Below are 57,410 nucleotides of genomic sequence, written 5' to 3'. Positions count from 1 at the left end.
TCCCCCCACAGGGTCTGGAGTGCCTGCGGGTAGGGCCCGGTGTTGGTGAAGACCGCCCAGGTGCCGGCCGGGACGGTGAGCGCGTCCAGGTCGCCGGGGACCGGCGCGTTCGACACCACGGCGTGGTAGTAGTCGAGTTCGCTGCCCTCGGCGCGACCGGGGTCGAGGTCGTCGCAGACCGACACGATCCCCTTCGGCTCCTGGTCGGACAGCTCCTCGATCCGCCGCCGGGTCTGCGGGCCCAGGCCCTTGACGAACGCGGCGATGGCGGGGTTGACCCCGTGGTACACCAGGGGCACCCGGGCCTTCTTGCCCACGACCCGGAACTCGTCCTTCGCCACGATCCGGTACTGCATGGTGCTGTTCCCTTCGACGATGAGGCGGAAGGCCATCCGAGGCTGGGAGCGCAGCGCCGCACCGGTCCGCCGGGCCTCGCCCGGGCCCACGCCGTGCATGCTGCGGAACGCGCGGGCGAACGCCTCGCCCGAGCCGTAGCCGTACCGCACCGCGACGTCCAGCAGCGTCCGTTCGCCGGCCAGTACCTCGGCGCCCGCGACGGTCAGCCGCCGGCGCCGCAGGTACTCCGACAGCGGCATTCCGGCCAGTGCCGAGAACATCCGCCGGAAGTGGTACTCCGACGTCATGGCGATCCGCGCCAGCTCGCCCGCCCCGACCGGCTGGTCGAGGTGGGCCTCGATGTGCTCCATGGCCTCGTTCAGCCGCTCCAGCACCTCGGTCTCCTTCCCTTTCGGTTCCTCACGCTAGGGAAGGTCCACTCTGCCGCACCCGACATGCGGTGCCCGCTCCGGTCGGGTGGTCAGGGGCGCCCCGACGGCGGGACCTCCTCGCCCGGGCGGACCGGGCCCGGCGGCGTGCCGTCGCCGAACGGCCGGCCGCCCAACTCCTCGCGGTGGTGCGGCGTCAGCCAGCCGGAGAGGTCCGGGCCGAGCGGGACGATGCCGGTGGGGTTGATGCCGGTGTGCACCCGGTAGTAGTGCTGCTTGATGTGGTGGAAGTCCACCGTGTCGCCGAACCCGGGCGTCTGGAACAGGTCCTTGGCGTACGCCCACAGCACCGGGTCCTCGGCGAGCTTGAACCGGTTGCACTTGAAGTGGCCGTGGTAGACGGGATCGAAGCGGACGAGCGTGGTGAACAGCCGGATGTCGGCCTCGGTGAGCGTGTCGCCGACCAGGTAGCGCCGGTCCGACAGCCGGTCGGCGAGCCGGTCCAGCCGGTCGAAGAGCGGGCCGAAGGCCGCGTCGTACTCGTCCTGGTCGGGGGCGAAACCGGCCCGGTACACCCCGTTGTTGACGTCGCGGTAGACGTCCGCCATCACCTCGTCGATCTCCGCGCGGCGGGCCTCGGGGTAGAGGTCGGGCGCCCCGGGCCGGTGCAGCGCCGTCCACTCGGTCGCGAAGTCCACGGTGAGCTGCTGGAAGTCGTTGGTGACCAGCTTCCCGCTGGGGACGTCCACGAGGGCCGGGACGCTGACGCCGCCGGGGTAGCCGGTCTCGCGGGCGTCGTACGCCTCGCTGAGGAAGCGGATGCCGAGGACCGGGTCCCGGCCGTCCGGGTCGAGGGTGAACCGCCAGCTGCGGTCGTCCTGGAGGGGGTCGACGAGGGCCAGCGACAGCGCGTCCTCCAGGCCCAGCAGCCGCCGGGAGATCACCGCGCGGCTCGCCCAGGGGCAGGCGCGGCTGGCCACCAGCCGGTAGCGGCCGGCCGCCACCGGCCAGCCGTCGCGGCCGTCGGCGGTGACGCGGTCGGCGAAGTGGCTGCGGGAGCGGGTGAAGGGACGGCGGCCGGACGCGCGGTCGCCGACGCCGTCGGGCGCCGGCGCGGAGTCGGGGGAGGGCTCGGGGGCGGGGCCGGGCATCGCGGGTTCCTTCCGTCGGGGCGGGGGCGGCGTCCCCCGGATCCTTCCCGGGCCGTCGGGAATTCTCCGGTATGTCAGCCGCCCGGCGCACGGCCGGTCCTGACGTAGTGCCCGGAGGATTCGCCGCTGCGGGATTTTCCAACTCGCCGGTGATGGACGGGATTCACCTGTCATCGTCCGGTGATCGGGCGAGTGGGGGAGCGGCCCTCGCCGGCGTTGCGCTGCTGGCGCCGACGATGGCCTCCGGCGACGCTGCCGGCGGTCGAGGGGAATCCGCCGGACGGCTCCGTCGGAATGCCGGTCCTCGCGGCATTCCGGGGGCCCTGCCCGGCGCGGTGCGACCGGCCCCGGTCAGCCCAGCCAGGTCAGGTCGGGCCGCAGTCGGTGCCAGACCGGATGCCGGAGCCGGCCCGCCGACGTCCACCCGCTGAAGGCGATCTCGGCCACCAGCCGCGGCTCCGCCCAGTGCACCCCCGCCAGCTCCACGTCGTTGACGAACGGCGAGTGGTCCAGCGGGATCACGCTCAGATAGCCCGCCAGCTCCCGCCGCTCGTGGTCGGAGAGCCCCGAGCCCACGGCGCCCACGAACCGCAGCCCGTCCGGCTCCTGTACACCCGCCAGCACCGACCCGGGCAGCCCGCCGAGCGCCCCGTGTCCCTCCGTCCAGCCGCCGATGACGACGTCCAGCGTCTCCTGGTACTTGGTCTTCACCCAGTCGGGTGAGCGCAGCCCGGGGAGGTACGGCGAGGACAGCCGTTTGGCCATCACGCCCTCCAGACCACCGCGCAGCGCCGCCTCCCATGCCTGGTGGCCGTGGCCCGCCACGTACCCCGGCACCGACCAGTTGGGTCCGGCCAGCCCCAACCCGGCCAGCACCGCCCGCCGCTCGTGGTACGGCGCGTCCAGCAGCGGCCCGCCCAGATACATCACGTCGAAGAGCACCAGCTGAACGGGGAGTTCCATCGCCAGCCGGGCGGTGCGGCGCGGGTTGAGCACGCCCATCCGCCGCTGCAGCAGCCCGAAGTCGGGCCGGCCGGCGGGGTCCAGCACCACCACCTCGCCGTCCAGCACCGCGGGCCGGCCGCGCAGTTGCCGCCCGAGCGGGCCCAGTTCGGGATAGCTCGTGGTGACGTCGTTGCCGGCCCGGGTGACCAGTCGCACGGTGCCGTCGTCGGAGACGTTGACGATGCAGCGGGCCCCGTCCCACTTGGCCTCGAACGCCCAGGCCGGCTGCTCCGGCTCGGGCGGCAGCGGCCCGAGCACGGCCAGCATCGGCCGGATCACGGGATACGGGGGCGGGGCCGCGCCGCCGCCCCCGGGGGTGGGGGCCATACTCCGATGATCGGCGGAGGCGGTGGTCCCCGCAGGCCGGGCGCGACGGGGCCGCGGCCGCACCGCGACGGGGCCGCCGCCCGATCCGGCCGGCCCCGGTGGGCTCCGCGGTCAGTGCTCCGCCGCCCCCGCCTGCCCCACCGGCTCCGCGGCCCGCGGCGGTCGGGGCCGCGGTCGCGCCGCCCCTTCCGCATCCACCACCGGCAGCGCCCGGTCCAGCCACCACGGCACCCACCAGGCCCGCGGGCCCAGCAGCGCCAGCGCCGCTGGCACCAGCAGCAGCCGCACCACCGTCGCGTCGATCAGCACGCCCACCGCCAGGCCCAGCCCGAGCATCTTCGCCACCGCGTCGTCGCTGAGCAGGAAGGCCGCGAAGACCCCCGCCAGGACCAGCGCGGCGCAGCTGATCAGCCGGGCGGTGCCGGCCAGCGCCTGCGCCACACCCTCCGCCGGGTCGGGGTGCCGCGGCCGGCCCGCGTGGATCCGGGACAGCAGGAAGATCTCGTAGGCCATGCTCAGCCCGAAGGCGAGCGCGCACATCAGCAGTGGCACATGGGCCTCCACCGGTACCCGGCCCGCGACCCCCAGCGCCGGGCCGCCCCACCCCCACTGGAAGACCGCCACCACCGCCCCGTACGACGCCGCGAGCGAGAGCAGGGCGACCGCCGCGGCCTGCACCGCGACCAGCACGCCCCGGAAGACGACCAGGACGGTCAGGAAGGCCAGGCAGACCAGCACCGCGAGGATCAGCGGCAGCCGGGCGGCGATCAGGTCCCGGAAGTCCACCTGGGTCGCGGTGGCACCGGTGACATAGCCGTGGGTGTCGTAACCCCGCAGGGCCCGGGGGAGCACGGAGTCCGCCAGGCGGCGGGTGAGCGCGGCGGTCTCCGCGTCCTGCGGGGAGTGCGCGGGATAGGCGGTGGCGGACAGCACCGCGCCGTCCGGGGACGCCCGGAGCGGGGTGACCGCGGTGGTGCCGGGGATCCGCCCGAGGACCTGCCGGGCCTGGTCCGCCAGCGCCGGGCGGTCGGCCTCCGGTACCGCGCTCCGGTCGACGACCAGTGTCAGCGGCCCGGTCGCACCGGGACCGAACGCCGCGGACACCAGGTCGTGCGCCCGCCGGCCGGTGGCCGACGGCGGGTCCGTGCCGTCGTCGAGGTGCCCCAGCCGCATCGAGAACGCCGGGACGGCGAGCACCGCCAGCACCAGTACCCCGCCCACCAGATGCGGCCACGGATGACGGGTCACCCGCCGGGCGGCGCGCAGCCCGCGGTGCGCCCCGGCGCCGGGTTCCCCGGCCGCGGCGACCGGGCGGCGCACCCGGAACCGGTCGATCCGCCGGCCGAGCAGCCCGAGCAGGGCCGGGACGAGGGTGAGCGCGCCGAGCACCGCGGTGACCACGGTGAGGGCCGCCGCGGCGGCCAGCGCGGCGAGGAAGCCGACGCCGGTGACGGCCAGCCCGGCCAGCGCGACGAGCACGGTCCCGCCGGAGACCAGGACCGCCCGCCCGCTGCCGGCCACCGCCCGACCCGCGGCCACGGCCGGGTCCACGCCGTCCCGCAGCAGCTGCCGGTGACGGGTGATCAGGAACAGCGCGTAGTCGATGCCCAGGCCGAGGCCGATCATGGTGGCCAGGGTGGGGGAGACGGCGGCGAAGGTGAACGCGGCGGCCAGCAGCCCCAGGCAGCCCAGCCCGCAGACCACGCCGATCAGCGCGGTCAGCAGCGGCACCCCGGCGGCCAGCACGCTGCCGAACCCGGCCAGCAGCACCAGCCCCGCCACCGCGAACCCGAGCAGTTCGCTCAGCCGGTCGTCGGTGCCCGGGCGCGCCAGGTCGCCCAGCGCCCCGCCGTACTCCACCTGGACGCCCGCCGCGCGCAGCGGCGCCACGGCCCGGTCCACGCCCGGCAGGACCTCCGGCCGCAGGCTCCCCGGCGGCTCCCGGAACCGCACGGTGAGGTACCCGGTCCGGCCGTCGGCCCGGCGCGGCCCGGTGTGCGGCGCGTCGGACGGCGGCAGCGGGCCCTGCGCGGACGCCACGCCCGGCAGCCCGGCCAGGTCGGTGGTGGCGCGCGCGATCGGGCCGGCGAGGCCGGTCAGCGGCCGGCCGGCGTGCAGCACCACCTGGCCGGCGAATCCGCCGGCGGCAGGCTGGTGCGCGGCGAGGACCGCCCGCCCCCGGGTGGACCGGGCGTCGGGCAGCGAGAAGTCGTCGGCGTGGGCCCCGCCGAACGTCCGCTGGAGTATCTGGACGCCGGCCAGTCCCACCAGCCACAGCACGACGACGGTCACGGCGTGTCGGGCACACCACTCCCCGAGGCGCCCCAGGGCCCCTTCGGGCCGCCGGCGGCCCGGCGCATTCGGCAACGACATGCCTCGCATTCAAGGCGCGTTCCGGCGCGGCGGCATGCGGGGCGGGCAAGACGGGTGGTCCGGCGGCGGGCGTACGGGGGCGGAGGCCGCCGTACCGGGCCGGGAGGAGGGGGGAAGCCCCGGCCGGACGGGGGAACCCGACCGGGGCGGATCGCGGGGCGCGGCCCATGGGGCACGCTGCCAATTGAACGATAAACCATCGAGTGGGGGTTCGGAGCGCAGAGTGACGACCCTCACGCCCGGATCACTCTGTGTCACTGGCCGGCCTCGGGTCGCCGCCCGCCTCCCGCTGTCGTGGACGACGCGCGGCCCACGCGTCCCCTCAGGGGCTGACCGCCAGCACGAGGTACGCCGCCAGCAGCGTCAGGTGGACGCTGCCCTGGAGCACGGTGGCCCGGCCGGGCACCACCGTCAGGGTGCCGACGACGACGGTGAGCGCCAGCAGCACCATGTGGCTGGCCCCCAGGCCCAGGACGAGCGGACCCTTGAGCCAGATCGTGGCCAGTGCGACCGCGGGGATCGTCAGGCCGATGCTGGCCATCGCCGAGCCCAGGCCGAGGTTGATGCTGGTCTGTATCCGGTCCCGGCGGGCCGCGCGGACCGCCGCGATGGTCTCCGGGAGCAGTACCAGCAGCGCGATCACCACGCCGACCACGGACGACGGCAGGCCCGCCGCGGCCACCCCGGACTCGATGGTGGGCGAGACCGCCTTGGCCAGCCCCACCACCGCGACCAGCGCCAGCACCAACAGCCCGAGACTGCCCAGCGCGGCCCTGAGGGTCGGCGGGTCGGCGTGGTCCTCGCTGTCGATCACCTCGCCGGCCGTGGTGAGCGGCAGGAAGTAGTCCCGGTGCCGGATGGTCTGGGTGGTGACGAACAGGCCGTACAGCGCCAGCGCGGCGCTCGCCGCGAAGACCAGCTGTGGACCGGAGAACTGCGGCCCGGGCGTGGTGGTGGTGAAGGACGGCAGCACCAGGCTCAGCCCGGCCAGCGTGGCGACCGAGGCCAGCTCCGCCCCGGTGCCCTCGGCGTTGAAGACCGCCACCCGCCGCTTGAGCGCACCGACCAGCAGGCAGAGCCCGACGATGCCGTTGCAGGTGATCATGACGGCCGCGAAGACCGTGTCCCGGGCCAGCCCGGCGCTCTTCTCCCCGCCGTCGACCATCAACGTGACGATCAGCGCCACCTCGATGATGGTCACCGCGACCGCCAGCACCAGCGACCCGAACGGCTCGCCCACCCGGTGCGCGATCACCTCCGCGTGGTGGACCGCGGCCAGCACCGCCGCGGCCAGGAACAGCGACGCCGTGCCCACCAGCGCGCTGGGCAGCGACCGGCCCCAGATGAGGGCCAGCAGCACCACCGCCGCGACCGGCAGCACACCGGTCCAGTGCACCAAGGGCGTGCGCGGGCGGGGAGTCATGCCCCGAGCTTGGCAGAGAAGTCGGACCCCCGCCCGTCGGTGAAGCGGCCTCAGGCGGTCGCCCGGTGCTGCCCCTTGGTCTCCGCCGGCGTCAGCGCCGCCTTGCTGGCGTCGGCCACCAGCTCCACCACATCGGGCCCGTACGCCTGCGAGTTGACCACCTTCAGCAGCAGCGCGAACTGCCCGTCCGCGCCGTACCGGCGGGCCAGCCGGGACCGGTTGCGGACCAGATGGCGGACCGCGGCCCGGTGGGTGACCGGCCGCTGACCGGCCGCCAGGAACACCGGCCGGCCGCCCTCCCCGGCCGTCAGCCGGGCCAGCAGCACGTACTCCACCGCTCCCGGCTCCAGCCGGTACGTCGTCCCGCCGACGGTGAGGGCGCCCCGGCCGGCGCCCGTCGCGTCACCCGGGTGGACCGCGACGCCCGGCAGCAGGTTCGCCATGTGCGCGGCCAGCCGGCGGTGCGCGGTCGGGTCGCCGACGCAGAACTCGGTGCGCGCCCCGAAGCCCTGGAGCCCGGTGTCGTGCGGGGCGACCTCCGGGTGCGCGCCGCAGTTCTCGATCACCGAGGCCAGTCCCAGCAGCGCCAGCGCGTCGTGCCGCGGGATGCTCCACTGCGCCGAGGCGCTGTCCCGGTGGGTGACCAGGACGCACTCGGAACCGTCGGGCAGCCCGAAGAAGCCCTGTTCGCGGGTGCGCTTGCGGCGGGTGACCGCGGAGAGCCCGGCCCAGCCGACGGCCAGCCCCACGAGGAGGGCCACCGCCGCGGTCAGGAGCAGCAGCAGGGTGTCATCCATGGCGGGCGAGCGTAGCCGCTGTCGGGCTGGTGTTCGGTGGCGGCCCGCCGGACCGTACGGCTTGTCCCGGTCCGTATGGATACGGCGGGACCGCACGGCTCGGCCCGAACCGTCCCGGCCCGCCGACCGCCCCTCCGAACAGCGGTCGGCACTCGAAATACCCCCTGTCGGCGCGCCGTTGGCGCCGGTAGGCTCCGGCCCCTGCCGCCCCCCTTGCACCGCCCTAGGAGGAAGTCCAGGTATGTCGAACGCCCGACGTCTCACCGTCCTGGGAGTCACCGCCGCGCTGGCCGGCTCCCTGATGGCGGTCCCGGCCGCCGCCCGGACCGCGGCACCCCGGCCCGGCCCTGCCGCCCCCGGCAGCACCCCCGCCAAGACCCCGGTCGCCGTCGGCTACGGCGGGGCGGTCGCCAGCGTCGACGCGGACGCCTCCGCCGCCGGCATCGCGGTGCTCCGCAAGGGCGGCAACGCGGTCGACGCGGCGGTCGCCACCGCCGCCGCCCTCGGCGTCACCGAGCCCTACTCGGCCGGCGTCGGAGGCGGCGGCTACTTCGTCTACTACGACGCCAGAACCAAGACCATCCGCACCCTCGACGGCCGGGAGACCGCCCCCCGCACCGCCACCAAGGACCTCTTCCTGGAGAACGGCAAGCCCATACCGTTCGACGACGCGGTCACCAGCGGACTCAGCATCGGCACCCCCGGCACCCCGGCCACCTGGGACAGCGCCCTCAAGAAGTGGGGCAGCCGCTCCCTGGCACAGGTCCTCAAGCCCGCCGAGCAGCTCGCCGCGAAGGGCTTCACCGTCGATCCGACCTTCCGCAAGCAGACCGCCGACAACGAGGCGCGCTTCCGCGACTTCCCGGCCACCGCCGCCCTCTTCCTGCCCGGCGGCAAGCTCCCGGTCGTCGGCTCGACGCTGAAGAACCCCGATCTGGCGCGCACCTACCAGGAGTTGGGCCGCAAGGGCGTCGGCGCCCTCTACCACGGCGCGATCGGCCGGGACGTCGTCCGCACCGTCCAGCGGCCACCGGTCCGCGCGGGGAGCACCCGCAAGATCCGCCCCGGTGCCCTGACCACCGCCGACCTCGCCGCGTACCGGACGCTCGGCCACGCGCCGACCCACACCACCTACCGCGGCCTGGACGTCTACGGCATCGCCCCGTCCTCCTCCGGCGGCACCAGCGTCGCCGAAGCGCTCAACATCCTGGAGAAGAGCGACCTTTCGCACCTGACCGAGAAGCAGTTCCTGCACCGCTACATCGAGGCCAGCCGGATCGCCTTCGCCGACCGCGGCCGCTGGGTCGGCGACCCGGCCTACGAGAACGTCCCGGTCAAGGGCCTGACCTCCAAGCGGTTCGCCGCCTCCCGGGAGTGCCTGATCAACGACGGCAAGGCACTCACCAGCCCGCTCGCACCCGGTGACCCGCGCCACCCGACGCCCTGCGGCACCACCGGCCCGGCCGCCCCGACGACGTACGAGGGGGAGAACACCACCCACCTCACCGTCGCCGACAAGTGGGGCAACATCGTCTCCTACACCCTCACCATCGAGCAGACCGGCGGCAGCGGCATCACCGTCCCCGGCCGCGGCTTCCTGCTCAACAACGAACTCACCGACTTCTCCTTCGCGCCGGCCAACCCGGCCGTCCACGACCCGAACCTGCCCGGCCCGGGCAAGCGGCCCCGCTCGTCCATCTCCCCGACCATCGTGCTGCGCCACGGCACCCCCGTGCTGGCGCTGGGCTCGCCCGGCGGCGCCACCATCATCACCACCGTGCTGCAGACCCTCGTCAACCACCTCGACCGCGGCATGCCGTTGGTGGACGCCATCGCCGCACCGCGCGCCAGCCAGCGCAACGCCGCCGCCACCGAGCTCGAACCGGCCCTGTGGGACAGCCCGCTGCGGGGGCAACTGGAGGCCCTCGGCCACAGTTTCAAGCTGAACCCGGAGATCGGCGCGGCCACCGGCGTGCAGCGGCTGCCGGACGGCCGCTGGCTCGCGGCGGCCGAGAAGGTCCGGCGCGGCGGCGGCTCCGCGATGGTCGTCCACCCCGCGCCGTAACGCCCCAGCGGGGGCCGGTCGGCGCCGCCGGCGACACCCGGACGGGCCGTGTGTGCCGTCCGTGTGTCGTCGCCGTGTCGCGCCGCGCGGCGTCGTTGCCGCCCCCCGCTGAGCCGATTAGCCTCCTGGGACCGCTCGTTCGAACGAACGGTCCCAGGGAGGGCACGCAGCGTGAGTGTCGACGAGAGCCAGGAACGCCGGACCGGACCGTCCCCGGAACGCCCGCACCGCCCGGGGCCCGCCGGCCGCCTGGACGGACAGTGGGAGGGCCTCGCCGAGCAGGCCCAGGCCCTGGCCGACGGGCGGGTCACCGCCACCGACCTGGTGCACCGCTCGCTGGACCGCATCGCGGCCAGCCAGGACACCATCAACGCCTTCCGCCGGGTGCGGGCCGAGGCTGCGCTCGCCGAGGCCGCGGAGGCGGACCGCCGGCTCGCCGCCGGGGAGCGGCTGCCGCTGCTCGGCGTGCCGGTCGCGGTCAAGGACGACACCGACGTGGCGGGCGAACCCACCGCGTTCGGCTGCGCCGGGGTGTTCCCGCCCAAACCGCACGACTCCGAGGTGGTCCGGCGGCTGCGCCTGGCCGGCGCGATCATCGTCGGCAAGACCAACGCCTGCGAACTGGGCCAGTGGCCGTTCACCGAGGGCCCGGCCTTCGGCGACACCCGCAACCCCTGGAGCCTTGCGCACACCCCCGGTGGTTCCTCCGGCGGCTCGGCCGCCGCGGTCGCCGCCGGCCTGGTCCCCGCCGCGCTCGGCACCGACGGCGCCGGATCGGTCCGGATCCCGGCCGCCTGGTCCCACCTCGTCGGCATCAAACCCCAGCGCGGCCGGATCTCGACCTGGCCGGACCCCGAGGCGTTCCAGGGCATCACCGGCATCGGCCCGCTGGCCCGCACCGTCGAGGACGCCGCGCTGCTCCTGGACGTCGCCAGCGGCAACCACGACGGGGACCTGCACCGGCCGCCGGCCATCGCGGCCCGCGAGGCCGCCGGTCGGGACCCCGGGCGGCTGCGCATCGCGCTGTCCTGGAAGGCCGCCGCCACCTTCACCCGCAAGTCGCTGCACCCGGACGTCCGGGCCGCGGTGACCGCGGTGGCCCGCACCCTGGCCGGCCTGGGCCACTTCGTGGAGGAGGCCGAACCGGACTACGGGATGGTCGGGCTGGCCTTCCTGCCGCGCGCCACCGCCGGTGTCGGCGAGTGGGCCGCCCGGGTCCCCGACCCCCGGCTGCTGGACCGCCGCACCCAGGAGGCGGCCCGGCTGGGCCGGCTGCTCGGCGGGCTGCCGCTGCGCCGGGCCCGCGCCGTGGAACGCCGTCAACAGCACCGCATCGGCGCGCTGTTCGGCTCCTACGACGTCCTGCTGACGCCGACCACCGCGACCCCGCCGCCGCGCGTCGGCGCCCTCGCCAGGCTCAGCGGCTGGCAGACCGACAAGGCCATGATCGCGGCCTGCCCGTACGCCTGGCCGTGGAACGTGCTGGGCTGGCCGGGCGTCAGCGTCCCGGCCGGTTTCAGCGCGGACGGGCTGCCGCTGGGCGCCCAACTGCTCGGCCCGGCGCACGGCGAACCGCGGCTGATCTCGCTGGCCGCCCAGCTCCAGGACGCCCTGCGCTGGCACGAGCGGCGGCCCCCGCGGCAGGCCGCCGCATCGGCCGCCGACCTCAGCCCAGGAGACCGATGATCGCCTCCGTGGTGTCGGTCTCGCCCAGCCGCGGGAAGATCCGCTCCACGCTGTTGCGGTGCGCCTCCGCGTCGAGGTCGGTCACCGCGTCGACGGCGACGGTGACGTGGTAGCCGTGCTCGTGTGCGGCGCGGGCGCTGGACTCCACGCCGATGCTGGTGGCGATCCCGGCGAACACGACCTGGGTGACACCGCGCCGGCGCAGCTCCGCGTCCAGCTCGGTGCCGTGGAAGGCACCCCACCGCTGCTTGGTGACGAGGACGTCGTCGGGCTGCCGGTCGAGTTCGGCGACCAGCTCGGCCCAGTCGGCCGGCGGGGTACCGGTGCCGCTGGCCCGGCCGGCCTCGGTGCGGCCCGGCGCGCCGCCGGTGACGTTCACCAGGACCACCGGCAGTCCGTGGGCGCGGAACGCCGCGGCCAGCCGGGCCCCGCGGGCCACCACCTCGGCGGCGGGATGGACGGTCGGCAGTCCGGTGATGCCCTTCTGAAGGTCGATCAGGACCAGCGCGGTGGTCGGGTCCAGGGTGCTGGCAGACATCGTGACTCCTCGTGGCGAAAGGGGAATTGAGGGGGCGTCAGAGCATGAGGGGGCCCAGAGGCCCAGAGGCTCAGGGGTTCGGGTTCGGGGACCGAGGGGATCAGCCGACGGTCCGGCTGCCGGTGGTGCGCAGCGACCGGTCGGCGAGGGTGAGGGCCAGGAGCAGTACGCCGAGGGCCGCGCCGAGCAGCGCGATGGCGTGCAGCCCCGCGTCCGTGGCGCGCTGCCCGTAGAGCAGCCCGATCAGGCTGGCGGCGGTGATCGCGCCGAGGTACTGGGCGGTGCGCTGGAGCCCGGCCGCCGCGCCGACGCCGTCGGCCGGGGCCTGGGCGTAGACGGCGGCCTGGTTGCCGGTGGAGGCCAGCCCCTGCGGGATGCCGAACAGCGCGGCGGCGACCAGCAGCACCGGCAGCGGACTGGTGCCGCGCAGCAGCACGAGGACCGCGCTGCCGGCGATCAGGCAGGCCGCGGCGACCGCCAGCGGGGCGCGGATGCCCTTCGTCCGGGCGCCGGCGAGCGAGCAGATCGCCGCCGCGCCGGACATCGGCAGCAGCACCAGCCCGGCATGGAAGGACGAGAAGCCGTGCGCCTGCTCCAGCCACTGGCTGAAGCCGTAGAGCACGCAGTAGATGAGCAGATAGGCCAGCCCGTGCCGCAGGTAGGTCAGCGCCAGCGCCCGGTTGCGGGCCAGCATCCGCAGGTCGATGAAGGGCTGCGGATGGCGCAGCTGCCACCACACCAGGACGGCGGCCAGCACCGCGGTCGGCGCGAGCAGCGGCCAGCGCGGGGCGTCCAGTCGCAGCAGGAAGAACATCGCGCAGGTCAGCGCGGACGCGAAGAGCGCGATCCCGAACGGGTCGAGGGAGCCGCGGGTCGCGCCGCCGGCCCCGTCGGCGGTGGTCGATTTCCGGCCGTTCCGGTCGGGCGGGAGCCAGACCAGGCCGCTGACCAGCGCCAGCAGCGCGAGCGGGATGTTGACCGCGAACACCGCCCGCCAGCCCGCGGTGGCGGCGAGCAGTCCGCCGAGCGTCGGCCCGACCGCCGCGCTGGCCAGCGCGGCCAGCGAGATCCGGCCGAGCACGGCCCGGGGCGTGGGCCGTCCCACCCGCAGTGACTCGGCGCGCAGCATCGCCATCGCCGCCGGGTAGGCCGCCGCGGTGCCGACGCCGAGGACGACCCGCGAGACGATCAGCAGCGTGAAGGTCGGCGCCAGCGCCCCGAGGAGGCCCGCCGCGCAGACCGCGACGGTGCCGCCGACGAAGACCCGCCGTGGCCCGATCCGATCGGCGACCCGGCCCAGCGACGGCTGACCCACCGCGCTGGCGAGGTACATCGCCGAGACCAGCCACGCGGTGTCGGCGGCGCCGACCCGGAAGTCCTGGCCGATGGCCACCAGCGCGGTGGCGATCATGGTCGAGTTGATCGGGTTGAGGAGCGACCCCAGGAGCAGCGGGGTCATCAGGCGGGCGCCGAAACCCGCCTCGCCGGAGGGGAGTTGGGGCGTCCTTTGGGCCGGTCCGGTGGTGCGGTCCCCGGCCCGGTCCGGCGCGTCGGGGGCGCTCATTCCTCGGTCAGCCGTCGTATCAGCGCGGTCGCCTCCGCCAGCGTCCGCTGCTCCTCGGCGGTCAGCCGCTCGGCGAGGGCCACCGCGAGCCAGTTGTTCTTGGCGGCCCGGACGTCCCGGAGCACCCGGTGGCCCTCGTCGGTGAGCGAGAAGACCACCTGGCGGCCGTCGGTGGGGTGCGGGCTGCGCGCGAGGATCCCGCGCTCCTCCAGCGCGCCGACGGTCATCCGCATCGACTGCGGGCGCACCAGCTCGGCGCGGGCCAGCGCGGCGATCGTGGACGGTCCGTCGGCGTCGATCCGGGCGACCACCGCGCGCTGGGTGGGGGTCAGTTCGCCCTGCGGCGAGGCCGCGCGCAGTCGGCGCATCAGCAGGGACACGGTCGCGCCGAGGTCGGTGGCGAGTCGTTCCTGGTCCTTGTCGGGCATGGTGCGAGCATAGATTCATGACAGGAAGACTTGCAAGTTTATCTGTCATGTTGCGCGCCGTGGTCCCGCCCCGCGGCGCGCGCGGCCGACCGCCCCGACGCCCCCGGCGGTCCCCGCCCGCCGCGCCGCACAGAGAGATGGTCTTGCCACGGTCGGTGACGCCCCTTACGGTCGCCTCCACGCGAGCAGACGCGCGCACCGCAGGCTGACGCATCGACAAAGGAGCAGCTCATGGCCGATGTTGTGCGTGCCGCACTGGTCCAGGCGACCTGGACCGGCGACACCGAATCGATGATCGCGAAGCACGAGGAGCACGCCAGGGCGGCGGCCGCGCAGGGTGCGAAGGTGATCGGCTTCCAGGAGGTCTTCAACGCCCCGTACTTCTGCCAGGTGCAGGAGCCGGAGCACTACCGCTGGGCCGAGCCGGTGCCGGACGGCCCGACCGTGCGCCGTATGCAGGACCTCGCCCGGGAGACCGGCATGGTCGTCGTCGTCCCGGTCTTCGAGGTCGAGCAGTCCGGCTTCTACTACAACACCGCGGCCGTCATCGACGCCGACGGCACCGTCCTCGGCAAGTACCGCAAGCACCACATCCCGCAGGTCAAGGGCTTCTGGGAGAAGTACTACTTCCGCCCGGGGAACGTCGGCTGGCCGGTCTTCGACACCGCCGTCGGCCGGATCGGCGTCTACATCTGCTACGACCGCCACTTCCCCGAGGGCTGGCGGCAACTGGGCCTCAACGGCGCCCAGCTCGTCTACAACCCCTCCGCCACCTCGCGCGGCCTGTCGGGCTACCTGTGGCGGCTGGAGCAGCCCGCGGCGGCCGTCGCCAACGAGTACTTCGTCGCCGCGATCAACCGGGTGGGCGTGGAGGAGTACGGCGACAACGAGTTCTACGGCTCCAGCTACTTCGTCGATCCGCGCGGGCAGTTCGTCGGCGAGCCCGCCAGCGAGACCAAGGAGGAACTGGTCGTCCGCGACCTGGACTTCGGCCTGATCGACCAGGTCCGCCAGCAGTGGGCCTTCTACCGCGACCGCCGCCCCGACGCCTACGACGGGCTGGTGCGGCCGTGACCCACGACACCGGAAGCCTGCACGCCCGGCACCGCGCGGTGATGCCCTCCTGGCTGAGCCTCTACTACGCACAACCCCTGGAGCTCACCCACGGCGAGGGCCGGCACGTCTGGGACGCCGAGGGCAACCGCTACCTCGACTTCTTCGGCGGCATCCTCACCACCATGACCGCGCACGCACTGCCCGAGGTGACCAAGGCGGTCGGCGAACAGGCCGGCCGGATCCTGCACACCTCCACGCTCTACCTCTCCCGGCCCATGGTGGAGCTGGCGGAGCGGATCGCCGCGCTCTCCGGCATCCCCGACGCCCGGGTCTTCTTCACCACCTCCGGCACCGAGGCCAACGACGCCGCCCTGCTGCTGGCCACCACCCATCGCCGCTCCAACCAGGTGCTGGCGATGCGCAACAGCTACCACGGCCGGTCGTTCTCCACCGTCGCCGTCACCGGCAACCAGAGCTGGTCGCCCACCAGCCTCTCGCCCCTGCAGACCCTCTACGTGCACGGCGGGGTGCGCTCCCGCGGCCCGTACGCCGACCTCGGCGACGCGGAGTACGTCGCGGCCTGCGTCGCGGACCTGGAGGACATGCTCCAGCAGACCGCCGGCGGCGTCGCCGCGCTGATCGCCGAACCGGTGCAGGGCGTCGGCGGCTTCACCGCCCCGCCGGACGGGCTGTACGCGGCGTTCCGCGAGGTGCTGGCCCGCGAGGGGATCCTGTGGATCAGCGACGAGGTGCAGACCGGCTGGGGCCGCACCGGTGACCACTTCTGGGGCTGGCAGGCGCACGCCGAGAACGGCCCGCCCGACCTGCTCACCTTCGCCAAGGGCATCGGCAACGGCATGTCCCTGGGCGGGGTGGTGGCCCGCGCCGAGATCATGAACTGCCTGTCCGCCAACTCCATCTCGACCTTCGGCGGCAGCCCGATCACCATGGCCGCGGGCCTGGCCAACCTCAACTACCTCCTGGAACACGACCTCCAGGGCAACGCCCGGCGGGTCGGCGGGCTGCTCATCGAGCGGCTGCGGGCGGTGGCGGCCGGTCTGGACGTGGTGCGGGAGATTCGCGGCCGGGGCCTGATGATCGGGATCGAGCTGGTCCGGCCGGGCACCGACGAGCCCTCGCCGGAGGCCGCCACGCTGGTGCTGGAGGCCGCCCGGGAGCGCGGTCTGCTGGTCGGCAAGGGCGGCCAGGGCGGCGCCTCGCTCCGCATCGCGCCGCCGCTCACGCTCACCGTCGCCGAGGCGGAGCAGGGCGCGGAACTGCTCGCGGACGCCCTGCGCCAGACCCAGCGGCAGCTCGCGGACGCGTCGGAGTCGTAGGAGCCGTCCGCGCGCCGGGCTCCCGTCCGCCGGGGCCGTACCGGACCCCCGTCCGGTACGGCCCCGGCCCCGGCCTTGCGGACCCCGCCCCGAAACCGCCGGCCGATGGCTCAGCCGGCGGGCGCCGCATCGCGGTAACTCCGGCCTATTGCAGGGCTGTTGAGCCAGGCGGTGGCCGCTCCCTGGACGCCGTCGGAGCGGTAGACGCCCCACTTGTCGGTGACCCAGTCGCCGCGCAGGGTCGCCGCGGGGTACTGCTCGGTGCCGCCGGGCAGCTGCTGGGCGGTGCCGTCGTGCCACAGTCGCACCCAGCCGCGGGCCGGGTCCTTCGAGACCTTGATGCCGACGACGAAGTCGTGCCAGGCGTGGAGGGTGAGCGGGGTGTGCCAGAGCCGCGTGGTCCTCATTTCGGGGTCGCAGTACTCCAGGTCGACGGTGCCGTCGCCGCGGGCGCGCAGCGACAGCGGCGGGGTGGCGGCGCCCGAGCCGTAGTCCTTGAGCTGCCACAGGACCACCCAGTCGCCCTTCTTCGTCGGCAGCGGGCCCCACATCGAGCGCCAGCCGATGTAGTAGACGTCGCCCTCCCGGGAGAAGCGCAGCGGGCCGGCGCCGGTGCGGTGGCCGCGGGTCTCCACCCGCACCCGGGTGGGCCCGTCGACCTTCTCGCCGGAGGTGTGCAGTTCGAAGGACTTCCCGTGCCGGCCGGCCGGGTCGTCGACCACCCGCACCGTGCCCGGCTTGGTCTCCGTGCCCTCGAAGTCGCCGGTGCCCCTGGCCGGGTCGGCGCGCCACAGCGTTGCCGCGTGCCGGCCGGCGGCCGGGGGTGCGTCACCGGTGCGGGCCGCGGCCGGGGCCCGGTGGGCGACCGCGGAGCAGGCGCCGGTCAGCGCGAGGCCGACGGCGAGGGCAACACCCTTGCGGAGGTGGGGGGTTAGGGGGCGCTTCATGGTCGGACTCCCGACGTGGGGAAGGGGACGGGAGTGAAAGTTAGGTTTGTTTCCAGATGCCGTCAAGGGGGTGCACGGGCACCCCACGGCCACCGCACCGAGGGCTCCCGGGCGTTGGGGTACGTCCTGGACGTCGGGATACGTCCTAGGCCCGGGCGGCGGCCGCGCGCACCGCGTCGGCCACCTCGGTGAAGAAGCGGGAGTGCGCGCGCCGGCTGACCGGGGCCTCCGGGTTCCACGGCAGCAGTCGGACCCGGGCCTCGATCGCCCGCCAGTTCTCGTCCGTCCGCAGCGCCTCGACCCTGGCGGCGTTGGCCCGTACGTCGATCAGGACGACGTCCGGGGCGAGCGCCGCGGCCTCCGCCCAGCCGACCGTGGACCAGTTCGCCCCGGCGCCGGCCGCCGGCTCGGGCAGCTCCGCGCCGTGCTCGGCCAGCGCCCGCAGGTCCGGCCAGGTGCCCGGACGGGCCAGGTGTACCTTGTCCGGTCCGGCGGGGGAGAGGGCCACCACCCGCGGGCGCACCGGACCGCCGGTCGCCTGCCGCAGTCCGTCCTCCGCCGCGTCCAACTCCCTGGCCAGGGTGAGCGGTTCGCCGTGTCCCAGGGAGCCGGCCAGTGCCGCGAAGCGCTCCCGCACCTCGGCCAGGCTGCGGCCCGGGCCCACCGCTACGGTGGCGACCGGGACCTTCTCCTCCAACTCCTGCGCGGTCTTCGCCTCCAGGCCGTACACCTGCTCCCCGTCGTAGGTGACCGCCACCACCAGGTCCGGGCGGGCCGCCAGCAGGGCGTCCGGGTGCAGCGCGGTGCCCGAGCCGAGGTAGCGGATCTCGGCCAGCGGCAGCTCACCGGCCTTGGCCGGGTCGGCCGTCACCCCGTCGTGCTGGGAGCCGAACAGGCCCACCGGCCGGATGCCGTGGTCCCACAGCGTGGCCCCCGCCTGTATGTACGCCACGATCCGTTCCGGCCGTGCTCCGGCCACCACCAGGCGCCCGCGGTCGTCGGAGAACTCCCACGGTGTGCTCTGCTCCATGGCGCATCGCCTTTCTGACGTCATGTGTGCGCTTTTTGACGTCCTTGGTGCCGATTGTGAAGGTGCGATTCCTTGATGACTTTCGAAGTTGTGGGTTCCGGAGTCTGTTACCTGCCCATCCGGCCGCCCCCGCACCCCTCCCGGGCGCGACCCCCAAAGCCTCGCGCGTCACCCGTTGAACCACCCGGCTGACCGCCGCCGCGACACCCCTCCGCCGGCCGATCTTCCGTCACGGTATTGCCACGGTGGGTGACATGCTTCTACGGTGTCTCCTTCCCGTCCGGAATCTACGGGTGTAGACCAGGTTGTGACGTAGCGTCAGGTAGGGAGCCGAGATGAGCCGTACGGTCGTCCGGGGCGGACTGGTCATCACCGCCGCCGAGGAGACGCACGCCGACGTCCTGATCGAGGACGGCCGGATCGCCGCCCTCGCCGCGCACGACAGCACGACCGCCGACGGCTGGACCGCCGGCGCCGACCGGGTCTTGGACGCCACCGGCAAGTACGTCATCCCGGGCGGCGTCGACGCCCACACCCACCTGGACTTCCCGTTCGGCGGCACCTTCTCCTCCGACACCTTCGAAAGCGGCACCCGCGCCGCCGCCTGGGGCGGCACCACCACCCTCGTCGACTTCGCCGTCCAGACCCGCGGCCAGGCACTGCGCGCCGGCCTGGACCTGTGGCACGCCAAGGCCGACGCCCAGTGCGCCATCGACTACGCCTTCCACATGATCCTCTCCGACGTCAACGACCACACCCTCAAGGAGATGGACCTCCTGGTGTCCGAGGGCGTCACCTCCTTCAAACTGTTCACCGCCTACCCCGGCGTCTTCCTCAGCGACGACGGCCAGATCCTCCGCGCCATGCAACGCGCCGCCGGCAACGGCGGACTGGTCCTGATGCACGCCGAGAACGGCCCCGCCATCGACGTCCTGATCCAACAGGCCCTCGCCGCGGGCCACACCGGCCCCCGCTACCACGGCGAGGTCCGCCACCCGCTCCTGGAGGCCGAGGCCACCCACCGCACCATCCAGCTCGCCCGGATCGCCGGCGCGCCCCTCTACGTCGTCCACGTCTCCGCCGAGCAGGCCATCGACGAGATCGCCCAGGCCCGGCACGCCGGACTCAACGTCTTCGGCGAGACCTGCCCGCAGTACCTCTTCCTGTCCACCGACAACCTCGCCGAGCCGGACTTCGAAGGCGCCAAGTACGTCTGCTCCACCCCCCTGCGCCCCCGCGAGCACCATGCGGCGCTCTGGCGGGCGCTGCGCACCAACGACCTCCAGGTGGTCTCCACCGACCACTGCCCGTTCTGCTTCCGCGGCCAGAAGGAACTGGGCCGCGACGACTTCTCCAAGATCCCCAACGGGCTGCCGGGCGTGGAGAACCGGATGGACCTGCTCCACCAGAGCGTCGTCGAGGGCCGGATCGGCCGCCGCCGCTGGATCGAGATCGCCTGCGCCACGCCGGCCCGGATGTTCGGCCTCTACCCCAAGAAGGGCACCCTCGCCCCCGGTTCCGACGCCGACCTGGTCCTCTACGACCCCACCGCCGAGCAGACCCTCTCCGCGCGCACCCACCACATGAACGTCGACTACTCCGCCTACGAGGGCAAGCGGATCACCGGACAGGTCGTCACCGTCCTCTCCCGCGGCGAACCCGTCATCGACGCCCGGGAGTTCACCGGACGCGCCGGACACGGCCAGTACATCCCGCGCGGCACCTGCCAGTACCTCATGTGAGCACCCGCGCCCACCCTTCCGGCCCCGCGACCCACCGGGCCGGCCCGCACCCCCAAAGGAGCGCCGCAGTGGACTTTGGAGTCGTCCTCCAACTCGACCCGCCCGCCTCCGCCGCCGTGGGGCTGATGCGCCGCGCCGAGCGCAACGGCTTCCGCTACGGCTGGACCTTCGACTCGGCCGTGCTGTGGCAGGAACCCTTCGTCGTCCACAGCCGCATCCTGGAGCACACCGAGCACCTGATCGTCGGCCCGATGGTCACCAACCCCTCCACCCGCACCCCCGAGGTCACCGCCTCCACCTTCGCCACCCTCAACGACATGTACGGCAACCGCACCGTCTGCGGCATCGGGCGCGGCGACTCCGCGATGCGGGTGGCCGGCCGCCCGCCCAACACCCTGGCGCGGCTCGGCGAGGCGATCGGCCAGATCCGCGACCTGGCCGAGGGCCGGGAGACGGACGTCGGCGGCCACCGCATCCGGATCCCCTGGATCAGGAACGGCCGCCTGCCGGTGTGGATGGCCGCCTACGGGCCCAAGGCGCTGGCCATGGCGGGCCGGCTGGCGGACGGCTTCATCCTCCAGCTCGCCGACCCGTTCCTGACCGAGTGGATGGTCAAGGCCGTCCGCCAGGCCGCCGTGGACGCCGGCCGCGACCCGGCCGACGTCGCCATCTGCGTCGCCGCGCCCGCCTACGTCGGCGACGACCTCGACCACGCCCGCGAGCAGTGCCGCTGGTTCGGCGGCATGGTCGGCAACCACGTCGCCGACCTCGTCGCCCGCTACGGCGAACACTCCGGCCTCGTCCCCGACGAACTCACCGACTACGTCAAGGCCCGCGAGGGCTACGACTACGCCCACCACGGCCGGGCCGGGAACCCCGACGCCGCCTTCGTCCCCGACGCCATCGTCGACCGCTTCTGCCTGCTCGGCCCCGCCGAGGCCCACCGCGAGAAGCTGCGCGCCCTGCGCGCCCTGGGCGTCGACCAGTTCGCGGTCTACGCCATGCACGACGCCACCGAGGCCACCATCGACGCCTACGGCGCGGACATCATCCCCGCCCTCACCGACGACTGACCCCGCCCGGGGGCGGTCAGGGAATGCGGGTGGTCCACTCCTCGTTGGCGAACTTCGTCCGCACGAGCTCCCGGGCGCGGGCCATCTCCGCCGCGGTGACCTCGCCGCGGGCCAGGCCGTAGCGCGAACGGAAGGAGTCGATCATCTTCTCGATGACCGCCTCACGGGGCAGGCCGGTCTGCCGACGCAGCGGATCGACGCGCTTCTTGGCGCTCCTGGTGCCCTTGTCGGAGAGCTTCTCCTTGCCGATCCGCAGCACTTCCAGCATCTTGTCGGCGTCGATGTCGTAGGACATGGTCACGTGGTGCAGTACCGCACCGGGCCCGCCGCCCGGACCGACCATGCGCTTCTGCGCGGCGCCGGCGACCTTCCCCATGTCGGTGGCGATGTCGTTCAGCGGCTGGTACCAGGCTTTGACGCCCAGGTCGCCGAGCGCGGCCAGCACCCAGTCGTCGAGATAGGCGTAGGAGTCCGCGAAGGACAGCCCGGAGACCAGCGCATCGGGCACCGCGAGGGAATAGGTGATGGTGCTCTGCGGCTCCGCGAACATCGCCCCGCCGCCGGAGATCCGGCGCACCACCGTGACGCCGTGCCGCGCCGCACCCGCCGCGTCGACCTCGTTGCGCAGGGACTGGAAACTGCCGATGATGACGGCCGGCGCGTCCCATTCCCAGACCCGGAGGGTGGGCGGCCGGCGACCGGCGGCCACCTCCGCGGTGATGACCTCGTCCAGCGCCATGTGCAGCGCCGGGGACTGGGGCGCCTCGTGGATCAGCTGCCAGTCGTAGTCGCGCCAGTCGGTGGCCTGGGCCAGGGCGCGCCGCACCGCGACGCCCACGCTCTCACTGGTGAAGCCGAACAGCACCGCCGACTCGGGGAGCGCCGCGTCGATACGGTCCCTGAGCCCCGCCGTGTCGGTGTCGACCGGCGCGCCCTCCAACGCCGAATTGATCTCCAGGATGGCCTCGTCGGGCTCCAGGAAGAAGTCGCCGGCCACCCGGACGTTCCGCAGCCGGTCGTCCGCTACGTCCAGATCGACGACCACCAGCTTGCCACCGGGGACCTTGTATTCGCCGTGCACTGCACACTCTCCGCCTCGTCGGGCACCGCGACCCGATCCGGCGCCGCACTCTCCTGGACACCGTAACGCCACGGCGGTCGGACGGCCCGAAAGGCCATCCGCTCCCGTGCGGGCGGCGGATCCCGAGGAGCGCCCCGCGGGCCGTCCGTCACGCCCCCGGGGACACCGGCGTCGCCGCCCAGCTCGCCAGCAGCCGCAACCGCTCCTCCGTCTGCGAGCCCGGCTCCGGCGTGTAGACCACCAGCATCTGGTCCGGCTCGCCCGGCACCGTCAACGTCTCGTAGGGCAGCGAGAGTTCGCCGACCACCGGGTGCAGCATCCGCTTCGTCCCGTACGACTTCTCCTTCACCAGGTGGTCCGCCCACAGCCGCCGGAAGTCCTCGCTGCCCAACGACAACTCGCCCACCAGCGTGGCCAGTTGCTCGTCGTGCGGATGGTTGCCCGCGTCCAGGCGCAGATGGGCGACGGTCTCCGCGGCCACTGCCGGCCAGTCCGGATACACCTCGCGCGCCCGCGGATCGAGGAACACCTGGCGCGGCATGTTGCGCTCCTTGGGCGCCAGCCGCGAGAAGCCGCCGACGGCGTCGGCCAGGGCGTTCCAGGCGAGCACGTCCATCCGGCGACCGAGGATGAACGCCGGTGCCCGGTCGACGAGATCCAGCAGCAGCCGCAGGCCGGGACGGACCTGCTGCGGCGCGGGACGCGGCGCGCGGCGCGCGGTGGCCGGGCGGCGGCGCGCGGGCCTGGCCAGCGTGCGCAGATACTCCTGCTCGGTGTCGTCCAGCCGCAGCACTCGCCCGACGGCGTCGAGCACGGCGTCCGACACCGAGGGGCCGCGGCCCTGTTCGAGACGGATGTAGTAGTCGACGCTGACACCCGCGAGCTGGGCGACCTCCTCACGGCGCAGCCCCGGCACCCGCCGCCTGCCGTGACCCGGCAGCCCGACCTCCTCGGGCTGGATACGGGCGCGCCGCGAGCGCAGGAAGTCGCCGAGTTCCCGGCCGATGGATGTGTCCATGCCGCGATCCTAGGCCCCCGGCCCGCGTCCTTTCCTGGTACTGCCGGACCCAGGAAAACAGCAACCCTGGGTAGGCGCGGCGTCCGGTTGCAAGGTGGTGGACGTCGCCGGGAGACGCCCGGCGGCGACCACCACGAACCCGGGAGTCCCCATGTCGTACGCCACCCTCGCCGGCCGCACCGCCGTCGTCACCGGAGCCGCCAGCGGCATGGGCGAGGCCACCGCCCGACTGCTCGCCTCGCACGGCGTGCGGGTGGCGCTGCTCGCCCGCCGCACCGACCGGCTGGCCGAGCTCGCCGCCAAGATCGAGGCGGACGGCGGACAGGCGCTCGTGGTCACCGCCGACGTCACCGACGCGGCCTCCGTGGACGCCGCCGTCGAGACGGTGCACGCCGCCTACGGCGATGTCGACCTGGTGGTCAACGCGGCCGGCGTGATGCTGCCGAACCCCGTCACCGAGGGCCGCATCGACGAGTGGCAGCGCATGCTGGACACCAATGTGGCCGGCGCCCTGCGCGTCATCCGCGCATTCACCCCGGACCTGATCGCGGCGGCCGCGGCCGGCCGGACCGCCGACCTGGTCAACGTCTCCTCCATCGGCGCGCACGTCCCGTTCCCCCACTACGCCGTCTACGGCGCGACGAAGGCCGCGCTCACCTACCTCTCGCAGTCCCTGCGCACGGAACTGGGCCCGCGCGACGTCCGCGTCACCAACATCGAACCGGGCCTGACCGACACCGAACTGGGCGGCCACATCGACAACGCGGAACTGTCCGGCCAACTGGACGGCATGTTCGACGCGCTGATCGGCCTGTCCGCCGACGACATCGCGGACCTGATCGCCTTCGCCACCAGCCGCGCCCGCCACGTCAACCTGCGCCAGGCGATCGTGCTCCCCACGCGCCAGGCATGACCCGGTGAGCCCGACGGAGCGGGACCGGCCGACGGCGCACCGCGGGAACCACCCCGGCGGACCCGGTGCGCCCATCGGACGGCACCGGAGGAGGAGGTGGGTTGTCGGCCCCCCGCGGGGAGGGTACGGGTGATCGCATCGCCACGACCGCCACCACGGCCCGCGCGCAGCCGGCACACCCCGTGCCGCCCCGCAACGGCCGACGACGAGGAGGAGCCCCCGTGTTCACCACCCGCCCCACCCTCCAAGGCACCTTCGGCATGGCCGCCACCACCCACTGGCTGGCGTCCCAGTCCGCCATGGCCGTCCTGGAGGACGGCGGCAACGCCTTCGACGCCGCCGTCGCCGCCGGCTTCGTGCTGCACGTCGTCGAACCGCACCTGAACGGGCCGGCGGGCGAGGTGCCCATCATCCTGGCCCCGGCCGACGGACCGGTGCGGGTGCTGTGCGGACAGGGACCCGCCCCCGCCGGGGCGACCGTCGCCCACTACACCTCCCTCGGCCTGGACCTGGTCCCCGGCACCGGACCGCTCGCCGCCGCCGTCCCCGGCGCCTTCGACGCCTGGCTGCTGCTGCTGCGCGACCACGGCACCAAATCCCTGGCCGACGTGCTCCGCCACGCCATCGGCTACGCCGAGCACGGCCACCCCGCCGTCGAACGCATCGGGGAGACGGTGGAGACCGTCCGCGCGCTCTTCGAAACCGAGTGGACCTCCTCGGCCGAGCTCTACCTCCGCGGCGGGCGCGCCGTCCGCCCCGGTGAACTCCTCACCAACCGCCCGCTCGCCGCCACCTGGCGCCGCCTGCTCACCGAGGCCGAGGCCGCCTCCGCCGACCGCGCCGCGCAGATCGACGCCGCCCGCCGCATCTGGCGCGAGGGCTTCATCGGCGAGGCGCTCGCCGACTTCGCGGCCCGACCCGCCATGGACACCTCCGGCGAACGCCACGCCGGCACCCTCACCGGCGACGACCTGGCCGCCCACACCGCCACCTACGAGGACCCGGTCACCCACGACTGGCAGGGCTGGACCGTCGCCAAGGCCGGCGGCTGGACCCAGGGCCCCGCCTTCCTCCAACAACTCGCCCTGCTGCCCGCGGAGTTGCCCGCCCCGGGCAGTCCCGACTACGTCCACCTCCTCATCGAGGGCAGCAAACTCGCGATGGCCGACCGCGAGGCGTGGTACGGCGACGCCGCCGACGTCCCGCTCACCACCCTGCTCGGCGAGGACTACAACACCGCCCGCCGGGCCCTCGTCGGCGACCGCGCCTCCTACGTGCTGCGCCCCGGCAGCCCCGACGGCCGCACCCCGCGCCTGAGCAAGCACGCCCTGGCCGTGGCCACCGGCAGCGGCGGCTTCGACCCGTTGGGCATCCCGGCGAGCGGCGCGGGCGAGCCGACCGTGGCCCGCGGCACCGGCCCCCGCACCCCCGGCGCACCGCCCACCGCCGACCCCGGCATCGACCCCGACGGCACCACCCGCGGCGACACCTGCCACATCGACGTCGTCGACCGCTGGGGCAACCTCGTCTCCGCCACCCCCTCCGGCGGCTGGCTCCAGTCCAACCCGGTGATCCCCGGCCTCGGCTTCCCGCTCGGCACCCGCCTCCAGATGACCTGGCTGGAGGAGGGCCTGCCCAACTCCCTCACCCCCGGACGCCGCCCCCGCACCACCCTCACCCCCTCCCTCGCCCTGCGCGACGGCGTCCCCGTCATGGCGTTCGGCACCCCCGGCGGCGACCAGCAGGACCAGTGGCAGCTGCACTTCTTCCTGGCGGTGGCGCAGCGCCCCCAGGTCCGCGGCGGGCTCGACCTCCAGGGCGCCATCGACGCCCCGAACTGGCACAACGACTCCTTCCCCGGCTCCTTCTTCCCGCGCGGGATGCGGCCCGGCAGCGTCACGGTGGAATCCCGGATCGGCGACGCGGTCATCGACGGGCTGCGCCGGCGCGGCCACGACGTCACGGTGGGCGCCGCCTGGTCGGAGGGGCGCCTGTGCGCGGTGGCCCGCGACCCCCGCACCGGGGTGCTGTCGGCCGCGGCCAACCCGCGCGGCATGCAGGGGTACGCGGTCGGCCGCTGACCCACTCGCTGACCGACGCGCTGATCGGCGTGCCGACCGATGCGCTGTTCGGCGCGCTGATCAAGGTGTTGACCTGGGACGATGTCGGTAAACCGGGCGGCGGCCGGCGCTCCTCGCGGCGGCCCGCCGCACCCGCCCGTGGCCCGTACGGCACCCGGATTTCACCTGGAGTCCGGCTGCCGTGTCAGTGGCTCGTGGTTCCATGGACGCATGATCGAAGCACTGGACACGCGCAACCCGGGAGACACCACGGAGCTCACCGACGCCGCCACCCTCACCCCGCCCACCGTCGCGGCCGCCGCCCCGGACCTCTCCGGGCTGGACCTCGCCGCCGTCGAGGCCGCCGTCCGGCAGGCCGCGGCCGACGAGATCATGCCCCGCTTCCGGCAGCTCGCCGCCGAGGACATCGTCCAGAAGAACGGCCCGCACGACCTCGTCACCATCGCCGACCGCAGCGCCGAGGAACACCTCACCGCGGCCCTCACCGCGCTGCTCCCCGGCTCCCGCGTGGTCGGCGAGGAAGCCGTCCACGCCGACCCCACCGTCCTCGACGCGCTCCACGGCGACAGCCTCGTCTGGATCGTCGACCCGGTCGACGGCACCCGCCAGTTCGTCCACGGCGACCCCGGCTTCGCGACCCTGGTCGCCCTCGCCCACCGCGGCGAGGTGCTCGCCTCCTGGACGTACGCCCCCGCCCTCGACCAGATGGCCGTCGCCCGCCGCGGCGCCGGCGCCCGGCTCAACGGCGAGCGGCTCACCGCCGGCCACCCCGCGCCCGGCGCCGACCTCGAAGTCGCCACCTCGCACCCCGACTTCACCACCGACGACCAAAAGCGCGTGCTGGCCGCCCTGCAGACCCCCGGCATCGCCCCCCGCCCCTGCGGCTCCGCGGGCCTGGAATACCTCCACATAGCTCTCGGCCGGCTCGACGCCACCGCCTTCAGCTGGGAAAACTCCTGGGACCACGCCGCCGGACTCCTCCTCGTCCACGAAGCGGGCGGCGCCAGCGGCACGGTCGCCGGAGCACCCTTCCGCATCCAGGGCGGCAACGCGCTCCCCTTCACCGCGGCCCGGGACGCCGAAACGGCGCGGCGTATCCTCGGATTGCTGGCTGACGCCAACTGACCCTCACCGACGAGGGTCGGACACGAGGGGAGTGGCGCAGGTGCCGACGATGCTCGATGCCGTCGTGATCGGATCCGGACCCAACGGCCTGACGGCGGCGGTCGAACTCGCCCGCCGCGGCATGTCCGTTGAGGTCTTCGAAGCCCGCGACACCATCGGCGGCGGAGCCCGCACCGAGGAACTCACCCTCCCCGGCTTCCGCCACGACCCCTGCTCCGCGGTGCACCCGCTCGCCATCGGCTCGCCCGCCTTCCGCGCCATGCCCCTCGAACGGCACGGCCTGGAATGGCTCCACCCCGACCTCCCCATGGCGCACCCCTTCCCCGACGGCACCGCCGCCGTCCTGGCGCACTCCGTCGGCGAGACCGCCATGTCGTTCGGACCGCGCGACGCCGGCACCTACCGCCGGCTCATCGCCCCGTTCACCGGCAAGTGGGACACCATGGCCCACGACTTCCTGCGCACCCAGTGGCTCGGCCTGCCGCAGGACCCGCTCACCTACGCGCGCTTCGGCCTGGTCGCCATGCAGCCGGTCACCCTGCTGAACCGCCGCTTCCAGGACGAGAAGGCCCGCGGCCTGCTGGCCGGCCTCGCCGCCCACGCCATCGCCCCGCTCCGCGGCCTCGGCACCAGCGGCCTGGCCCTGATGTTCGCGCTCGCCGCGCACGCCAACGGCTGGCCGGTGCCCCGCGGCGGCTCCCAGGCCATCTCCGACGCCCTCGCCGGACTGCTCCGCGCCCACGGCGGCACGGTGCACACCGACTTCGAGGTCAAGCGCCTGGACGACCTCCCGCCCGCCCGCGCCTACGTCTTCGACACCTCCCCGACCGCCCTCGCCCGCATCGCCGGCCTCGGCAACGCCTACCGGGACGTCGTCTACGGCCCCAGCGTCTTCAAGGTCGACTACGCGCTCTCCGGCCCCGTCCCCTGGACCGCCAAGGAAGCCCAGCACGCCGGCACCGTCCACATCGGACCCACCCACGGCGAGATCTCCGCCGCCCTGGACGCCGCCGTCGACGGCCGCGACCCTTCCGTCCCCTTCCTCATCACCGCCCAGCCCAGCCTCATCGACCCCACCCGCGCCCCCGAGGGCAAACACACCTTCTGGGCCTACGGCCACGTCCCCAACGGCTGGGAGGGCGACGCCACCGACGTCATCGAGCGCCAGATCGAGCGCTTCGCCCCCGGCTTCCGCGACCTGATCCTCGCCCGCGCCGTCGCCGGCCCCCCACAGCTCGCCGCCCGCAACGCCAACTACGTCGGCGGCGACACCGCCACCGGCTCCGCCGCCGGCCTCCGCCTCCTCATCCGCCCCAAGCTCACCCGCGTCCCCTACCAGACCGCCCACCCCGCCGTCTTCCTCTGCTCCCAGGCCACCCCGCCCGGCCCCGGCGTCCACGGCATGTCCGGCCACCACGCCGCCCGAGCCGTCTGGCGCCGCCTCCGCGCCGGCGGACGCTGAGCACCCCCCAGGGCGTACCGGACACCGAACGGCAGACGGGACTCTGCGGCCACGCCCTGGGGCGTGCCCGACGGGTCAGGCGCGGCCCCGGCCACGACCCGTCGGCCAGACCCTAGATGATCGATTCCAAGGGGTGGCGATCGTAGGGGGCCCGCGTTCAGCGGGTGTGACGTTTCCGGTCAGCTTTCTGTGTGGGCGCGTGCCAATGCAACGTCCGTTTCCTGCCAGTAAACACACGGGCGTCGAACCAGCATGGGCACATGACCAGGTACACCGTGCTCTCCATTGACACAGCCACCCTCAAGGAACTGCGGGTTGCCGACGATGCAGACCGTCCCTGCGCCCCGTACATCGCCACCCGCGACGACGCGGGCTCCCCGCTGCGCTGCTGCCTGCGCCCCATCACGCCCGGCGAGCGGATTGCCCTTGTTTCGTACGCCCCGTTGCGACGCTGGGCCGCCGAGAGGGGTGCACTGCCGGGCGCGTACGACGAACAGGGCCCCGTCTTCATCCACACCGATGACTGCGGCGGGTTCACCCCCGGCGAGAACTACCCCTTCGATCGGCCGGGCGCCCTGCGTACCGTGCGCCGCTACGATGCCCGGGGCCATATCGCCGGTGGACGTCTTCTGGAGATTCCGGCCGACGCCACGGTCGGCTTCGACGCAGCCTTCGATGATGCGTTCAGCGACCCGGACGTGGTGCTCGTACACGTCAGGGCACTGGAATACGGATTCTTCCACTTCGAGGTACGACGGCCCGCCGCCGGGGAACAGTAGCCGCCCTGCCACCTTAATGATCGATTTCAAGGGATCGGCTGCGCGCACAAAGGGAGGGAGCCCAACGTCAGTGTGTGAAGACAGAGTTGGACTCCCTCGCCACCGCACTCTATGTGAAGACAGACGACCTGCTGAAGGCATCACCGCATCTGGCACCCTGGCGTCCAGCGGTCGGGATCGCTCCGCGACTGACCGATGCCGAGCTGATCACGCTCGCGATGATGCAAGCCATGCTGGGCTTCACCTCCGAAGCCAAGTGGGTTCGCCACGCCCGCTCCCACTTGCGGCATCTATTCCCCTACCTGCCCCAACAGCCCGGCTACAACAAACGCCTGCGTAAGGCCGCCGAACTGCTGCGGCGGGTGGTCCGGCTGCTGGCCGCCGACACCTCTGTCTGGAGCGACGACGTCTGGATCGTGGACTCCACCCCGGTGGAGTGCGGGCGCTCGCGCGAGACCGTCAAACGCTCCGATCTGGCCGGATGGGCGGAGTACGGGTACTGCGCCAGTCACAGCCGCTACTTCTGGGGCTTGCGCCTGCACCTGGTGTGCACCCTGCAGGGCCTGCCGATCGTCTTCGCCCTGACCGGGGCCAAGGCCGACGAGCGCGAGACCCTGCTGGACCTGCTCGCCTCCGAACCGCACCTCGTCACTGCCCGGCCCGGACAGACGCTGATCGGCGACAAGAACTACTTCGGCCGCGACTTCGAGCACCAGGTGGCCCAGCACGGCATCCGGCTGCTGCGGCCGACCCGCAAGGGCGAGCCGGAACGGCCCGACGCCTGCCTGTTCAAGCCGCTGCGGCAGGTCATCGAGTCGGTCAACGAGACCTTCAAGGGCCAGCTCGATCTCGAACGGCACCACGGACGCACACCTGCCGGCGTGATCGCCCGCGTCATGCAGCGCATCCTCGCGCTGACCGCCGCGATCTGGCACAACGACCACACCGGACAGCCCGTCCTGCGCTCACTGACCGCCTATGACCACTAACCCCTTGGAATCGATCATCTAGGCTCATCCCCATGAGCACCATCCTCACCCTCACCCAGGGCGACATCACCGAACAGGCCGTCGACGCCGTGGTCAACGCCGCCAACTCCTCGCTCCTGGGCGGCGGGGGAGTGGACGGCGCGATCCACCGCCGCGGCGGCCCCGACATCCTCGCCGAGTGCCGCGCCCTCCGCGCCGGCCACTACGGCCGCGGCCTGCCCACCGGCCAGGCCGTCGCCACCACCGCCGGCCGCCTCCCCGCCCGCTGGGTGATCCACACCGTCGGCCCCGTCCACTCCACCTCCGAGGACCGCAGCGAACTCCTGGCCTCCTGCTACCGAGAATCCCTACGGATCGCTAAGGAACTGGGCGCCCGCACCCTCGCCTTCCCCGCCATCTCCACCGGCGTCTACCGCTGGCCGATCGACGACGCCGCCCGCACCGCCGTCGCCACCGTCCGCGCCGCGCTCGCCGCCGCCCCCGACGCCTTCGACGAGATCCGCTTCGTGGTCTTCGACGACCGCGCCCGCACCGCCTACGAGGCCGCCCTCGCCGAGGAATGAACGCGCCGTCCGGGCACCGCCGAGGTCGCGGACGTCCGGGCTGATGGGCCGAGGTTGATGTCGGATTTCCGCCAGCCCACCCCGGTCGGCTGAGGAATCCTGGAGGACATGCACACCGACACCGAGCGCTGTCTGCGCGCCGTGCAATCCAAGGACGCCCGCTTCGACGGATGGTTCTACACCGCCGTCCTCACCACCGGCATCTACTGCCGGCCCAGCTGCCCGGTAGTGCCCCCCAAGCCCGAGAACATGCGCTTCTACCCCAGCGCCGCAGCCGCCCAGCAGGCCGGATTCCGGGCCTGCAAACGCTGCCGCCCGGACGCCAGCCCCGGCTCCCCGCAGTGGGACGAACGCGCCGACCTCGTCGCCCGCGCCATGCGACTGATCGCCGACGGCATCGTCGACCGCGACGGCGTCCCCGGCCTCGCCGCCCGCCTCGGCTACAGCCCCCGCCAGATCGAACGCCAACTGCGCGCCGAACTCGGCGCCGGACCCCTCGCCCTGGCCCGCGCCCAGCGCGCCCAGACCGCCCGGCTCCTGATCGAGACCACCGCACTCCCCATGGCCGAGATCGCCTTCGCCGCCGGCTTCGCCAGCATCCGCTCCTTCAACGAGACCGTCCGCGAGGTCTTCGCCCTCTCCCCGACCGAACTCCGCGGACGCGCCCGCCCCGGCCCCCGCCCCACCACCCCCGGCACCCTCACCCTGCGGCTCCCCTTCCGGCAGCCGCTCAACCCCGACAACCTCTTCGGCCACCTCGCCGCCACCGCCGTCCCCGGCGTCGAGGAATGGCGCGACGGCGCCTACCGCCGCACCCTCGACCTCCCCTACGGCCACGGCATCGTCGCCCTCGCCCCCCGCCCCGACCACATCGACTGCCGACTCTCCCTCACCGACCTCCGCGACCTGGCCGGCGCCATCGCCCGCTGCCGCCGGATGCTCGACCTCGACGCCGACCCGGAGGCCGTCGACGGCCTCCTGCGCACCGACCCGCAGCTCGCCCCGCTCGTCGACAAGGCCCCCGGCCGCCGAGTGCCGCGCACCACCGACGCCGACGAGTTCGCGGTCCGCGCCGTCCTCGGCCAGCAGGTCTCCACCGCCGCCGCCCGCACCCACGCCGGCCGCCTGGTCCGCGCCCACGGCGAACCGATCGACGACCCCGGCGGCGGCCTCACCCACCTCTTCCCCACCCCCACCGCGCTCGCCGCACTCGACCCGGACACCCTCGCCATGCCCCGCACCCGCCGCGCCACCCTCACCGGCGTCGTCGCGGCGCTCGCCTCCGGCACCCTCCAACTCGACGTCGGCAGCGACCGGGACGAGGCCCGCGCCCGCCTCGCCGCGCTCTCCGGCATCGGCCCCTGGACCGTCGAATGCATCGCCATGCGCGCCCTCGGCGACCCCGACGCCTTCACCCCCACCGACCTCGGCCTGCGCCGCGCCGCCGCCGGCCTCGGCCTGCCCGCCACCCCCGCGGCCCTGACCCGGCACTCCGCCCGCTGGCGCCCCTGGCGCGCCTACGCCGTCCAGTACCTCTGGGCGACCGACGACCACCCCATCAACCACCTCCCGACGAATTGAGCACCACGATGCCCACCCACACCACGGCGACCACGGCCCCCACCGAGCCCGTCACCCACACCGTCCTCGACGACACCCCCGTCGGCCCGCTCACCCTCGTCGCCCACGGCGACGCGCTCAGCGGCCTCTACATGACCGACCAGCGCCACCGCCCACCACAGGAGACCTTCGGCACCCCCGCCGACCCCGACGAACCGCCCTTCGCCGCAACCATCGCCCAGCTCCGCGCCTACTTCCGGGGCGAACTGACCACCTTCGACCTGCCGCTCGCCCTGCACGGCACCCCGTTCCAGCGCCGCGTCTGGGCCGCCCTGTGCACCATCCCGTACGGCGAGACGCTCTCCTACGGGCAACTCGCCGAACGACTTGGCAACCCGACCGCCTCCCGCGCCGTCGGACTGGCCAACGGCCGCAACCCGATCGGCATCATCGTCCCCTGCCACCGCGTCGTCGGCGCCAACGGCAGTCTCACCGGCTACGGCGGCGGCCTCGACCGCAAGCGCCGCCTCCTCGCCTTCGAATGCACCGCCGACGGCCTCTTCCCGCCGGAGGCATGGGCCTGAGACCACCCAGGGACGCGGCGAGCGTCACCGCCCCGGCGCCCGCCGACCCGTCAGGCGCCGCCCGACGGCGAGAGTCCGCCCAGCAGCGCCCGCACCGTCTCCGCCACGAACTCCTCCTCGCCCGCCGGCCGCAGCCCACCCGCCGGCGCCTCCCCGTCGAAGAACAGGTCGAGGAACGCCCGGTGGAAGCAGGCCCCGATCAGTAGATTGGCCGCCGCGTCCGGATCGGCCCCGGCCGCGATCCGCCCCAACTCCTGCTCCGCCGCCAGATACGTCGCCAGCTGCCGGCTCGCGTTGTGCGGCCCGAGGCCACCCAAGGCGTCCAACGTGCGCCGATGCGTCGCCAGCAGCTCCGGACTGGCGAACAGCGACGCCGCGATCGGGAACGACCGCCGATAGAACCGCAGGGCCGAGCGCACCACCTCCGCGAGGTGCCCGGCCGGGCCGCGCTCGTCACCCGCCCGATCCGGCAGCTCCGCCAGCGCGTCCGCGAACTGCGGCACCCGCTCGTGCAGCACCCGCACGAAGATCTCTTCCTTGCTCCGGAAGTGCTTGTACAGCGCCGCCTCGGAGCAGCCCGCCTCCTTGGCGATCTGCTTGGTCGTCGTATGCGTCAGCCCCACGCCGGTCATGAGCGCGGCGGCGGCGTCGAGGATGCGGGAGCGCGTCAAGGCGCCTCCGGACAGCGGGGCGGCGGCTTCATGGCTCATGGGACGACCCTACATTGACAGGTGAGTGAGCACTCACCCACACTGGTGGGTAAGTGCTCACTCACCCCCGTGCGTCGCGGTGTCCCGCTGCGTTCCACCGTGCTCCGCCGCGCGGGGGTGGCCAGGAAGGATCACCGGAGGAGCCATGAACATCACCGTCGTCGGAGCCTCGGGAGGCATCGGCCGGCACCTCGTCGGCCAGGCACTCGCCGACGGACACGACGTGACCGCCGCACTGCGCAGCCCCGAGAAACTGACCGAGCGTCACCCGCGCCTGACGGTCGTCCGCGTCGACGCACTCGACCCCGCCTCCCTCAAACCCGCCATCGAGGGCGCCGACGCGGTCCTCTCCGGCATCGGCCAGTTGGGCCGCCACGACCCGCTGCGCCCCGCCTCCACCTCGGCCCGCGCGGTGACGGAGGCCATGGCGGCGACCGGCGTACGCCGCCTCCTGGTGGTCAGCGCCGGCCCGCTCAACCGCACCGGCGCCGGCCAGCCGTTCCTCACCCACCGGATCTTCGGCCCCCTGCTCTGGGCCATCCTCAGGGAGCTCTACACCGACCTGGAACGCATGGAGGCCGTCCTGCGCGCGACCGACCTCGACTGGACCTCCGTACGCCCGCCCCGCCTGCTCGACAAGCCGGGCACCGGCCGCTACCGCCACGCCGTCGAAGGCGGCCCGTCCGGCAGCTCCATTCCCCGCGCCGACGTCGCCCGCGCCATGCTCGACCTCATCCCGGACCCCAGCACCTACGCCCACGCGGTCGGCGTCAGCAGCTAGCTCGTGCCCGCAACGTCTCGTCGTCCGCCCGGCAGGCGGGACTTCGCGGACCCGACCCAGGCCCTGTCTGCAGGGCGGGTCGGTGACGAGCCGGGCCGCCGCCCCTTCAGGGCCGTGCGGGACACGGTGATCCGGCCGAGTCCGAACGGGGGCGAAAGGAGCCGCACTTGCCCGAGCGCGCCGGTCGGGGCGGACGGGGGAAGGACCGCCGACAGGTCGTCAAAGGCTCAGGAGGCAAACCGGAGGGAGGACTTCACCCGGTCGTACAGCGCGCGGGTGCGCTCGTCGGCGCCGGGGTTGTCGCCGCCCACCCTCACCACGATCGTGGCGTCAGGTGTTACCACCGCGAACATCCGTCGCCGGAAGGTCGGGACGTTGGAGTCCGGCGGCTTGACCGTGTAGCCCATCTGCGCGGCGGGGTGCCCCGCGATCGTCAACCGGTTCTCGTACTCGTCGTGGTAGTACTCGCCGTAGTTGGACATGCCCTGGCCGTCGTAGTCGAGCAGCGCCTTGAGCGGATCGGCGCTCGTCTTCGTCCTGCCCTTGTCGTAGACGTCGACCCTGAGGGCCAGCGCCGTCTTCCCGGTCCCGAGCTCAAGGTGGCAGGGGGAGTACCGGGACCGCTTCTTGTCGGCCGCGTCCTCGTCCAGCGACTTCTTCTTCCACGGCGTCGGAATCTCCAACGTCACCGGCAGCTCGCACGCCGAACGGGCACCGCCCACCGACACGAAGTGCTCACCCTCGTCCCGCGCACAGCCCAGGACCGCCCCGGCCAGCAGCGCGGCACCCAGCACCCCCGCGGTCCGTCGTCGTATACGGCTCGGCACCCGGATCCCCCTCCCTCTGGTTTCGCTGAACCGTAGCCGACTACCGGAACCGACTGCCGGAACCGACTGCCGGAACCGACTGCCGGGAGACGACCCAACTGATGCGGTACAGGGGAGAACAACGCATCGCGCCCGTGGTAGCCACTGCCCGCCGACCCATCGGACACGACCTGGTCATGGCGTGCCTAGGCAGAGCCGAGCACTGCCCGCCCCGGGGTGCATCGCCGAAAGTTGAATCCGCCGGAACGGTTCCGGCTTTCCGATTCACAGGAGCGCATCACTCATGACTGTCACGCTTGGCCGTACCGGCATGGAGATCACCCGGTTGGGCTTCGGTTCGTGGGCCGTGTCCGGCTCGGGCTGGACCTTCAGCTGGGGCGCCACGGACGACGCCGAGTCGGTCGCCGCGATCCGCCACGCGCTGGACGCGGGCGTCAACTGGATCGACACCGCCGCGGTGTACGGCCTGGGCCACTCGGAGGAACTGGTCGGCAAGGCCATCGCCAGCCTTCCGCAGGCCGACCGCCCCTACATCTTCACCAAGGTCGGCCTGGTCTGGAACCCGGAGAATCCGTCGGCCGCGCCTCGGCGGATCATGAAGCCCGCCAGCGTCCGTCGCGAGGTCGAAGACTCCCTGCGACGGCTGGGCGTCGACCACATCGACCTGTACCAGGTGCACTATCCCGACACCGGCGAATCGCTGGAGTACGCCGGTGGCGGCTTCGGCGCCGTATCACCCAACGCCACCCCGCTGGAGGAGTACTGGCAGGTCATGGCCGACCTGAAGGCCGAGGGCAAGGTCCGGGCCATCGGGTTGTCCAATCACACGCCGGATCTGCTCGACGCGGCCGAGCGGATCGCCCATGTCGACGTCATCCAGCCGCCGTTCTCGGCGATCAACCGGTCGGCCGCCGCTGAGATCGCCTGGGCACACGCCCACGAGACCGGCGTGATCGTCTACTCGCCGCTGCAGTCCGGCCTGCTCACCGGGGCCTTCTCCACCGAGCGTGTGGCCGGCCTGCCCGCCGAGGACTGGCGGACCGCCCACCACGACTTCACGACCGGCCTGACCGCCAACCTCCAACTCGCCGAGGCGCTGCGGCCGATCGCCGAACGCCATGGGCGCAGTGTGGCCGAGGTCGCCATCGCCTGGGCGCTCGCCTGGCCCGGCATCACCGGGGCGATCGTGGGCGCGCGCAAGTCCGCCCAGGTGGACGGCTGGATCGGCGCGGGCTCGCTGGAGCTGACCCCGGCCGACATCGAGGAGATCGCCACCGCGATCACGGTCTCCGGCGCGGGGAGCGGCCCGGCCCGCCACGCATGAAGAAGGCCGACCCATTCCCCCCTCCCCCTCCCTCCCCGCCCCTCCCCCCTCGCGTCACCCCTCCCCAGTGACCACCTCCTGTACCTCCGCCACCAGGTGTTCCGCCCGGGTGAGGGAGTCGCGCAACTTGGCCTGGGTGAAGCCGAGTTCGCCGAGCAGGGCGGTGGCGCGGGCGGCGAAGTCCGGTGGGGTGTGGGGAAGGGTGGCAGCCGTCGCCAGGGCGCCCTTCTCGTTCAGGCACCAGACGCGGTGGTGGGCGTGCAGGGCCTGGACGAGGCAGCCTATGGCCCGGGAGAGACACAGGGAGGCATGCAGGACGTCCGTGGCCGCGGACGACTTGGCCGCCAACGCCACCGAGAAGCCCGCGTCCCAGACGGCGGCAGCGGTCAGTGCCTCGCGCAGCGGCTCGGGATACGTCCCGGTCGCCTCCTTGAGGCGGCTCAACTCCCCAGAGCCGTCTGCCAGGATCTGACCGAGGGCCACTTCGCCCGGATAGGCGGGGGACCAGAAGCCCAGGGGATGGCCGGCCTGTATGCCCGTCTCGAAGCGGCCGGCGCGGCAGTCCTCCCACACCCGCCGCACGCGGTCGATGTCCCGGAAGATCCAGTCCACATGGCTGCCGTCGGGCAGGACCAGCCACGCCCCGCCGTTCACCCAGGGGCCCCAGGCGCCCGGCGGGTGTATCTCGACCGGGCCGCCGGTCACGTCCGCCGCCAGCGCCGCCAGTGCGGGCAGGTCCGGTGTGCCTCGGTAGTAGACGCCCAGGTCCCAGTCGGAATCCGGGCGGTTGGTTCCTCGTGCGCGGCTGCCCCCGAGCATGACCCCGACGACTCCCGGCACCCGCGCGATGCGTGCCGCGATCTCTTCCATGGCAACGAGGCTAAGGGGCGGGCGGAAGCAAGGAATCAACCCACGGTTCTCACACTGAGGGTTGAGGTCCAGAAACCGTCCCGCGGTGTGCGGTGTGCGGTGTTCGGTGTGAGCCGGGAGCGAGTCGGATTCCGGGGAGGGGTGGTGGCAGGAATCGGAGGCGGGTCGGCCCCGCTCGTCCGCTCTCCCTCTCCCCGCCCGGCGCCCCCCGGCGCCGCCCGGTCAGGCCGGTGGCAGGCCGTCCTCCAGTTCCGCCGGGCCGTGGCCGGCTTCCAGGACCTCCAGGGCGGCGTGGACCCGCAGCCGCAGCCCCTTGGCCAGCAGCGATTCGGCCTCGTCCCAGTGGGCGAGGCGCCAGGACAGGAGTTCCTCCTCCTGCACGCGGATCGCCGCGAGCTGGGCCGCGTCCAGCACTCCGCCGTCGAAGAGGTAGGACACCAGCGGGGGCCGCGCCTCGCCGCGCACCCAGTCGACGGCGAGCAGCCGTCCGGGCGCCACGTCGAGGCCGATCTCCTCCAGGGTCTCCCGGCGGGCGGCCTGGCGGGGGGATTCGCCGGTGTCGGATTCGATGGTGCCGCCGGGCAGGACCCAGGTGTCGCGGTAGTTGGGTTCCACGAGCAGCAGGCGGCCTTCCGCATCGCGGAAGATGACTCCGGCGCCCGCCAGCACACGGGGCAGGCCGGCGATGTAGGTGGCGTAGTCGTCGTCCATGGTCGTCACGGCGCGAGCCTAGGGGGTGGCCGGCAGGCGGGAGAAGCACATCCAGGGGGCGGACTGGTGCAGACGGGTGCGGACCGGTGTGGCGGGGGTGATCCTCTGTCGCTCTGTTCGGCGGGGGCGTCGGCCGGATAAGGTCGCAGCGGCGCGACTGCCAGTTCGAAAGCAAGGGGAAACACGGTGGCGGACGCAGCAAGGACGAACACAGCACATGTGCTGATCGCCGCGGACAAGTTCAAGGGCTCGCTCACGGCCGTCGAGGTCGCCGAGCACGTCACGGCCGGTCTGCGGCGCGTGGTCCCCGGCCTGGACGTGGCGGCGGTGCCGGTCGCGGACGGCGGCGACGGGACGACGACGGCGGCCCTCGCGGCCGGTTTCACCCGGCACGAGGCGCGGGTCACCGGGCCCACCGGCGAGCCGGTGACGGCCACCTTCGCGCTGCGCGAGGACGGCACGGCGGTGGTGGAGATGGCCGAGGCATCCGGCCTCCAGCACCTCCCGAAGGGCGTTTTCGCGCCGCTCACCGCCACCACGTACGGCACCGGTGAGCTGCTGCTCGCGGCGCTGGACGCGGGGGCGACCTCGATCGTCTTCGGGGTCGGCGGCAGCGCCACGACGGACGGCGGCGCGGGCATGCTGGCGGCGCTGGGCGCGCGGTTCCTGGACGCCGACGGGGCGCCGGTGGGGCCGGGCGGCGGCGGGCTGCGGGAGCTGGCCACGGCCGATCTGTCGGGGCTCGACTCGCGGCTGGCCGGTACGGACATCGTGCTCGCCAGTGACGTCGACAATCCGCTGACCGGCCCCAAGGGCGCGCCGGCGGTCTACGGGCCGCAGAAGGGCGCGAGCCCGGAGGACGTGGCCGTCCTGGATGCCGCGCTGGCGCACTTCGCCGAGGTGCTGGAGCGCGCCGTCGGCCCGAAGGCGGCCGAGCACGCGCTGGCCCCCGGGGCCGGTGCCGCGGGCGGCATCGGCTACGGCGCGCTGGTCGGGCTGGACGCCGCGTTCCGGCCGGGCATCGACGTGATGCTGGACGTGCTGGGGTTCGCGCCGGCGCTGGCCCGGGCCACGTTCGTGATCACCGGCGAGGGGTCGCTGGACGAGCAGACCCTGCACGGCAAGGCGCCGGCCGGGGTCGCGGCGGCGGCGCGGGCGGCCGGCATCGAGGTGGTCGCGGTCTGCGGACGGCTGCAGCTGCCGCAGGAGGCGCTGGCCGCGGCCGGTATCCGGCGGGCGTATGCGCTGACGGACCTGGAGTCCGACCCGGCCCGCTGCATGGCCGAGGCGGGCCCGCTGCTGGAGCGGGCGGCGGAGAGCCTGGCGCGGGACTTCCTGGTCTGACGACGTCGCGGCGGGGTGCCGCGGGCCGCCCGCGAAGACTCCCGCCGCACACCACGGCTCCCGTCACAAGCAAGGCTTCCGCCGCATGCGAAGAGGCCCCGAGCGGAACGTTCCGCTCGGGGCCTCTCGGCGTTCTTCGTGGGCGCCGCCGCCCGGGTCCGCTAGGGCTGGTGGGCGGCGCGCGACTCGGCGCGCGACTCGCGGCGGTTGTCACGGAAGGTGTTGACCCTCCGGGCCGTCGCGAAGACCGGGATCATGGCGCCCAGGACGATCTGCAGGGAGCAGCCGGTCTGGAGCAGCAGCTGGCCGCCGGGGGCGTCCAGCGCCCAGGCGGCGAGCATGCCCATGCTGAGCACGATCCAGCTGAGCATCGCCACCGCGAGTCGGCCCCGCGGCTTGGGGTACTCGACCCGGCTCACCATCAGCCAGGCCACCCCGATGATCGCCAGCAGCGTCGGCAGGAACGGCAGCTCCAGCAGGACGATGGCGACGACGGTCAGGGCGCCGAAGGGACTCGGCATGCCCTGGAAGATGCCGTCGCGCAGCGTGACGCAGGAGAAGCGGGCGAGTCGCAGCACGACCGCCAGCAGCACCACCACCGCCGCGACCACCGACACCCGCTGGTGCGCGTCCTGGGCGACCATGCCCCAGGTCACGACGAAGTACGCGGGTGCCAGCCCGAAGCTGATCAGGTCGGAGAGGTTGTCGAGCTCGGCCCCCATCGCCGAGGCCCGCAGCTTGCGCGCCACCAGCCCGTCGAAGAGGTCGAAGACCGACGCCAGGAGCATCAGGATCACGGCCATCGCCGCGCTGTGCCGCGCCATCCCGCCGTCCTCGGTCCCCGTCAGGTGGGGGATGAGGACGCCGGTGGTGGTGAAGTACACCGCCATGAAGCCGCAGATGGCGTTGCCGAGCGTGAGGGTGTCCGCTATTGACAGCCGCGTCGACAGCGGCATGTCATCGTCGTCCTCGTCGTTCTCCGGCGCCCAGCCCGCCTGGGTCTCGGGATCAATCACGGTCAAGGCGAGTCACCCCCGCGGTAGTGGCCTGGCCGACCTCGACCGCCGGCTCGACACCCTCCGGGAGGTAGACGTCCACCCGCGAGCCGAAGCGGATCAGGCCGATGCGCTCGCCCTGCTCGACCTTGGTGCCCTGGGGCACGTAGGGGACGATGCGTCGGGCGACGGCGCCGGCGATCTGCACCATCTCGATGTCGCCCAGCTCGGTGTCGAAGTGCCAGACGACCCGCTCGTTGTTCTCGCTCTCCTTGTTGAACGCCGGGACGAATCCGCCGGGGATGTGCTCCACGGACGTCACCGTGCCGGCCAGCGGCGCGCGGTTGACGTGGACGTTCAACGGGCTCATGAAGATCGCGACGCGGGTGCGACCGTCCTTCCACGGCATGATGCTCTGCACCACGCCGTCGGCCGGAGAGATGACGCGTCCCTGAGCGATCTCTCGCTCGGGGTCGCGGAAGAACCACAGCATGCCCGCCGCGAGTGCGGTGGTGGGCACGGCGACGGCGGCCCAGCGTCCGGACCGGCGGGCACGGACCAGGCTGACCGCCGCCGTTGCCACGGTCGGGAGGAGCCACGGCGATGCTCCGCGCGCGAGGCGGACGCGACCGCGTTGTGCAGAGGATTGGCTGTGGGGCATGGATGACCTTCGTAGCGGAGGATGCCGCGTATGGATACGGGGGACGGCGGCTTTCCAGGGATGCTATCGGTTGCGAGCGGCAACTGGCCAAGAGCCAGAGCCAATCCGTGGCCGAAGAACGATGACGCGGTGTGATCTTTATCTACCGGTAAACGACCCAAAGGGGACGTTCAGCCCTGGATCCGGTACTCCTCAAGTAGCCGGCGGCCGATGATCATTTTCTGGATCTCGGCCGTTCCCTCGCCGATCAGGAGCATCGGGGCCTCCCGGTAGAGGCGCTCGATCTCGTACTCCTTGGAGAAGCCGTAGCCGCCATGGATACGGAAGGCGTCCTCGACCACCTCCTTGCAGTACTCGGAGGCCAGGTACTTCGCCATGCCCGCTTCAAGGTCGTTTCGTTGTCCGGAGTCCTTTTTGCGTGCGGCATTAACCATCATGGCATGGGCCGCCTCCACCTTTGTCGCCATTTCGGCAAGTTTGAACTGGATCGCCTGGTGCTGGGCGATCGGCTTGCCGAAGGTCTGCCGCTGCTGCGCGTACGCCACGCCCAGCTCGAACGCACGCTGGGCGACCCCGCAGCCACGTGCGGCCACATTGACCCGGCCCACCTCGACGCCGTCCATCATGTGATAGAAGCCACGCCCGGTCTCGCCGCCGAGGACCCGGTCCGCCGGAATGCGCAGACCGTCCATGATCAGCTCGGTGGTGTCGACCCCCTTGTAGCCCATCTTCTCGATCTTGCCCGGAATGGTCAGGCCCGGCCGGACCTCGCCGAAGCCCGCCTCCTTCTCCACCAGGAAGGTCGTCATCGACTTGTGCGGAGCGGTGCCCTCCGGGTGGCCCTCGTCCGTCCGGCACAGCACCGCCACGAGGGTGGACGAGCCGCCGTTGGTGAGCCACATCTTCTGGCCGGTGAGGACGAATTCTTCGCCGTCCCGCACGCCCTTGGAGGAGATGGCCGAGACATCGGAACCCAGCGCCGGCTCCGACATCGAAAAGGCGCCGCGGATCTCGCCCGCCGCCATCTTCGGAAGGAAATAGTCCTTCTGCTCCTGCGTGCCGTGCTGCTTGAGCATGTACGCCACGATGAAGTGCGTGTTGATGATGCCGGAGACGCTCATCCAGCCGCGGGCGATCTCCTCGACCGTCAACGCATAGGTGAGCAGTGACTCGCCGAGCCCGCCGTACTCCTCGGGAATCATCAGCCCGAACACGCCGAGGTCCTTGAGGCCCTCGACGATCTGCGTGGGATATTCGTCGCGGTGCTCCAGCTCCGTGGCGACCGGAATGATCTCCTTGTCCACGAAGTCGCGGACGGTGGAGAGGATTTCCTGCTGGATGTCGGTCAGACCGTCGGTCTGTGCGAGACGCGCCATCAGGTCACTTCTCCTTCCGGGCCGCGGGGGCCTTGAGCTCGGGGCGGCCGGGCTGCTCGCCGCCGCGCTCCTCGATGTACGCGGCGGTGGGAACCATCACCTTGCGCCGGAAGACGCAGACCAGGGTCCCGTCCTGCTTGTAGCCCTTGGTCTCGACGTGGACGATGCCGCGGTCGGACTTGGACTTCGACGGCGTCTTGTCGAGCACGGTGGTCTCGCCGTAGAGCGTGTCGCCGTGGAACGTCGGCGCCACGTGCTTCAGCGACTCGATCTCCAGATTGGCGATGGCCTTTCCGGAGACGTCCGGCACCGACATGCCCAGCAACAGGGAGTAGATGTAATTGCCGACGACCACGTTCTTCCCGAAATCGGTGGTCCGCTCGGCGTAGTTGCTGTCCATGTGCAGCGGATGGTGGTTCATGGTCAGCAGACAGAAGAGGTGGTCGTCGTATTCGGTCACCGTCTTTCCCGGCCAGTGCTTGTACACGTCGCCGACGGTGAACTCTTCGTAGGTGCGGCCGAACTGCATCGTGCTCATGCCTCCGGGGCTTCGAAAGTGGTGGTACGGGTCATGCCGGCTGCCCGGCCCTTTCCGGCGATGACCAGCGCCATTTTGCGGCTCGCCTCGTCGATCATCTCGTCGCCGAGCATCGCCGAACCCTTCTTCCCGCCCGCCTCGGACGTGCACCACTCGTAGGCGTCCAGGATCAGCTCGGCGTGGTCGTAGTCCTCCTGGGACGGCGAGAACACCTCGTTGGCGGCCTCCACCTGGCCCGGGTGCAGCACCCACTTGCCGTCGAAGCCCAGCGCGGCCGCCCGGCCGGCCACCTCGCGGAACCCGTCCACGTTCTTGATCTGGAGGTAGGGGCCGTCGATGGCCTGGAGGTCGTGCGTGCGGGCCGCCATCAGGATCCGCATCAGGATGTAGTGGTAGGCGTCCGCCGGGTAGCCGGGCGGCTGCTCGCCGACCACCAGGGACTTCATGTTGATGGACGCCATGAAGTCCGCCGGACCGAAGATGATGGTCTCCAGGCGGGGCGAGGCGGCGGCGATCGCGTCGACGTTCACCAGGCCCTTGGCGTTCTCGATCTGCGCCTCGATGCCGATCCGGCCGACCTCGAAGCCCATGGTCTTCTCGATCTGGGTCAGCAGCAGGTCCAGGGCGGTCACCTGCGCGGCGTCCTGCACCTTCGGCAGCATGATGCAGTCGAGGTTCGGGCCGGCGCCCTCGACGACGGTGACCACGTCCCGGTAGGTCCACTCGGTGGTCCAGTCGTTGACCCGCACCACCCGCGTCTTGCCCGTCCAGTCGCCCTCGTTGAGGAACTTGACGATGGTGTGCCGGGCCTCCGGCTTGGCCAGCGGCGCGCAGGCGTCCTCCAGGTCCAGGAAGACCTGGTCGGCCGGCAGGCCCTGGGCCTTCTCCAGGAAGCGGGGGTTGCTGCCCGGCACCGCCAGACACGAACGGCGCGGACGCAGCCGCTGCACGGGCGCACTCATGCGGGGACCTCCAGGGGGTCGAGTTTGTTCGCAGTGCGGATCTCGTCGACGATACGGCCGATGATCTCCGTGATCCCGAAGTCCTTCGGGGTGAAGACGGCGGCGACGCCGGCCCGGCGCAGCTCCGCGGCGTCCGCGGACGGGATGATGCCGCCGACGATGACCGGCAGGTCGGGGGCCCCGGCGCGACGCAGCCGCTCCAGCACGTCCGGCACCAGCGCGGCGTGCGACCCCGACAGGATCGACAGCCCCACGCAGTGCACGTCCTCCGCGACCGCCGCCGCCACGATCTGCTCCGGGGTGAGCCGGATGCCCTGGTAGACCACCTCGAAGCCGGCGTCCCTGGCCCGCACGGCGATCTGCTCGGCGCCGTTGCTGTGCCCGTCCAGACCGGGCTTGCCGACCAGCAGCCGCAGTCGGCCGCCGCCCAGTTCGGCCGCGGTCCTGGCGACCTTCTCGCGGACCACGGCGAGCGGCGAGCCGGTCTCCGCGGTCACCGCGACCGGCGCGCCGGAGACGCCGGTGGGAGCCCGGAACTCGCCGAAGACGTCCCGCAGCGCCCAGGCCCACTCGCCGGTCGTCACCCCGGCCCGGGCGCACTCCAGCGTCGCCGGGAAGAGGTTGGTGTCGCCCGCCGCGGCCTTCTTCAGGGCCGAGAGCGCGTCCTGGGCCCGCACCTCGTCGCGGTTGTCCCGCCAGTCGTGCAGGGACCGCACGACGCGGTCCTCGTTGGCCGGGTCCACCGTCATGATCGCGGTGTCCAGATCGGCGGTCAGCGGATTGGGCTCGGTGCCCTCGAAGCAGTTGACGCCGACGATCTTCTCCTCGCCGGACTCGATCCGGGCCCGCCGCTCGGCGTGCGCCGAGACCAACTGCGACTTCAGGTAGCCGGACTCCACGGCCGCCATCGCGCCGCCCATCTCCTGGATCCGGTCGATCTCGGCCAGGCAGTCGGTCACCAGGGCGTCCACCTTGGCCTCGATGACGTGCGACCCGGCGAAGATGTCCTCGTACTCCAGCAGGTCCGACTCGTGCGCGAGGACCTGCTGGATGCGCAGCGACCACTGCTGGTCCCAGGGGCGGGGAAGCCCCAACGCCTCGTTCCACGCGGGAAGTTGGACGGCGCGGGCGCGGGCGTCCTTGGAGAGCGTGACGGCCAGCATCTCCAGGACTATCCGCTGGACGTTGTTCTCCGGCTGCGCCTCGGTCAGCCCCAGGGAGTTGACCTGGACGCCGTAGCGGAAGCGGCGCTGCTTGGGGTCCTCGATGCCGTAGCGCTCGCGGGTGACCTTGTCCCAGATGCGGCCGAAGGCGCGCATCTTGCACATCTCCTCGACGAAGCGGACGCCCGCGTTCACGAAGAACGAGATCCGGGCCACGACGTCGCCCCGCCGCTCGTCGGGCACCTGGCCGGAGGCGAACACCGCGTCGAGCACGGCGATCGCGGTGGACATCGCGTACGAGATCTCCTGCACCGGCGTGGCGCCCGCCTCCTGCAGGTGGTAGCTGCAGATGTTGATCGGGTTCCACTTGGGGATGTGGTTGACCGTGTACGTGATCATGTCCGTGGTCAGCCGCAGCGAAGGGCCCGGCGGGAAGACGTGCGTCCCGCGCGAGAGGTACTCCTTCACGATGTCGTTCTGCGTGGTGCCCGAGAGTTTGGCGATGGCCTCCTCGTCGAGACCTTGCTCCTCTGCGACCACCTGGTAGAGCGCCAGCAGCCACATAGCGGTGGCGTTGATGGTCATCGAGGTGTTCATCTGCTCCAGCGGGATGTCCTGGAACAGGCGTCGCATGTCACCGAGGTGGGACACCGGGACCCCGACCCGGCCGACCTCGCCGCGGGCCAGGACGTGGTCGGGGTCGTATCCGGTCTGCGTCGGGAGGTCGAACGCGACCGACAGGCCGGTCTGGCCCTTGGCGAGGTTGCGCCGGTACAGCTCGTTGGACGCCTCAGCGGTGGAGTGCCCGGCGTACGTCCGCATCAGCCACGGACGATCCTTCTGACGCTCAGTCATGTAGTCCCGATCCTCAGGCGTTCCGGTCCGGCGCGCCGGCCTGCGGCGCCGCGGTGTCACGGCTGGCCTTGTCGGTCCGCTCCGCTGGCGCGTCGCGGCTGGCCTTGTCGGTCCGCTCCGCTGGCGCGTCACGGAACAGGTTGATCGCATCGATGTGCTTCGCGCGCTTCTCCTCGTCGCGCACCCCCATGCCCTCCTCGGGGGCCAGGCACAGCACGCCGACCTTGCCATGGTGGAGGTTGCGGTGCACGTCGTGGGCGGCCTGGCCAGTGTCCTCCAGGCGGTACGTCTTCGAGAGCGTCGGGTGGATCTTGCCCTTGGCAATCAGCCGGTTGGCCTCCCACGCCTCCCGGTAGTTGGCGAAGTGCGAGCCGACGATCCGCTTCAGCGACATCCACAGGTAGCGGTTGTCGTACTCGTGCTGGTAGCCGGAGGTCGAGGCACAGGTGACGATGGTGCCGCCCTTACGGGTGACGTACACCGAGGCGCCGAAGGTCTCCCGGCCCGGGTGCTCGAAGACGATGTCCACGTCCTCGCCGCCGGTCAGCTCGCGGATCCGCTTGCCGAAGCGCTTCCACTCCCGGGGGTCCTGGTTCTGCTCGTCCTTCCAGAACGTGTAGCCCTCGGCGTTGCGGTCGATGATCGCCTCGGCGCCCATCTTCCGGCAGATCTCCGCCTTCTGGTCGCTGGAGACCACACAGATCGGGTTGGCGCCGCCGGCCAGCGCGAACTGGGTCGCGTACGAGCCGAGGCCGCCGCTGGCGCCCCAGATCAGGACGTTGTCGCCCTGCTTCATCGCCGCGCCGTTCTGCGAGACCAGCTGCCGGTACGCGGTGGAGTTCACCAGCCCCGGCGCCGCCGCCTCCTCCCAGCTCAGGTGCTGGGGCTTGGGCATCAGCTGGTTCGACTTGACCAGCGCGATCTCCGCCAGGCCGCCGAAGTTGGTCTCGAAGCCCCAGATCCGCTGCTCGGGGTCGAGCATGGTGTCGTTGTGGCCGTCGGAGGACTCCAGCTCCACCGAGAGGCAGTGCGCGACGACCTCGTCACCGGGGTGCCAGGCGTTGACGCCGGGGCCGGTGCGCAGCACCACGCCGGCCAGGTCCGAGCCGATGACGTGGTACGGCAGGTCGTGGCGCTTGGCGAGCGGCGAGAGCCGCCCGTAGCGCTCCAGGAAGCCGAAGGTCGACATCGGCTCGAAGATCGAGGTCCAGACCGAGTTGTAGTTCACCGAAGAGGCCATCACGGCCACCAGCGCCTCGCCCGGCCCGAGTTCGGGCACCGGCACGTCCTCGACGTGCAGCGATTTGCGGGGGTCCTTCTCTCGGGTGGACAGGCCGGCGAACATCTCGGCCTCGTCCTTGTGCACGGTGACCGCGCGGTACGACTCGGGGAGGGGAAGGGCGGCGAAGTCTTCGCGCGTGCTGTCCGGCGCGAGGATCGCATCGAGTATGTGGTTCACGGTATGCCTCCGGCGAAGCACGTATGGAACGGCTTGAGGGAACGTCGGGGGTGGTGCGAGGAGGTGCCGTCGGTTCGGCCGGTGGTGCTCGGCATGGCGCGGGTGAGCGCGGTTTGGGGTACCCCCGGCGGTGGCTGGGGGAGTGCCTGTGACGCAGGCGTCCGGGCGCACAAAGTGCTTGCGGGGACAGTCGGCACGCCCACGGTTGGATGGATGCGCCGGCCGCCCGGACACCCCCAACGTATGACACCGCGTGCCAGCCGACAAGACACTGAGTGCCAAGAATTTCTCTCAGATGTCATTTGGCCGGCACGTATGAGCAACGGATGGGCCGATGGGGGGAGGGTTCGTTGCGGTGTGTGGTGGGTTGTGCGCGGGCGGTGTGCGCAGGGCCGATTACGCCATTCGGGTGAGGCGTCAGCCGATTTCCGGGCGACGCAGGCGGAGCCGCCGGGTCCGGAACGCCGGCCACAGTTGGGCGGCGGAGTGCAGTGCCAGCAGGGCCACCGGGACGGCGGCGGCCCACGGTGTTCCGGTCCAGGCCCCTATGGGCAGCAGGCCGGCGGCCGGCACCGCGTGCCACCGGTGAGTCATGATCGCGATGAGATCACCCAGTCCTCCACCGTCGCCGCGCAGCCACACCCGCCGGGCGGCCCATGCGGTGACTCCGGCCAGGGTCAGCTGCGCCAGGTAGGAGGCGACTGCGCCTGGCTCGCTTCCGGGTGCCGTCACCAAACGCGCAGCAGCCGGGCGGCGCCCTTGGCCGGCGCCGTGTAGGAGGCGGTGAACGCGCGCCGTACGGGGCCGAGTTCGGCCAGCCGCTCACCCGGCGGCCGTAACGAGGCCAGCACTCGTTCGGCGCTGTCAGTGGAGTCCCGTAGTCGGCCGTCGACGACGTGCAGGGCGAGCGGCAGATGGCCGCAGAGCGCGGCTGTCTCGGCGAGTGGGGCCTTCGGCACTGAGGTGGCGGTCGCGGACTCCAGCAACGCGACGGAGTCCTCGGGCGTGAGCGAGTCCAGCGGAAGCACGGTGACGGCAGGGTCGGCAGGCGCGGTGCGGGCGGTGGCCAGCAGTCGGTGACGGCCGTCGGGCGGTATCAGCGGGGCGATGTGGTCCTCGGCCGCGGCGTCGTCGAGCAGGATCAGCATCGAGCCGCGCGCCTCGCCGAGCTTGCTGTGGAACTGGCTCTCCAGGCCGCTCCGGTGGGGCTGGAGCTGGTCCTCGGGAATGCCCGGAGTCGGCCCCGCCCCGCTCGCGTCCTCCACGTTCCCGTGGATAGCACGAGCGGGGCGGGGGCGTCAGGCGCTCCGCGGATCTTGCTCGGGGCGGCCGGCGCGGGACCGGGTCAGCGCCGTTGATCCTTGAGGGCCTTGCGGATGGTGCGCATGACCTCGTCGAGCGGCGCGTCCGTGCGGGCGACCGCCACCAGGACCTCGCTCTCCCGGGAGACCGTCGCCGGCGCCGCGGACTCCCCGGTGGCGGCCCGGCCCGCGCCGATCCCCGCGCCGAAGGTCTCCCGGACGATCTCGAAGGCGTGGTCGAGCTGGGTCTCGACGTCGCCCTCCGCGCCGGCCCGCAGCCAGCGGCGCAGCACGTGGTTGTGCGCGGTGACCACGGCGGACGCGGCGACCTCGGCGAGCAGCGGATCGTCGTCGCCCTCGCGGTGTGCGCCCTCGTCGAAGTGGCCCAGGAGATAGCGGGTGAACAGTCGCTCGTAGCGGGCCACCGAGGCGATCTCGGCCTCCCGGAGGGTGGGTACCTCGCGGGTGAGGCGGTAACGGGCCACGGACACCGCCGGAGCGGACGCGTACATCCGCATGACTTCCTTGATGCCGCGGCAGACCGTGTCGAGGGGGTTCTCGTGCGGCGGGGCGGCGTCCAGGACCGCCTCGGCGCGTACCAGCGTGTCGTCGTGGTCGGGGAAGATCGCCTCTTCCTTGGAGCGGAAGTGACGGAAGAAGGTGCGTCGGGCGACGCCCGCGGCGGCCGCGATCTCGTCGACCGTGGTCGCCTCGTAGCCCTTCGTCGCGAACAGCTCCATGGCGGCGGCCGACAGTTCGCGGCGCATTTTGAGGCGTTGGGCGGCCGCACGGCGGGTGCCGGGAGTGGGCGGGTCGGAGGCGTCGGAGGACTGCGGGCGAGCGGGCTGGGACATGTGGGGAAGGTACTGCATATTCTCGCGGCCCGCGGCATGAGGTACCGCTCCGGCCCCGGTGACCTGGGGCGGGCTGCTGAAACCACCGTGCGACGGCTCCAGCAGCCCGCCCCAGCCGCCCCCGGCCCCAGGGCGCCGCCGCGCGTCAGCGCCGGGCGTACTCACGGAAGCCGCGGCCGGTCTTGCGACCGAGGCAGCCGGCCGCGACGAGGTGCTCCAGCAGCGGCGCCGGCGCCAGCCCGGGGTCGCGGAACTCGGCGTGCAGCACCTTCTCGATGGCGAGCGAGACGTCCAGGCCGACCACGTCCAGCAGCTCGAACGGCCCCATCGGGTAGCCGCCGCCCAGCTTCATCGCGGCGTCGATGTCGTCCAGCGAGGCGTAGTGCTCCTGGACCATCTTGATCGCGTTGTTCAGGTACGGGAACAGCAGCGCGTTGACGATGAAACCGGCCCGGTCGCCGCAGTCCACCGGGTGCTTGCGGACCTTGGCGCAGACCGCGCGCACCGTGGCGTGCACGTCGTCGCCGGTGAGGACGGTGCGGACCACCTCCACCAGCTTCATGGCCGGTGCCGGGTTGAAGAAGTGCATCCCGACGACGTCCTGCGGGCGCGAGGTGGCGCGGGCGCAGGCGACGACCGGCAGCGACGAGGTGGTGGTGGCCAGCACGGCGCCCGGCTTGCAGACCTTGTCCAGCGTCCGGAACAGCTGCTGCTTGACGGCCAGGTCCTCGGCCACCGCCTCCACCGCCAGATCGACGTCCGCGAAGGCGTCCAGCGACCCGGCCGGGGTGATCGCGGCCAGCGTCGCGTCGCGCGCCTCGGCGGTCAGCCGGCCCTTGTCCACCGAGCGGGCCAGCGACTTGGCGATCCGGTCCTTGGCCCGCTCCGCCTTCTCCTGGCTGCGGGCGGCCAGCACGACCGTGAAGCCCGCCTTGGCGAACACCTCGGCGATGCCGCTGGCCATCGTCCCGGAGCCGGCGACCCCGACGCTGCGGACCGGCCGGCCGGTCGCCGCGCCGTCGCCGGTTCCGTCCGCCGGGGTCTGGGCGTCCGGCACGACCGTCGCGGAGCCGGGCGCCTCGTAGGTGTAGAAGCCGCGACCCGCCTTGCGGCCGGTCAGCCCCGCGTCCGCGAGCTGGCCCAGGATCGGCGCGGGGGCGTGCAGCCGGTCGCGGGACTCGGCGTACATCGCCTCCAGGACCGTGCGGGCGGTGTCCACGCCGATCAGGTCGAGCAGCGCCAGCGGGCCCATCGGCAGGCCGCAGCCGAGCCGCATCGCGGCGTCGATGTCCTCACGGGTCGCGTACTTCGACTCGTACATCGCCGCGGCCTGGTTGAGGTAGCCGAAGAGCAGGCCGTCGGCGACGAACCCGGGGCGGTCGCCCACCGCGATCGGGTCCTTGCCCAGCTCATGGGCGAGGTCGGTGACGGCGGCGACCGCGACCGGCGCGGTCAGCACCGACGAGACCACCTCGACCAGCTTCATGGCCGGTGCCGGGTTGAAGAAGTGGACGCCGAGCACCCGCTCGGGGCGCTGGGAGTCGGCGGCGAGCCGGGTCACCGACAGCGCGTTGGTGCCGGTGGCGAGGATGGTGTCCGGGCGGACGATGCCGTCCAGCGCGACGAACACCTCCCGCTTGAGTTCGTAGTCCTCCGGCACCACTTCGATCACCAGGTCGGCGTCCCGGGCCGCCGCCAGTTCGCCGAACGTGCGGAACCGGGACAGCGCGTCCTGGCGCTCCCGCTCGGTGATCCGCTCGCGCCGCACGGCGCGGGCGGTGGAGGCTTCGAGGGCGGCGCGGGCCCGCCGCACCGCGGCCTCGTCGATGTCGATGCCGACGACCTCGCGGCCGGCCAGGGTCAGCACCTCGGCGATACCGGTGCCCATGGTGCCCAGGCCGACGACGGCGATGGTGGAGAGAGCCGGGGAGGCGGCTGCGGATGCAGTGGAGAGATCAGGGGTGGACTGACGGCCCATCGCGAGACTCCTGAAGGTGTTCCCCTGAGGGCAGGGGAGAACGTGACGACTGAGGGGTTGACGCGCGTGCGGGGCTGCGGCAACGCGTGGCCGACCGGCGGCGGAAGGGCCGCGGCGAGCCACGGCACTGCGGGCAGCGCCTGCGGTGGAGGAGCGCGGCGGGCCCTGTCCCGGGGCCGTGGCGCTTCCCCCCTTGAGGGGCGTGCTGTGAGGATGTCGCCACACGGGGCTGCGGTTCCCGCGCGGCGGTGGTGCTGGGTGGTGTGCCGAACCGACGACACACTCCGGCGGCTGCGTCACCAGGCCGCCCGAGCAGGGGTGCTGCTCGTTCCAGCAGGTTAACCGGTGGGTAACCGAAGCGCCAGGGGTAAGGCGGGTCATTAGGTTGTGGTGCCGGCCACGCTCTGCGAACCAGGGCGGCCGGCAGGGAGGGGAGCGGCAAATGGAAGACGAATTCCACGAGTTGACGGACCGGGTGCGGGCCGAACTCCGCTCCCCGCAGGATCTCGTCGCCTACGAGCGGCTGCTCGGACTGGCCCGCAAGAACACCCCCGCCGGGCGCGAGGAACTGGCCCGGATGCTGATCGCGGTGGAGCGCCCCCTGTGGGCCCGGGAGATCGCCGCCTTCATCCTCGGCTGCGCCGGCGACAAGCGCGCCTTCGAGACCCTGGTGCTCCTGCTGAACTACCGCGAACCGGTCCGCTGCGCCACCGCCGCGCACGCGCTGGGCAGGCTCAACGACCCGCGCACCGCCCGCGCCGCCGCCGCCCTCGCCACCAACCCGCTGCGCACCGCCTACGCCCTGCACCCCGTCCGCCTGCTGGTCGAACTCCGCGCCCCGCAGTCCGCCCCCGCCCTGATCGCCACCCTGGAACGGCTGTTGACCCCGCACACCCCCTACTGGCGGGTGGCGCTGGCCTGCGTGGAGGGGCTGGGTGCACTCGGCGACAAGCGGGCGGTCCCGGCGCTGCGGGCGGCCACCGTCCACCCCCGGCTCGCCGCGGCGGCCGCCGCCTCGCTGGCCCGGCTGGGCGTCCACGAGGACCCGCCCGTGCCGGCCGAGGACGGTGCGCCGGCCAAGGGGGCGAGGGGGGACGGCAGCGGCACCGGCCCGGCGGGCTGACGGGCCGGGCGCGGCCCCGACGACAGGGCACGGCTGGCGCCGGCCGGCGGACGGGACTTCACGGAGACGACCTCGGGCCGGCGGCGCGCGAACGGCTCCCGGTGCTGCCGGGCGCCCTCCGCCGCGCCCCTCGCGTCCAGATACGCCTGCGGCATGAGCCCCGGGTACGCCGCCTGCCAGCCGCGGACCCGCACCGCCGCGACCGCGTCGACATCCGCCTCCGTCATCTCCCGTATGCCAACTTCGTACGACGGCTGCTCGGCGGTCCCCACGAAAGCGCCGTCCGTTCCCCGCGCATCGGCTCCTGTCATATCCGCTCCTCGGTCCGGTTCCCATGGCAGCGGGTCGGATCCGTCGTGGACACCGGTCGACCGGGTTCCCCACGGGATTCGCCCCGGCCGATCACCCTCCGTGCGGGTGGCGGTGAGCGATCGGCGCTCGCCCGGACGGCGTCCCGGTCGCCGCCGCGCCGGCCCGTCCTCACAGCAGCGTCAACTGGGTGGCCCCCGGGCCGGGTTCGGCGCTGGGCGCGGGCGTGGCGGGCTCAGCGGGCCGCGGTGGGATCCGGCGTGCCCGGCCCGGCCGGAACGGCCCGAGGCCGTACTCGGCGGCCAGTTCGTGGACCTGCCGGGTGATCCGGCGCTGGTACCACGTCGGGGCGTAGGAGCCGCCGGCGTAGAGCGCCTCGTAGCGGCGCACCAGGTGCGGATGGTGGTGGCCCAGCCAGGCGAGGAACCACTCACGGGCGCCGGGCCGCAGATGGAGCGTCAGCGGGGTGACCGAGTCGGCGCCCGCCTCCGCGATGGCCCGGACCGTGGCCCGCAGCTGCTCCGGCGCGTCGGACAGGAACGGGATCACCGGCGCCATCAGCACCCCGCACGGGATGCCGTGGGCGGTGAGGGTGCGCACCACGTCGAGGCGCCGCCCGGGCGCGGGCGCGCCGGGCTCGACGGTCCGCCACAGCGCCTGGTCCAGGAAGCCGACGGAGACCGAGATGCCGATGTCGGTGACCGCGGCCGCCTGCCGCAACGACTCCAGGTCGCGCAGGATCAGCGTGCCCTTGGTGAGGATCGAGAAGGGGTTGGCGTGGTCGCGCAGGGCCGCGATGATGCCGGGCATCAGCGCGTAGCGGCCCTCGGCCCGTTGGTAGCAGTCGACGTTGGTGCCCATCGCGATGTGGTCGCCGCGCCAGCGGGGCCCGGCCAGCTCCCGGCGCAGCAGGTCCGGGGCGTTGACCTTGACCACGATCTGGGAGTCGAAGTCGAGGCCGGTGTCCAGGTCGAGATAGCTGTGTGTCTTGCGTGCGAAGCAGTAGACGCAGGCGTGACTGCACCCGCGGTACGGGTTCACGGTCCATTCGAACGGCATGCGGGAGGCGCCGGGTACGCGATTGACGATCGAGCGGGCCCGCACCTCGTGGAAAGTGATGCCGCGGAATTCGGGGGTGTCCACCGTTCGGGTGACGGCATCCCTGCCGAACAGCGCGGATGGGCTTTCTCCCAGATTGTCCCAGCGCATCGGGCCTCCTGTTGTGATCCTGTCGAGCCCCCACCCCGACAATAGAACATCTGTTCGCATCCGAGGTGTCAACCCGGATTTGGGCGCACTGCCCAGTGGTGGTTGGCTTGGCCGCGCGCACCGCAGGTTGGCGGCGCACCCAGGTCCGGCAGCCGACTACTGGAGGAAGACACACATGGGGCAGGTAGAGGCCACCACGCAGCGCGAGATCGCGGCGGATCCGGAGGACGTGTTCGACGCGCTCGCCGACTACACCGGCACGCGTCGGCAGCTGCTGCCCGAGCACTTCAGCGAGTACGAGGTCCGCGAGGGCGGCGACGGCAAGGGCACCCTCGTCCACTGGAAGCTCCAGGCCACCAGCAAGCGGGTGCGCGACTGCCTGCTGGAGGTGGACGAGCCGATCGACGGCCAGCTGGTGGAGAAGGACCGCAACTCCTCGATGGTGACCACCTGGGTCGTCACCCCGGCCGGGGAGAACCGTGCCAGGGTCGTCGTCACCACCACCTGGCAGGGTGCCGGCGGCATCGGCGGGTTCTTCGAGCGGACCTTCGCGCCCAAGGGGCTCGGCCGCATCTACGACGCGATCCTCGCCAACCTCGCGGCCCACATGGAGAAGTGAGGGAGCGTCATCCCGTAAACCGTTCGGGGCGCCGGCATGCTCACCGATTCGGGTGGTTTTCCCTACGCGGAGGTGTACCGGCCCTCCGGGCGGCCCACCGGCGGAAACCCCTGATGGGAGCCCAAGAGGCGCCCCTGGCACGGCACTTGACGTCCGTTCCCGCCCACCCTGTTCCGATTCACCTCGCTTGATCGCCGTTGTCGCCCGGTGCGAGAAATGGGCGCCCGCAGCAGCGTGACGAGGGGAGCAGAACGTGGGCGGGACCACCCTGAGCGAACCGGACCGACCGGCCGGGCCGCCCGCCGTCGAAGCGATCGCGGACCCGGATCCGGAGCCGGCCGAACCGACACTCCCCGACGAACCGACACTCCTCGACGAGCCGCCCGCCCCATCCGGCCCCCGCCCGGCGCGGCCGGCCCTCCCGGTCCTGCTGGCGGCACTGCTGGCCGCGGCCCTCGGCCAGACCGCCGCCCTCCCGGCGCTTCCGGCGATCGCCGCCGAACTGCCCGGAGGCCCCCGGGTTTCCTGGGTGGTGACCGCCTACCTCTTGGCGTCGACCCTCGGGCTGCCGCTCAACGGGGCGCTCGGCGACCGCATCGGCCGCAAGGCCGGCCTCCTCCTCGCCCTGCTGGTCTTCACCGCCGGCGCGGGACTGGCCGGAACGACGCACTCCGCGACCGCCCTGGTGGCCTTCCGGGCCGTCCAGGGCCTCGGTGCCGGCGGTCTGCTGGCCGGCGTCCACGCGCTCCTCGCCGAAGCCGCCCCGTCCCGGGCGCGCGGCCGACGCACGGCCGCGGCCGGTGCGACCTACGCCGCGGGCCTGCTGGCCGGCCCGCTGGTGGGTGGCTACTGCGTCGACCACGGTGCCTGGCGCTGGTGCCTGACCCTCGACGTCCCGCTCGGCCTGCTGGTCCTCTTCGCCGCCGCGGCCACCCTCCGGCTGCCCCGCCCCGCCGCCCGCCCGCGGCCGGACCTCGCAGGCGCCCTGCTGCTCGCCGCGTTCGCCACGTGCCTTGTGCTGCCGGCAGGTTGGGGCGCCGGCCGCTATGCCTGGGACTCCGCGATGATCCTCGGGCCGGCCGCCGGCGCGCCGGTCGCCGCGGCCCTCCTCGTCCTCGTCGAGCACCGCGCCGCCGCACCGCTGATCCCGCCGCTGCTGCTCCGCGAGGTGCTCTTCGGGCGCACCGGACTCGTCGGCGCCGCCCTGGCCCTCGCCCTCTACGGGGCGGTGCGCCACCTCCCGGCCTTCCTCCAGGCGGCCGGTGGCAGCACCGCCACCGCCTCCGGGCTGCTGATGCTGCCCCTGACGGGGGCGCTGGCGCTGGCCGCGCTCACCACCGGCGGGCTGATCCACCGCACCGGCCACGTCACGGTCTTCCCGATCCTGGGATGCGTGGTGGCCGCGCAGGGCATGTGGCTGCTGTGCCACCTGCGGCCGGACACCGCCCGCCCGGTCTTCGCCCTCTGGGCCGGCATCCTCGGGCTCGGCCTCGGACTGGTGCTGCCGGTGCTGGTGCTCGCCGTCCGGGCCTCCGTACCCGGCCCGGACCCGGCCGGCGCGATCGCCTGCCTGCGGCGGCTCGCCGGCAGTGTCGGCGCCGCCCTCGCCGGCGCGCTGCTCGCCGGCCACCTCGCCGCCCGGTTGCCGGACCCCGGTCCGCTCGCCCCACAGGTGGTCGCGGCGCTGCCCGCCGCGCTGCGGCACGTCCCCGCCGCCTCTGCGCAGGCCGTGCCGGGGAGCTACCTCTTCCTCGCGCCGGTCCTCGTCCTGGGCTGCCTGCTCGCCCTCTTCCGGAAAGAGAACCCCCTGGTGTCCGACGCCCCGCAGACCCCGCAGGCCCCGCAGACCCCGCACCCGCCGTACGGCGACCAGGCCGCCCCCGCCACCGTCCCACCGGCCCGCTCCACGCCCGACCCCGCCGTCAACTCCCTTTCTTCAATGGAGAGTTGTGCCAACGAGCCAGTCCTCTGCGGCGCGCCGGCCGTGCCCGCCCCGGGCAGCGTCCCGGTGTGCGGCAC

Annotated in this window: 50 protein-coding genes (2 of these 50 cut by a window edge); 21 read left to right on the top strand and 29 right to left on the bottom strand. The window is 73.0% G+C overall.

Annotation, left to right across the window (positions count from 1 at the left end; genetic code table 11):
* From MOV08_RS10720 to MOV08_RS10695, 6 genes are all read right to left on the bottom strand, one after another.
* Window positions 1–731: the 5' portion of an AraC family transcriptional regulator gene (locus MOV08_RS10720; RefSeq protein WP_039631565.1), read on the bottom strand. Its footprint begins 136 nt before the window's first position; the window shows 731 of its 867 coding nt (coding positions 1–731); the start codon lies at window positions 729–731; its stop codon lies beyond the left edge, outside the window.
* Window positions 732–817: 86 nt separating this feature from the next.
* Window positions 818–1,876 carry a glutathione S-transferase family protein gene (locus tag MOV08_RS10715; protein ID WP_039631563.1) on the bottom strand — a complete coding sequence of 353 codons (1,059 nt, stop codon included), beginning with the start codon at window positions 1,874–1,876 and terminating at the stop codon, window positions 818–820.
* 351 nt (window positions 1,877–2,227) lie between these two features.
* Window positions 2,228–3,208, bottom strand: a complete 981-nt coding sequence (gene ligD / locus MOV08_RS10710) for a non-homologous end-joining DNA ligase (RefSeq protein ID WP_275307242.1) — start codon at window positions 3,206–3,208, stop codon at window positions 2,228–2,230.
* Window positions 3,209–3,319: 111 nt separating this feature from the next.
* Window positions 3,320–5,581 (bottom strand): MMPL family transporter, encoded by a 2,262-nt coding sequence (locus tag MOV08_RS10705; RefSeq protein WP_275307240.1) that lies wholly within the window; start codon window positions 5,579–5,581, stop codon window positions 3,320–3,322.
* A gap of 322 nt (window positions 5,582–5,903) precedes the next feature.
* Entirely contained in the window at window positions 5,904–7,004 is a 1,101-nt protein-coding gene (locus MOV08_RS10700) for a calcium:cation antiporter (protein ID WP_275307238.1), read from the bottom strand.
* Window positions 7,005–7,054: 50 nt separating this feature from the next.
* A complete protein-coding gene (locus MOV08_RS10695) occupies window positions 7,055–7,801 on the bottom strand; it encodes a hypothetical protein (RefSeq protein ID WP_275307237.1) in 747 nt (248 codons plus the stop codon).
* A 241-nt stretch (window positions 7,802–8,042) separates the two neighbouring features.
* Here MOV08_RS10695 and ggt point away from each other — a divergent pair, with 241 nt between their 5' ends.
* Window positions 8,043–9,866, top strand: a complete 1,824-nt coding sequence (gene ggt / locus MOV08_RS10690; protein WP_275307235.1) for a gamma-glutamyltransferase — start codon at window positions 8,043–8,045, stop codon at window positions 9,864–9,866.
* Between the two features lie 171 nt (window positions 9,867–10,037).
* Window positions 10,038–11,552 carry an amidase gene (locus tag MOV08_RS10685; protein ID WP_039631555.1) on the top strand — a complete coding sequence of 505 codons (1,515 nt, stop codon included), beginning with the start codon at window positions 10,038–10,040 and terminating at the stop codon, window positions 11,550–11,552.
* Here MOV08_RS10685 and MOV08_RS10680 read toward each other — a convergent pair.
* From MOV08_RS10680 to MOV08_RS10670, 3 genes are all read right to left on the bottom strand, one after another.
* Entirely contained in the window at window positions 11,533–12,090 is a 558-nt protein-coding gene (locus MOV08_RS10680; protein ID WP_275307234.1) for an isochorismatase family protein, read from the bottom strand. The genes MOV08_RS10685 and MOV08_RS10680 overlap by 20 nt on opposite strands.
* 100 nt (window positions 12,091–12,190) lie before the next feature.
* A complete protein-coding gene (locus MOV08_RS10675; protein WP_275307233.1) occupies window positions 12,191–13,654 on the bottom strand; it encodes an MFS transporter in 1,464 nt (487 codons plus the stop codon).
* Entirely contained in the window at window positions 13,651–14,082 is a 432-nt protein-coding gene (locus MOV08_RS10670) for a MarR family winged helix-turn-helix transcriptional regulator (RefSeq protein ID WP_275307232.1), read from the bottom strand. The genes MOV08_RS10675 and MOV08_RS10670 overlap by 4 nt, the downstream gene beginning before the upstream one ends.
* 231 nt (window positions 14,083–14,313) lie before the next feature.
* Between MOV08_RS10670 and MOV08_RS10665 the strand changes: the two genes are divergently transcribed.
* Complete coding sequence (locus MOV08_RS10665) at window positions 14,314–15,156, top strand: nitrilase-related carbon-nitrogen hydrolase (protein WP_275307231.1); 843 nt, start codon at window positions 14,314–14,316, stop codon at window positions 15,154–15,156.
* Window positions 15,153–16,475, top strand: a complete 1,323-nt coding sequence (locus tag MOV08_RS10660) for an aspartate aminotransferase family protein (protein ID WP_275307230.1) — start codon at window positions 15,153–15,155, stop codon at window positions 16,473–16,475. Before MOV08_RS10665 ends, MOV08_RS10660 begins: the two co-directional genes overlap by 4 nt.
* Before the next feature lie 110 nt (window positions 16,476–16,585).
* On the opposite strand, the gene MOV08_RS10655 is transcribed toward MOV08_RS10660, so the two are convergent.
* Window positions 16,586–17,422: a heparin lyase I family protein gene (locus MOV08_RS10655; protein WP_275307228.1), complete on the bottom strand. Its 837-nt coding sequence runs from the start codon at window positions 17,420–17,422 to the stop codon at window positions 16,586–16,588.
* Between the two features lie 145 nt (window positions 17,423–17,567).
* Complete coding sequence (locus tag MOV08_RS10650) at window positions 17,568–18,452, bottom strand: ABC transporter substrate-binding protein (protein WP_275307227.1); 885 nt, start codon at window positions 18,450–18,452, stop codon at window positions 17,568–17,570.
* Window positions 18,453–18,787: 335 nt separating this feature from the next.
* Here MOV08_RS10650 and hydA point away from each other — a divergent pair, with 335 nt between their 5' ends.
* Window positions 18,788–20,194, top strand: coding sequence for a dihydropyrimidinase (hydA, locus tag MOV08_RS10645; RefSeq protein ID WP_275307226.1), 1,407 nt, complete (start codon window positions 18,788–18,790; stop codon window positions 20,192–20,194).
* Between the two features lie 68 nt (window positions 20,195–20,262).
* Window positions 20,263–21,267 (top strand): TIGR03842 family LLM class F420-dependent oxidoreductase, encoded by a 1,005-nt coding sequence (locus MOV08_RS10640; RefSeq protein ID WP_039631539.1) that lies wholly within the window; start codon window positions 20,263–20,265, stop codon window positions 21,265–21,267.
* Window positions 21,268–21,283: 16 nt separating this feature from the next.
* On the opposite strand, the gene MOV08_RS10635 is transcribed toward MOV08_RS10640, so the two are convergent.
* Together MOV08_RS10635 and MOV08_RS10630 are read right to left on the bottom strand one after the other, a co-directional pair.
* Window positions 21,284–22,348 carry a lipoate-protein ligase LplAB gene (locus MOV08_RS10635; protein WP_275307225.1) on the bottom strand — a complete coding sequence of 355 codons (1,065 nt, stop codon included), beginning with the start codon at window positions 22,346–22,348 and terminating at the stop codon, window positions 21,284–21,286.
* Window positions 22,349–22,496: 148 nt separating this feature from the next.
* Window positions 22,497–23,366, bottom strand: coding sequence for a helix-turn-helix transcriptional regulator (locus MOV08_RS10630; RefSeq protein ID WP_275307224.1), 870 nt, complete (start codon window positions 23,364–23,366; stop codon window positions 22,497–22,499).
* 151 nt (window positions 23,367–23,517) lie between these two features.
* Here MOV08_RS10630 and MOV08_RS10625 point away from each other — a divergent pair, with 151 nt between their 5' ends.
* The 9 genes from MOV08_RS10625 (at window position 23,518) to MOV08_RS10585 (ending at window position 33,422) form a co-directional block, all read left to right on the top strand.
* Window positions 23,518–24,279 (top strand): SDR family oxidoreductase, encoded by a 762-nt coding sequence (locus MOV08_RS10625; protein WP_039631533.1) that lies wholly within the window; start codon window positions 23,518–23,520, stop codon window positions 24,277–24,279.
* Between the two features lie 221 nt (window positions 24,280–24,500).
* Window positions 24,501–26,360 carry a gamma-glutamyltransferase family protein gene (locus tag MOV08_RS10620; RefSeq protein WP_039631531.1) on the top strand — a complete coding sequence of 620 codons (1,860 nt, stop codon included), beginning with the start codon at window positions 24,501–24,503 and terminating at the stop codon, window positions 26,358–26,360.
* 210 nt (window positions 26,361–26,570) lie between these two features.
* Window positions 26,571–27,485: an inositol monophosphatase family protein gene (locus MOV08_RS10615; protein ID WP_078875699.1), complete on the top strand. Its 915-nt coding sequence runs from the start codon at window positions 26,571–26,573 to the stop codon at window positions 27,483–27,485.
* A 40-nt stretch (window positions 27,486–27,525) separates the two neighbouring features.
* Window positions 27,526–28,947, top strand: a complete 1,422-nt coding sequence (locus MOV08_RS10610; protein WP_275307222.1) for a phytoene desaturase family protein — start codon at window positions 27,526–27,528, stop codon at window positions 28,945–28,947.
* Between the two features lie 260 nt (window positions 28,948–29,207).
* Window positions 29,208–29,726, top strand: coding sequence for a DUF1203 domain-containing protein (locus MOV08_RS10605; protein ID WP_275307221.1), 519 nt, complete (start codon window positions 29,208–29,210; stop codon window positions 29,724–29,726).
* Window positions 29,727–29,800: 74 nt separating this feature from the next.
* Entirely contained in the window at window positions 29,801–30,715 is a 915-nt protein-coding gene (locus MOV08_RS10600; protein WP_275307220.1) for an IS982 family transposase, read from the top strand.
* Between the two features lie 32 nt (window positions 30,716–30,747).
* Window positions 30,748–31,278 (top strand): O-acetyl-ADP-ribose deacetylase, encoded by a 531-nt coding sequence (locus tag MOV08_RS10595; RefSeq protein WP_275307218.1) that lies wholly within the window; start codon window positions 30,748–30,750, stop codon window positions 31,276–31,278.
* A 108-nt stretch (window positions 31,279–31,386) separates the two neighbouring features.
* Window positions 31,387–32,859 (top strand): DNA-3-methyladenine glycosylase 2 family protein, encoded by a 1,473-nt coding sequence (locus MOV08_RS10590; protein WP_039631262.1) that lies wholly within the window; start codon window positions 31,387–31,389, stop codon window positions 32,857–32,859.
* Between the two features lie 8 nt (window positions 32,860–32,867).
* Window positions 32,868–33,422, top strand: coding sequence for a methylated-DNA--[protein]-cysteine S-methyltransferase (locus tag MOV08_RS10585; protein WP_039631260.1), 555 nt, complete (start codon window positions 32,868–32,870; stop codon window positions 33,420–33,422).
* Window positions 33,423–33,472: 50 nt separating this feature from the next.
* On the opposite strand, the gene MOV08_RS10580 is transcribed toward MOV08_RS10585, so the two are convergent.
* A complete protein-coding gene (locus MOV08_RS10580) occupies window positions 33,473–34,132 on the bottom strand; it encodes a TetR/AcrR family transcriptional regulator (protein ID WP_275307217.1) in 660 nt (219 codons plus the stop codon).
* Between the two features lie 145 nt (window positions 34,133–34,277).
* Between MOV08_RS10580 and MOV08_RS10575 the strand changes: the two genes are divergently transcribed.
* A complete protein-coding gene (locus MOV08_RS10575; protein WP_039631256.1) occupies window positions 34,278–34,913 on the top strand; it encodes an NAD(P)-dependent oxidoreductase in 636 nt (211 codons plus the stop codon).
* 227 nt (window positions 34,914–35,140) lie between these two features.
* Here the strand turns inward: MOV08_RS10575 and MOV08_RS10570 are convergent, their stop codons facing one another.
* Window positions 35,141–35,740, bottom strand: a complete 600-nt coding sequence (locus MOV08_RS10570; RefSeq protein WP_275307215.1) for a lipoprotein — start codon at window positions 35,738–35,740, stop codon at window positions 35,141–35,143.
* A 283-nt stretch (window positions 35,741–36,023) separates the two neighbouring features.
* Here MOV08_RS10570 and MOV08_RS10565 point away from each other — a divergent pair, with 283 nt between their 5' ends.
* Window positions 36,024–37,064 carry an aldo/keto reductase gene (locus MOV08_RS10565; protein WP_275307213.1) on the top strand — a complete coding sequence of 347 codons (1,041 nt, stop codon included), beginning with the start codon at window positions 36,024–36,026 and terminating at the stop codon, window positions 37,062–37,064.
* Window positions 37,065–37,118: 54 nt separating this feature from the next.
* Here the strand turns inward: MOV08_RS10565 and MOV08_RS10560 are convergent, their stop codons facing one another.
* Both MOV08_RS10560 and MOV08_RS10555 read right to left on the bottom strand, forming a co-directional pair.
* Complete coding sequence (locus tag MOV08_RS10560) at window positions 37,119–37,934, bottom strand: nucleotidyltransferase domain-containing protein (protein ID WP_275307212.1); 816 nt, start codon at window positions 37,932–37,934, stop codon at window positions 37,119–37,121.
* Window positions 37,935–38,156: 222 nt separating this feature from the next.
* On the bottom strand, window positions 38,157–38,654 hold the full coding sequence (locus tag MOV08_RS10555) for an NUDIX domain-containing protein (RefSeq protein ID WP_275307210.1): 498 nt from the start codon (window positions 38,652–38,654) through the stop codon (window positions 38,157–38,159).
* Window positions 38,655–38,864: 210 nt separating this feature from the next.
* On the opposite strand from MOV08_RS10555, the gene MOV08_RS10550 reads away from it, so the two are divergent.
* On the top strand, window positions 38,865–39,989 hold the full coding sequence (locus MOV08_RS10550; RefSeq protein ID WP_275311752.1) for a glycerate kinase: 1,125 nt from the start codon (window positions 38,865–38,867) through the stop codon (window positions 39,987–39,989).
* A gap of 161 nt (window positions 39,990–40,150) precedes the next feature.
* Here MOV08_RS10550 and pssA read toward each other — a convergent pair whose 3' ends face one another.
* From pssA to MOV08_RS10495, 11 genes are all read right to left on the bottom strand, one after another.
* Window positions 40,151–41,011 carry a CDP-diacylglycerol--serine O-phosphatidyltransferase gene (gene pssA / locus MOV08_RS10545; RefSeq protein ID WP_174717860.1) on the bottom strand — a complete coding sequence of 287 codons (861 nt, stop codon included), beginning with the start codon at window positions 41,009–41,011 and terminating at the stop codon, window positions 40,151–40,153.
* Entirely contained in the window at window positions 40,998–41,645 is a 648-nt protein-coding gene (locus MOV08_RS10540) for a phosphatidylserine decarboxylase (RefSeq protein ID WP_039631243.1), read from the bottom strand. Before MOV08_RS10540 ends, pssA begins: the two co-directional genes overlap by 14 nt.
* 170 nt (window positions 41,646–41,815) lie before the next feature.
* Window positions 41,816–43,021 carry an acyl-CoA dehydrogenase family protein gene (locus MOV08_RS10535; protein WP_039631241.1) on the bottom strand — a complete coding sequence of 402 codons (1,206 nt, stop codon included), beginning with the start codon at window positions 43,019–43,021 and terminating at the stop codon, window positions 41,816–41,818.
* Between the two features lie 4 nt (window positions 43,022–43,025).
* Window positions 43,026–43,550 carry a MaoC family dehydratase gene (locus tag MOV08_RS10530; protein WP_275311751.1) on the bottom strand — a complete coding sequence of 175 codons (525 nt, stop codon included), beginning with the start codon at window positions 43,548–43,550 and terminating at the stop codon, window positions 43,026–43,028.
* A gap of 5 nt (window positions 43,551–43,555) precedes the next feature.
* Window positions 43,556–44,521: an HpcH/HpaI aldolase/citrate lyase family protein gene (locus tag MOV08_RS10525; protein WP_039631239.1), complete on the bottom strand. Its 966-nt coding sequence runs from the start codon at window positions 44,519–44,521 to the stop codon at window positions 43,556–43,558.
* Window positions 44,518–46,539 (bottom strand): protein meaA, encoded by a 2,022-nt coding sequence (locus MOV08_RS10520; protein WP_275307208.1) that lies wholly within the window; start codon window positions 46,537–46,539, stop codon window positions 44,518–44,520. The genes MOV08_RS10525 and MOV08_RS10520 overlap by 4 nt, the downstream gene beginning before the upstream one ends.
* Before the next feature lie 13 nt (window positions 46,540–46,552).
* A complete protein-coding gene (ccrA, locus tag MOV08_RS10515) occupies window positions 46,553–47,998 on the bottom strand; it encodes a crotonyl-CoA carboxylase/reductase (protein ID WP_275307206.1) in 1,446 nt (481 codons plus the stop codon).
* A gap of 417 nt (window positions 47,999–48,415) precedes the next feature.
* Complete coding sequence (locus MOV08_RS10510) at window positions 48,416–48,730, bottom strand: hypothetical protein (protein ID WP_275307205.1); 315 nt, start codon at window positions 48,728–48,730, stop codon at window positions 48,416–48,418.
* Complete coding sequence (locus tag MOV08_RS10505) at window positions 48,727–49,263, bottom strand: hypothetical protein (protein WP_275307203.1); 537 nt, start codon at window positions 49,261–49,263, stop codon at window positions 48,727–48,729. The genes MOV08_RS10510 and MOV08_RS10505 overlap by 4 nt, the downstream gene beginning before the upstream one ends.
* A gap of 80 nt (window positions 49,264–49,343) precedes the next feature.
* Window positions 49,344–50,153 carry a TetR family transcriptional regulator gene (locus tag MOV08_RS10500; RefSeq protein WP_275307202.1) on the bottom strand — a complete coding sequence of 270 codons (810 nt, stop codon included), beginning with the start codon at window positions 50,151–50,153 and terminating at the stop codon, window positions 49,344–49,346.
* 145 nt (window positions 50,154–50,298) lie between these two features.
* Window positions 50,299–52,131 carry a 3-hydroxyacyl-CoA dehydrogenase family protein gene (locus MOV08_RS10495; protein WP_078875660.1) on the bottom strand — a complete coding sequence of 611 codons (1,833 nt, stop codon included), beginning with the start codon at window positions 52,129–52,131 and terminating at the stop codon, window positions 50,299–50,301.
* A gap of 442 nt (window positions 52,132–52,573) precedes the next feature.
* Between MOV08_RS10495 and MOV08_RS10490 the strand changes: the two genes are divergently transcribed.
* On the top strand, window positions 52,574–53,254 hold the full coding sequence (locus tag MOV08_RS10490; protein ID WP_039631228.1) for a HEAT repeat domain-containing protein: 681 nt from the start codon (window positions 52,574–52,576) through the stop codon (window positions 53,252–53,254).
* Window positions 53,255–53,734: 480 nt separating this feature from the next.
* Here the strand turns inward: MOV08_RS10490 and MOV08_RS10480 are convergent, their stop codons facing one another.
* Window positions 53,735–54,772, bottom strand: a complete 1,038-nt coding sequence (locus tag MOV08_RS10480; protein WP_275307201.1) for an Rv2578c family radical SAM protein — start codon at window positions 54,770–54,772, stop codon at window positions 53,735–53,737.
* Window positions 54,773–54,947: 175 nt separating this feature from the next.
* Between MOV08_RS10480 and MOV08_RS10475 the strand changes: the two genes are divergently transcribed.
* Together MOV08_RS10475 and MOV08_RS10470 are read left to right on the top strand one after the other, a co-directional pair.
* Window positions 54,948–55,391 (top strand): SRPBCC family protein, encoded by a 444-nt coding sequence (locus tag MOV08_RS10475; RefSeq protein ID WP_039631223.1) that lies wholly within the window; start codon window positions 54,948–54,950, stop codon window positions 55,389–55,391.
* 253 nt (window positions 55,392–55,644) lie between these two features.
* Window positions 55,645–57,410 carry the 5' portion of an MFS transporter gene (locus MOV08_RS10470; RefSeq protein WP_275307199.1) on the top strand. It continues 736 nt past the right edge of the window, so the window shows 1,766 of its 2,502 coding nt (coding positions 1–1,766); it begins with the start codon at window positions 55,645–55,647; its stop codon lies beyond the right edge, outside the window.

The organism is Streptomyces yunnanensis (assembly GCF_029011865.1).
Lineage (GTDB): Bacteria > Actinomycetota > Actinomycetes > Streptomycetales > Streptomycetaceae > Streptomyces > Streptomyces yunnanensis.
Note: the sequence above shows the minus strand (reverse complement) of the source record. Positions and strands in the feature narration are given on the sequence as shown.

Bases quoted from the DNA above. Each gene is read 5' to 3' on its own strand.
- MOV08_RS10605 (WP_275307221.1), top strand. From the start codon at position 29,208: ATGACCAGGTACACCGTGCTCTCCATTGACACAGCCACCCTCAAGGAA.
- MOV08_RS10715 (WP_039631563.1), bottom strand. From the start codon at position 1,876: ATGCCCGGCCCCGCCCCCGAGCCCTCCCCCGACTCCGCGCCGGCGCCC.
- MOV08_RS10695 (WP_275307237.1), bottom strand. From the start codon at position 7,801: ATGGATGACACCCTGCTGCTGCTCCTGACCGCGGCGGTGGCCCTCCTC.
- MOV08_RS10490 (WP_039631228.1), top strand. From the start codon at position 52,574: ATGGAAGACGAATTCCACGAGTTGACGGACCGGGTGCGGGCCGAACTC.
- MOV08_RS10520 (WP_275307208.1), bottom strand. From the start codon at position 46,539: ATGACTGAGCGTCAGAAGGATCGTCCGTGGCTGATGCGGACGTACGCC.
- MOV08_RS10525 (WP_039631239.1), bottom strand. From the start codon at position 44,521: ATGAGTGCGCCCGTGCAGCGGCTGCGTCCGCGCCGTTCGTGTCTGGCG.
- MOV08_RS10475 (WP_039631223.1), top strand. From the start codon at position 54,948: ATGGGGCAGGTAGAGGCCACCACGCAGCGCGAGATCGCGGCGGATCCG.
- MOV08_RS10675 (WP_275307233.1), bottom strand. From the start codon at position 13,654: ATGAGCGCCCCCGACGCGCCGGACCGGGCCGGGGACCGCACCACCGGA.
- MOV08_RS10575 (WP_039631256.1), top strand. From the start codon at position 34,278: ATGAACATCACCGTCGTCGGAGCCTCGGGAGGCATCGGCCGGCACCTC.
- ligD (WP_275307242.1), bottom strand. From the start codon at position 3,208: ATGGCCCCCACCCCCGGGGGCGGCGGCGCGGCCCCGCCCCCGTATCCC.
- MOV08_RS10665 (WP_275307231.1), top strand. From the start codon at position 14,314: ATGGCCGATGTTGTGCGTGCCGCACTGGTCCAGGCGACCTGGACCGGC.
- ggt (WP_275307235.1), top strand. From the start codon at position 8,043: ATGTCGAACGCCCGACGTCTCACCGTCCTGGGAGTCACCGCCGCGCTG.
- MOV08_RS10565 (WP_275307213.1), top strand. From the start codon at position 36,024: ATGACTGTCACGCTTGGCCGTACCGGCATGGAGATCACCCGGTTGGGC.
- MOV08_RS10680 (WP_275307234.1), bottom strand. From the start codon at position 12,090: ATGTCTGCCAGCACCCTGGACCCGACCACCGCGCTGGTCCTGATCGAC.
- MOV08_RS10480 (WP_275307201.1), bottom strand. From the start codon at position 54,772: ATGCGCTGGGACAATCTGGGAGAAAGCCCATCCGCGCTGTTCGGCAGG.
- MOV08_RS10585 (WP_039631260.1), top strand. From the start codon at position 32,868: ATGCCCACCCACACCACGGCGACCACGGCCCCCACCGAGCCCGTCACC.
- MOV08_RS10495 (WP_078875660.1), bottom strand. From the start codon at position 52,131: ATGGGCCGTCAGTCCACCCCTGATCTCTCCACTGCATCCGCAGCCGCC.
- MOV08_RS10590 (WP_039631262.1), top strand. From the start codon at position 31,387: ATGCACACCGACACCGAGCGCTGTCTGCGCGCCGTGCAATCCAAGGAC.
- MOV08_RS10630 (WP_275307224.1), bottom strand. From the start codon at position 23,366: ATGGACACATCCATCGGCCGGGAACTCGGCGACTTCCTGCGCTCGCGG.
- MOV08_RS10700 (WP_275307238.1), bottom strand. From the start codon at position 7,004: ATGACTCCCCGCCCGCGCACGCCCTTGGTGCACTGGACCGGTGTGCTG.
- MOV08_RS10650 (WP_275307227.1), bottom strand. From the start codon at position 18,452: ATGGAGCAGAGCACACCGTGGGAGTTCTCCGACGACCGCGGGCGCCTG.
- MOV08_RS10580 (WP_275307217.1), bottom strand. From the start codon at position 34,132: ATGAGCCATGAAGCCGCCGCCCCGCTGTCCGGAGGCGCCTTGACGCGC.
- MOV08_RS10530 (WP_275311751.1), bottom strand. From the start codon at position 43,550: ATGCAGTTCGGCCGCACCTACGAAGAGTTCACCGTCGGCGACGTGTAC.
- MOV08_RS10615 (WP_078875699.1), top strand. From the start codon at position 26,571: ATGATCGAAGCACTGGACACGCGCAACCCGGGAGACACCACGGAGCTC.
- MOV08_RS10500 (WP_275307202.1), bottom strand. From the start codon at position 50,153: ATGTCCCAGCCCGCTCGCCCGCAGTCCTCCGACGCCTCCGACCCGCCC.
- MOV08_RS10535 (WP_039631241.1), bottom strand. From the start codon at position 43,021: ATGGCGCGTCTCGCACAGACCGACGGTCTGACCGACATCCAGCAGGAA.
- MOV08_RS10560 (WP_275307212.1), bottom strand. From the start codon at position 37,934: ATGGAAGAGATCGCGGCACGCATCGCGCGGGTGCCGGGAGTCGTCGGG.
- MOV08_RS10540 (WP_039631243.1), bottom strand. From the start codon at position 41,645: ATGCCCCACAGCCAATCCTCTGCACAACGCGGTCGCGTCCGCCTCGCG.
- MOV08_RS10595 (WP_275307218.1), top strand. From the start codon at position 30,748: ATGAGCACCATCCTCACCCTCACCCAGGGCGACATCACCGAACAGGCC.
- MOV08_RS10655 (WP_275307228.1), bottom strand. From the start codon at position 17,422: ATGAAGCGCCCCCTAACCCCCCACCTCCGCAAGGGTGTTGCCCTCGCC.
- hydA (WP_275307226.1), top strand. From the start codon at position 18,788: ATGAGCCGTACGGTCGTCCGGGGCGGACTGGTCATCACCGCCGCCGAG.
- MOV08_RS10670 (WP_275307232.1), bottom strand. From the start codon at position 14,082: ATGCCCGACAAGGACCAGGAACGACTCGCCACCGACCTCGGCGCGACC.
- MOV08_RS10705 (WP_275307240.1), bottom strand. From the start codon at position 5,581: ATGTCGTTGCCGAATGCGCCGGGCCGCCGGCGGCCCGAAGGGGCCCTG.
- MOV08_RS10625 (WP_039631533.1), top strand. From the start codon at position 23,518: ATGTCGTACGCCACCCTCGCCGGCCGCACCGCCGTCGTCACCGGAGCC.